The 57,671-nt window shown below is 52.6% G+C and carries 54 protein-coding genes, 3 tRNA genes and 1 other annotated feature (1 of these 58 only partly in view); of the genes, 20 read left to right on the forward strand and 37 right to left on the reverse strand.

What is annotated here, in order from left to right; genetic code table 11:
* Nucleotides 1-226, reverse strand: partial view of a Na+/H+ antiporter NhaA gene (gene nhaA, locus OGX90_RS15565; protein WP_008786152.1) — the beginning only. It extends 941 nt beyond the left edge of the window; only the first 226 of its 1,167 coding nucleotides appear in the window; it begins with the start codon at nt 224-226; its stop codon lies off the left edge, out of view.
* Between the two features lie 248 nt (nt 227-474).
* Between nhaA and OGX90_RS15570 the strand changes: the two genes are divergently transcribed.
* Complete coding sequence (locus tag OGX90_RS15570) at nt 475-3,804, forward strand: DEAD/DEAH box helicase (protein WP_286573937.1); 3,330 nt, start codon at nt 475-477, stop codon at nt 3,802-3,804.
* Between the two features lie 68 nt (nt 3,805-3,872).
* Here the strand turns inward: OGX90_RS15570 and dnaJ are convergent, their stop codons facing one another.
* Nucleotides 3,873-5,006, reverse strand: coding sequence for a molecular chaperone DnaJ (dnaJ, locus tag OGX90_RS15575; RefSeq protein ID WP_003829737.1), 1,134 nt, complete (start codon nt 5,004-5,006; stop codon nt 3,873-3,875).
* A gap of 85 nt (nt 5,007-5,091) precedes the next feature.
* Nucleotides 5,092-7,014: a molecular chaperone DnaK gene (gene dnaK, locus OGX90_RS15580; protein WP_286624220.1), complete on the reverse strand. Its 1,923-nt coding sequence runs from the start codon at nt 7,012-7,014 to the stop codon at nt 5,092-5,094.
* A 384-nt stretch (nt 7,015-7,398) separates the two neighbouring features.
* Here dnaK and OGX90_RS15585 point away from each other — a divergent pair, with 384 nt between their 5' ends.
* Nucleotides 7,399-7,803, forward strand: a complete 405-nt coding sequence (locus tag OGX90_RS15585) for a DUF2541 family protein (protein WP_008786150.1) — start codon at nt 7,399-7,401, stop codon at nt 7,801-7,803.
* Nucleotides 7,804-8,167: 364 nt separating this feature from the next.
* The gene (satP, locus tag OGX90_RS15590) at nt 8,168-8,734 is read left to right on the forward strand and encodes an acetate uptake transporter (RefSeq protein WP_003829744.1); all 567 of its coding nucleotides are present in this window, start codon (nt 8,168-8,170) and stop codon (nt 8,732-8,734) included.
* Nucleotides 8,735-8,768: 34 nt separating this feature from the next.
* Here satP and OGX90_RS15595 read toward each other — a convergent pair whose 3' ends face one another.
* From OGX90_RS15595 to tal, 3 genes are all read right to left on the reverse strand, one after another.
* Complete coding sequence (locus OGX90_RS15595) at nt 8,769-10,076, reverse strand: MFS transporter (RefSeq protein ID WP_003829746.1); 1,308 nt, start codon at nt 10,074-10,076, stop codon at nt 8,769-8,771.
* Nucleotides 10,077-10,200: 124 nt separating this feature from the next.
* Nucleotides 10,201-10,788: a molybdopterin adenylyltransferase gene (mog, locus tag OGX90_RS15600; protein WP_003018973.1), complete on the reverse strand. Its 588-nt coding sequence runs from the start codon at nt 10,786-10,788 to the stop codon at nt 10,201-10,203.
* A 110-nt stretch (nt 10,789-10,898) separates the two neighbouring features.
* Nucleotides 10,899-11,852: a transaldolase gene (gene tal / locus OGX90_RS15605; protein ID WP_003829752.1), complete on the reverse strand. Its 954-nt coding sequence runs from the start codon at nt 11,850-11,852 to the stop codon at nt 10,899-10,901.
* Nucleotides 11,853-12,125: 273 nt separating this feature from the next.
* On the opposite strand from tal, the gene OGX90_RS15610 reads away from it, so the two are divergent.
* Both OGX90_RS15610 and yaaA read left to right on the forward strand, forming a co-directional pair.
* The gene (locus tag OGX90_RS15610) at nt 12,126-13,556 is read left to right on the forward strand and encodes an alanine/glycine:cation symporter family protein (protein ID WP_020996236.1); all 1,431 of its coding nucleotides are present in this window, start codon (nt 12,126-12,128) and stop codon (nt 13,554-13,556) included.
* A gap of 77 nt (nt 13,557-13,633) precedes the next feature.
* A complete protein-coding gene (yaaA, locus tag OGX90_RS15615; protein WP_032942329.1) occupies nt 13,634-14,407 on the forward strand; it encodes a peroxide stress protein YaaA in 774 nt (257 codons plus the stop codon).
* Between the two features lie 84 nt (nt 14,408-14,491).
* Here yaaA and thrC read toward each other — a convergent pair whose 3' ends face one another.
* From thrC to yjjY, 6 genes are all read right to left on the reverse strand, one after another.
* On the reverse strand, nt 14,492-15,778 hold the full coding sequence (thrC, locus tag OGX90_RS15620; protein ID WP_103285789.1) for a threonine synthase: 1,287 nt from the start codon (nt 15,776-15,778) through the stop codon (nt 14,492-14,494).
* A 3-nt stretch (nt 15,779-15,781) separates the two neighbouring features.
* Complete coding sequence (thrB, locus tag OGX90_RS15625) at nt 15,782-16,711, reverse strand: homoserine kinase (protein WP_008786144.1); 930 nt, start codon at nt 16,709-16,711, stop codon at nt 15,782-15,784.
* A 1-nt stretch (nt 16,712) separates the two neighbouring features.
* The gene (thrA, locus tag OGX90_RS15630; protein ID WP_003829761.1) at nt 16,713-19,175 is read right to left on the reverse strand and encodes a bifunctional aspartate kinase/homoserine dehydrogenase I; all 2,463 of its coding nucleotides are present in this window, start codon (nt 19,173-19,175) and stop codon (nt 16,713-16,715) included.
* 23 nt (nt 19,176-19,198) lie between these two features.
* Nucleotides 19,199-19,325: a sequence feature (Thr leader region), on the reverse strand.
* Nucleotides 19,255-19,320, reverse strand: coding sequence for a thr operon leader peptide (gene thrL, locus OGX90_RS15635; protein WP_032337689.1), 66 nt, complete (start codon nt 19,318-19,320; stop codon nt 19,255-19,257). It overlaps the preceding feature by 66 nt.
* 206 nt (nt 19,326-19,531) lie before the next feature.
* Complete coding sequence (locus OGX90_RS15640; RefSeq protein ID WP_125362755.1) at nt 19,532-20,218, reverse strand: tRNA/rRNA methyltransferase; 687 nt, start codon at nt 20,216-20,218, stop codon at nt 19,532-19,534.
* 399 nt (nt 20,219-20,617) lie between these two features.
* Nucleotides 20,618-20,758 (reverse strand): YjjY family protein, encoded by a 141-nt coding sequence (gene yjjY, locus OGX90_RS15645; protein WP_042998021.1) that lies wholly within the window; start codon nt 20,756-20,758, stop codon nt 20,618-20,620.
* 95 nt (nt 20,759-20,853) lie between these two features.
* On the opposite strand from yjjY, the gene arcA reads away from it, so the two are divergent.
* On the forward strand, nt 20,854-21,570 hold the full coding sequence (gene arcA, locus OGX90_RS15650; RefSeq protein WP_001194359.1) for a two-component system response regulator ArcA: 717 nt from the start codon (nt 20,854-20,856) through the stop codon (nt 21,568-21,570).
* Between the two features lie 60 nt (nt 21,571-21,630).
* On the opposite strand, the gene creD is transcribed toward arcA, so the two are convergent.
* From creD to creA, 4 genes are read right to left on the reverse strand one after another with little or no spacing between them, the layout of a single operon-like run.
* Nucleotides 21,631-22,992, reverse strand: coding sequence for a cell envelope integrity protein CreD (gene creD / locus OGX90_RS15655; protein ID WP_100271535.1), 1,362 nt, complete (start codon nt 22,990-22,992; stop codon nt 21,631-21,633).
* 57 nt (nt 22,993-23,049) lie between these two features.
* Nucleotides 23,050-24,474, reverse strand: coding sequence for a two-component system sensor histidine kinase CreC (gene creC, locus OGX90_RS15660; protein WP_234692561.1), 1,425 nt, complete (start codon nt 24,472-24,474; stop codon nt 23,050-23,052).
* Nucleotides 24,474-25,163 carry a two-component system response regulator CreB gene (gene creB / locus OGX90_RS15665; protein WP_008786140.1) on the reverse strand — a complete coding sequence of 230 codons (690 nt, stop codon included), beginning with the start codon at nt 25,161-25,163 and terminating at the stop codon, nt 24,474-24,476. Before creB ends, creC begins: the two co-directional genes overlap by 1 nt.
* Nucleotides 25,164-25,175: 12 nt before the next feature.
* Nucleotides 25,176-25,649 carry a protein CreA gene (gene creA / locus OGX90_RS15670; protein ID WP_003018998.1) on the reverse strand — a complete coding sequence of 158 codons (474 nt, stop codon included), beginning with the start codon at nt 25,647-25,649 and terminating at the stop codon, nt 25,176-25,178.
* 211 nt (nt 25,650-25,860) lie between these two features.
* Between creA and robA the strand changes: the two genes are divergently transcribed.
* A complete protein-coding gene (gene robA, locus OGX90_RS15675) occupies nt 25,861-26,730 on the forward strand; it encodes an MDR efflux pump AcrAB transcriptional activator RobA (protein ID WP_048214985.1) in 870 nt (289 codons plus the stop codon).
* Here robA and gpmB read toward each other — a convergent pair.
* On the reverse strand, nt 26,727-27,374 hold the full coding sequence (gene gpmB, locus OGX90_RS15680) for a 2,3-diphosphoglycerate-dependent phosphoglycerate mutase GpmB (protein ID WP_003019006.1): 648 nt from the start codon (nt 27,372-27,374) through the stop codon (nt 26,727-26,729). The two genes, robA and gpmB, sit on opposite strands and share 4 nt — an antisense overlap.
* A 71-nt stretch (nt 27,375-27,445) precedes the next feature.
* Here gpmB and yjjX point away from each other — a divergent pair, with 71 nt between their 5' ends.
* Complete coding sequence (gene yjjX / locus OGX90_RS15685) at nt 27,446-27,961, forward strand: inosine/xanthosine triphosphatase (RefSeq protein ID WP_048214986.1); 516 nt, start codon at nt 27,446-27,448, stop codon at nt 27,959-27,961.
* Nucleotides 27,962-28,016: 55 nt separating this feature from the next.
* On the opposite strand, the gene trpR is transcribed toward yjjX, so the two are convergent.
* Both trpR and sltY read right to left on the reverse strand, forming a co-directional pair.
* Nucleotides 28,017-28,343: a trp operon repressor gene (gene trpR / locus OGX90_RS15690; protein WP_008786138.1), complete on the reverse strand. Its 327-nt coding sequence runs from the start codon at nt 28,341-28,343 to the stop codon at nt 28,017-28,019.
* Between the two features lie 89 nt (nt 28,344-28,432).
* The gene (sltY, locus tag OGX90_RS15695; RefSeq protein WP_286624223.1) at nt 28,433-30,370 is read right to left on the reverse strand and encodes a murein transglycosylase; all 1,938 of its coding nucleotides are present in this window, start codon (nt 30,368-30,370) and stop codon (nt 28,433-28,435) included.
* Nucleotides 30,371-30,577: 207 nt separating this feature from the next.
* Here sltY and ettA point away from each other — a divergent pair, with 207 nt between their 5' ends.
* Nucleotides 30,578-32,245 carry an energy-dependent translational throttle protein EttA gene (ettA, locus tag OGX90_RS15700; RefSeq protein WP_032942320.1) on the forward strand — a complete coding sequence of 556 codons (1,668 nt, stop codon included), beginning with the start codon at nt 30,578-30,580 and terminating at the stop codon, nt 32,243-32,245.
* 199 nt (nt 32,246-32,444) lie between these two features.
* Here the strand turns inward: ettA and nadR are convergent, their stop codons facing one another.
* The 3 genes from nadR to serB form a co-directional block, all read right to left on the reverse strand.
* The gene (gene nadR / locus OGX90_RS15705; RefSeq protein ID WP_003829942.1) at nt 32,445-33,674 is read right to left on the reverse strand and encodes a multifunctional transcriptional regulator/nicotinamide-nucleotide adenylyltransferase/ribosylnicotinamide kinase NadR; all 1,230 of its coding nucleotides are present in this window, start codon (nt 33,672-33,674) and stop codon (nt 32,445-32,447) included.
* Between the two features lie 88 nt (nt 33,675-33,762).
* On the reverse strand, nt 33,763-35,145 hold the full coding sequence (radA, locus tag OGX90_RS15710; protein WP_003829944.1) for a DNA repair protein RadA: 1,383 nt from the start codon (nt 35,143-35,145) through the stop codon (nt 33,763-33,765).
* An 83-nt stretch (nt 35,146-35,228) separates the two neighbouring features.
* On the reverse strand, nt 35,229-36,197 hold the full coding sequence (serB, locus tag OGX90_RS15715) for a phosphoserine phosphatase (RefSeq protein WP_003829946.1): 969 nt from the start codon (nt 36,195-36,197) through the stop codon (nt 35,229-35,231).
* A 115-nt stretch (nt 36,198-36,312) separates the two neighbouring features.
* On the opposite strand from serB, the gene OGX90_RS15720 reads away from it, so the two are divergent.
* Nucleotides 36,313-36,954, forward strand: coding sequence for a YtjB family periplasmic protein (locus OGX90_RS15720; protein ID WP_003829948.1), 642 nt, complete (start codon nt 36,313-36,315; stop codon nt 36,952-36,954).
* 37 nt (nt 36,955-36,991) lie between these two features.
* Nucleotides 36,992-38,008, forward strand: a complete 1,017-nt coding sequence (gene lplA, locus OGX90_RS15725; RefSeq protein WP_234692562.1) for a lipoate--protein ligase — start codon at nt 36,992-36,994, stop codon at nt 38,006-38,008.
* 150 nt (nt 38,009-38,158) lie between these two features.
* Here lplA and deoD read toward each other — a convergent pair whose 3' ends face one another.
* The 4 genes from deoD to deoC all read right to left on the reverse strand — a co-directional run bounded on the left by deoD (nt 38,159) and on the right by deoC (nt 42,595).
* Nucleotides 38,159-38,878, reverse strand: coding sequence for a purine-nucleoside phosphorylase (deoD, locus tag OGX90_RS15730; protein WP_000224864.1), 720 nt, complete (start codon nt 38,876-38,878; stop codon nt 38,159-38,161).
* 204 nt (nt 38,879-39,082) lie between these two features.
* On the reverse strand, nt 39,083-40,306 hold the full coding sequence (gene deoB / locus OGX90_RS15735) for a phosphopentomutase (protein WP_003019037.1): 1,224 nt from the start codon (nt 40,304-40,306) through the stop codon (nt 39,083-39,085).
* Between the two features lie 51 nt (nt 40,307-40,357).
* Nucleotides 40,358-41,680 carry a thymidine phosphorylase gene (deoA, locus tag OGX90_RS15740; protein ID WP_016151609.1) on the reverse strand — a complete coding sequence of 441 codons (1,323 nt, stop codon included), beginning with the start codon at nt 41,678-41,680 and terminating at the stop codon, nt 40,358-40,360.
* Nucleotides 41,681-41,815: 135 nt separating this feature from the next.
* Nucleotides 41,816-42,595, reverse strand: coding sequence for a deoxyribose-phosphate aldolase (deoC, locus tag OGX90_RS15745; RefSeq protein ID WP_003019042.1), 780 nt, complete (start codon nt 42,593-42,595; stop codon nt 41,816-41,818).
* A 261-nt stretch (nt 42,596-42,856) separates the two neighbouring features.
* On the opposite strand from deoC, the gene OGX90_RS15750 reads away from it, so the two are divergent.
* The 3 genes from OGX90_RS15750 to OGX90_RS15760 all read left to right on the forward strand — a co-directional run bounded on the left by OGX90_RS15750 (nt 42,857) and on the right by OGX90_RS15760 (nt 45,551).
* On the forward strand, nt 42,857-44,407 hold the full coding sequence (locus tag OGX90_RS15750; RefSeq protein ID WP_286611527.1) for a YjjI family glycine radical enzyme: 1,551 nt from the start codon (nt 42,857-42,859) through the stop codon (nt 44,405-44,407).
* Complete coding sequence (locus OGX90_RS15755; protein WP_286624226.1) at nt 44,379-45,242, forward strand: YjjW family glycine radical enzyme activase; 864 nt, start codon at nt 44,379-44,381, stop codon at nt 45,240-45,242. Before OGX90_RS15750 ends, OGX90_RS15755 begins: the two co-directional genes overlap by 29 nt.
* Nucleotides 45,243-45,311: 69 nt before the next feature.
* Nucleotides 45,312-45,551, forward strand: a complete 240-nt coding sequence (locus OGX90_RS15760) for a hypothetical protein (protein WP_286624228.1) — start codon at nt 45,312-45,314, stop codon at nt 45,549-45,551.
* Here the strand turns inward: OGX90_RS15760 and OGX90_RS15765 are convergent.
* From OGX90_RS15765 to holD, 8 genes are all read right to left on the reverse strand, one after another.
* Nucleotides 45,541-46,317, reverse strand: a complete 777-nt coding sequence (locus OGX90_RS15765; RefSeq protein ID WP_286624230.1) for a metal-dependent hydrolase — start codon at nt 46,315-46,317, stop codon at nt 45,541-45,543. The genes OGX90_RS15760 and OGX90_RS15765 overlap by 11 nt on opposite strands.
* Nucleotides 46,314-47,387, reverse strand: a complete 1,074-nt coding sequence (locus tag OGX90_RS15770; protein ID WP_286624232.1) for a patatin-like phospholipase family protein — start codon at nt 47,385-47,387, stop codon at nt 46,314-46,316. The genes OGX90_RS15765 and OGX90_RS15770 overlap by 4 nt, the downstream gene beginning before the upstream one ends.
* Nucleotides 47,388-47,507: 120 nt before the next feature.
* Nucleotides 47,508-47,669: a DUF1328 domain-containing protein gene (locus tag OGX90_RS15775; RefSeq protein ID WP_003019081.1), complete on the reverse strand. Its 162-nt coding sequence runs from the start codon at nt 47,667-47,669 to the stop codon at nt 47,508-47,510.
* A 127-nt stretch (nt 47,670-47,796) separates the two neighbouring features.
* Nucleotides 47,797-48,414 (reverse strand): molecular chaperone OsmY, encoded by a 618-nt coding sequence (gene osmY / locus OGX90_RS15780; protein WP_032942312.1) that lies wholly within the window; start codon nt 48,412-48,414, stop codon nt 47,797-47,799.
* A 308-nt stretch (nt 48,415-48,722) separates the two neighbouring features.
* Nucleotides 48,723-50,312: a peptide chain release factor 3 gene (gene prfC / locus OGX90_RS15785; RefSeq protein WP_003829982.1), complete on the reverse strand. Its 1,590-nt coding sequence runs from the start codon at nt 50,310-50,312 to the stop codon at nt 48,723-48,725.
* 92 nt (nt 50,313-50,404) lie between these two features.
* Nucleotides 50,405-51,085: a pyrimidine 5'-nucleotidase gene (yjjG, locus tag OGX90_RS15790; RefSeq protein ID WP_008786125.1), complete on the reverse strand. Its 681-nt coding sequence runs from the start codon at nt 51,083-51,085 to the stop codon at nt 50,405-50,407.
* A 14-nt stretch (nt 51,086-51,099) separates the two neighbouring features.
* Nucleotides 51,100-51,546, reverse strand: coding sequence for a ribosomal protein S18-alanine N-acetyltransferase (rimI, locus tag OGX90_RS15795; RefSeq protein WP_003829985.1), 447 nt, complete (start codon nt 51,544-51,546; stop codon nt 51,100-51,102).
* Nucleotides 51,515-51,928 carry a DNA polymerase III subunit psi gene (holD, locus tag OGX90_RS15800; protein WP_153687640.1) on the reverse strand — a complete coding sequence of 138 codons (414 nt, stop codon included), beginning with the start codon at nt 51,926-51,928 and terminating at the stop codon, nt 51,515-51,517. Before holD ends, rimI begins: the two co-directional genes overlap by 32 nt.
* Before the next feature lie 103 nt (nt 51,929-52,031).
* Between holD and rsmC the strand changes: the two genes are divergently transcribed.
* The 4 genes from rsmC (at nt 52,032) to OGX90_RS15820 (ending at nt 53,604) form a co-directional block, all read left to right on the forward strand.
* Nucleotides 52,032-53,063 (forward strand): 16S rRNA (guanine(1207)-N(2))-methyltransferase RsmC, encoded by a 1,032-nt coding sequence (gene rsmC / locus OGX90_RS15805; protein ID WP_008786123.1) that lies wholly within the window; start codon nt 52,032-52,034, stop codon nt 53,061-53,063.
* 222 nt (nt 53,064-53,285) lie between these two features.
* Nucleotides 53,286-53,372 (forward strand) — tRNA-Leu (locus OGX90_RS15810).
* 28 nt (nt 53,373-53,400) lie between these two features.
* Nucleotides 53,401-53,486: transfer RNA gene (locus OGX90_RS15815), tRNA-Leu, on the forward strand.
* Between the two features lie 32 nt (nt 53,487-53,518).
* A tRNA-Leu gene (locus OGX90_RS15820) sits at nt 53,519-53,604 on the forward strand.
* 39 nt (nt 53,605-53,643) lie between these two features.
* Here the strand turns inward: OGX90_RS15820 and OGX90_RS15825 are convergent.
* On the reverse strand, nt 53,644-53,880 hold the full coding sequence (locus OGX90_RS15825; RefSeq protein ID WP_003019100.1) for a DUF1435 domain-containing protein: 237 nt from the start codon (nt 53,878-53,880) through the stop codon (nt 53,644-53,646).
* 255 nt (nt 53,881-54,135) lie between these two features.
* Here OGX90_RS15825 and OGX90_RS15830 point away from each other — a divergent pair, with 255 nt between their 5' ends.
* Nucleotides 54,136-55,212 (forward strand): GGDEF domain-containing protein, encoded by a 1,077-nt coding sequence (locus OGX90_RS15830; RefSeq protein WP_286624236.1) that lies wholly within the window; start codon nt 54,136-54,138, stop codon nt 55,210-55,212.
* A gap of 108 nt (nt 55,213-55,320) precedes the next feature.
* Nucleotides 55,321-56,109: a siderophore-iron reductase FhuF gene (fhuF, locus tag OGX90_RS15835; RefSeq protein WP_153753771.1), complete on the forward strand. Its 789-nt coding sequence runs from the start codon at nt 55,321-55,323 to the stop codon at nt 56,107-56,109.
* Nucleotides 56,110-56,138: 29 nt separating this feature from the next.
* Here the strand turns inward: fhuF and OGX90_RS15840 are convergent, their stop codons facing one another.
* Nucleotides 56,139-57,482: a PTS cellobiose transporter subunit IIC gene (locus tag OGX90_RS15840; RefSeq protein WP_003829998.1), complete on the reverse strand. Its 1,344-nt coding sequence runs from the start codon at nt 57,480-57,482 to the stop codon at nt 56,139-56,141.
* Nucleotides 57,472-57,615, reverse strand: a complete 144-nt coding sequence (locus tag OGX90_RS15845; protein WP_020996240.1) for a hypothetical protein — start codon at nt 57,613-57,615, stop codon at nt 57,472-57,474. Before OGX90_RS15845 ends, OGX90_RS15840 begins: the two co-directional genes overlap by 11 nt.
* Between the last annotated feature and the right edge of the window lie 56 nt (nt 57,616-57,671).

Below are 57,671 nucleotides of genomic sequence, written 5' to 3' on the forward strand. Positions count from 1 at the left end.
CAATCAACAGGAAGAACACCGCCATCAACGCGTCGTTGATCCACAGCAGCATATTTTTGTTGATCTCAAGCGCGCCAACCCGCAGTTGAACGGGCGTTTCCAAAAAGGCGTGGTACCATCCACTGGTAACCCCGATATTTGCCATCAGCATAGCGACCACGGCTGCGATGATCAGAATGATGCCCCCCGAGGCGTCACTACTAAAAAAACGATGCAGATGTTTCACTTTTATTCTCTCTATTGGGTGAATACTTCGTAAATACTATCTTACACCCTCAAAAAGCTCGTTAAAATTAGATTATTCATGATAGATAGATCGGTTTTTACGAGTAAAAATTTCAGCAATCATCAAGATGTTCTGCCTGTGCCATTACCGCCAGAGAGAATGATTCCTCCTCTCAGATCTTCAAAAATTCTTGGATCAGAGTATTCTCGTATTCATTGATATATTGGGATAATAATCAAAGAGCTAAGATGGACTCGACACCTCTCCCGCAAGAAATATTAAGAACCTGGCAACGCATTGAATTTTTTCAGCCTTATACGCTTGAAAGAAAAGATAAAAGCCTGCTGATCCCACTAAAAAAACTCATTACATTAGGTGATGCTTCACTTCCGTGGCATTCAGAGAAATTACGCCAGCAATATGACATTCCGCCGAAGGCATCATTTATTGTTCACGTAGGGCTATTTGAGAAAAATATCGTCAGCCGCATTAGTCAGGAGGTTCTTGGAACAAATGAGGAAAATGACGACGAATGCGAACAGCGCTTGGATCAGGAAGGGACAACCTGTTTTGCTAAGATGCAGTTGAACGGAGAAGGTGTACCCACGAGAGATAAACTGTCGGTAAGTTCGCTACCCTGGGCGTTGGGCCATCTTAAAAAACGTCAATTCCACAAACTCGACTCATCAGTCTTTGCGGTCGATTGTATGCATCTTGCCGATACATTCAATGATTTCTGCGTTACGTTAGAGCCCGTAAGGGAAAAAGGCCCGGGTGTATTGCGCGCAAGCAATATTCTCACGCTGCTCGACACTCATTTAACATCATGGGCGGACTTTGCACCTGAATGGCAATATGCAATACAAATTGACTGGTTTAACGGCAACAATGAGAGCCAGGACACGGAACAAGAAGAAGCTAGCGAAACGGAAGACCTCATAAGCGACAATGAAAAAGCATTAGTACTTCCCATCTTAAATAGCTTCTTTTTTGAGGATATTGAAGATGCAATGTCATCATTGGAAGACACTCGATGCCGAACACTCAATACTTACCTCACTCACCGTGTTCACAGAAACCCAGATCTCTATTCTCAGAAAGGACTAACAGCCATTATCGATAAGCTGCATCCGACTAAAATGCCTCTGGGGCGTTGGCCTTCAGAGCCAGAGCACGCGATGTCATTAATGCAGCAGTTTGCAATAAATACGGCGGTAGAAGAGCTTGCTGAAGGTGGATTACTATCAGTAAATGGGCCTCCGGGAACGGGGAAAACGACGTTGCTGCGTGATTTAGTTGCGCATAATGTCGTTGAACGAGCGAGAGTCCTTGCGGGCTTCAGCAATGTGGAAGATACGCTTACCCATGAAGGCTTTATCGTCCCGGAACTGACCGGTTTCGAAATGATTGTGGCCTCATCCAATAATGCAGCCGTAGAAAATATCTCTAACGAATTACCGCAAAAGAAATCGCTGGCCGAAGAATTTCGTTATCTTGACTATTTGTCACCGACCGCAAATCAAGTTGCAGCAAAATCCCTGCCCAAATCTGCGCATAAAAGAGATAAAGATGGAAAAGGAACTGAGCGTAATTACCATCTCTTTCGTCCTCTTGCGACAGAAAAACAGTGTTGGGGATTAATTTCAGTAGCTCTTGGAAGAAAAACAAATCGTACAAAATTCGCCCAAAGACTACTGTTTGATGAGCATTTTTTACGCGACACATCAGTCGAAATGGCCAGACCGGACAACGAAAACTTTCTCAGCCTTTGGCGCTGGAAGTCTTGCCACAATAAACTCTCTTTCACCGCAGCAAAGCAGCATTTCATTCACTGCCTGAAAACAACAGAAGAGCTGCAAAAACAGTTAGCAGAATTAGCCGAACTGCTGGCAAAAAAACCTTACTGTTCATCTGATGCTTTGTCTTCGGACATGGCAAAAGCGGCAGTGCGATGTGAAGATCGGCTTAGCGCACTTAAGGAATTTGAAGCCGAGCGGGACGTAATTGAAAAACAGATTCAGCATGCCAAGCAACAGCAAAAAATAGAGGAAGCCGATGCACCTGGCCTGCTGACTCGTTTGCTCAATCGTAAAAAGGTACAGACTTACCAGACATCATTACGTAACACACAACAGCATCTTTTAACGCTTAGCGCATCATTAATACACAAAACACAGCTCGTTTCTGAACAGCGTAAACAACTGAATGAGGCAGACACCCAAAAACGCCGCTTACAGCAAGAAATAGACAGGATTGCCCTGCAGCGCGAGGAAATAGAACAAAAATTGCGGGGCCTGAAGGATAAGTTTTCAGGAATAGCTCTACCTGATAGCCATAAACCCATCGATAATGCTGGCTTACAGCGCACCGCATTCTGGCAAAACGCTCAGATCAACCGCCAACGCTCACTGTTGTTTATGGCTGCGATGGATCTTCATCAAGCCTGGCTTTACGAGGCAATGGGGAGCGTTGATCGCTTTAGAGAAATGTTCCTGCTCCGCCTGAGGAATTTTTTACATTCCCCTCATCTTGAGCCCACGCCACTCCCCTGGTGGCAAACGTTATGCATGTTTGTCCCGGTACTCTCTACAACCTTTGCCTCAGTGGGACGTATGCTGCATGGAGTAAAAGGCGGCGAGCTTGGCTGGGTAATGATCGATGAAGCTGGCCAGGCATCACCTCAACAGGCCGTCGGCGCTATATGGCGCGCCAAACGCGTACTCGTTGTGGGCGATCCGTTACAGATTGAGCCTGTATTCACCACCTCTCCATCACTGGTTAGGCACCTTTGTCAGGATCTTCTACACGAGCATGCTGAAAAGTGGAATCCAGAAAAGCTCTCAGTCCAACAGGTTGCCGATCGCGTCAATCATTGGGGCTGCAAATTAGAGATGATGAACAATAACATCTGGATTGGGATCCCATTATGGGTACATCGCCGTTGTATCGAACCCATGTTCAGTATTGCTAATAAACTGGCATACAATAACCGGATGATTCACGGGCTTGATACAGATAAAATCTGTAGTCGTCTCGTCAATGGCGAACTTGAAAACCACTGGTTGGTTTCAAGAGGGGGTTTGGGAGACAAGCAGTACCGAGATAGTCACGGTCAAAGCCTGATTACGCTACTGGACCGTCTACTCACGGAAAATATAGAGCTGGGGTCTATTTACGTTATTACTCCATTCAAGGCTGTTAAATATGCGTTGTTGGAACTGATTGAACAAAGAGAGCTGGCCAGTTGGCAACAATACTCACCGCGACTAAAACATAAAGAAATAAAAGAGTGGCAAAAAAGCTGTGTTGGTACAGTCCATACTTTTCAGGGGAAAGAAAACGACATCGTTATTTTTGTTCTCGGATGTGATGTACACAATCGCGGCGGCGCAGAATGGGCTTCGAGCAAACCTAATCTTCTGAACGTGGCCCTTACCAGGGCTAAAAAACACATTTTTGTTATTGGAGACCCATTGGTATGGAAGACATTACCCGGATTTGCAAGTGTCGCACATACCTTGCCGGAGAAAGCTGAGACAAATATCATTGTTGAACAGGTAAGCCTGGAGTGGCAGTGAGAGTAGAACCAAAAATAAAAGCCTGAGATTTTCCAATTTCAGGCTTTTTATCATATACGGCAGTATGCTTAGCGCGTCAGATCGTCAAAGAACTTCTTCACACCGTCGAAGAAACTTTTGGAGCGCGGACTGTTTTGTTCGCCGGTCGGGCCGCCAAAGCTGTCCTGCAGATCTTTGAGCAGTTGCTTCTGCTTGTCGTTCAGGCCCACTGGGGTTTCAACCACCACGCGGCACAGCAGGTCGCCCTGAGCGCCACCGCGTACAGACTTGACGCCCTTTCCACGCATGCGGAAAAGTTTGCCAGTTTGCGTTTCGCCCGGAATTTTTAGCTTCACGCGACCGTCCAGCGTTGGGACTTCAATCTCGCCGCCCAGCGCAGCCATCGCAAAGTTAATCGGTACTTCGCAGTACAGGTTATTGCCTTCACGTTCGAAAATTGGGTGCTGTTTTACCTGCACCTGAACGTACAAATCACCTGCTGGCGCACCATGTTCACCGGCTTCACCTTCGCCCGCTAAACGAATGCGGTCGCCGGTATCAACCCCTGCCGGGATCTTAACGGACAGCGTTTTGCTTTTCTCAACACGACCATGACCGTGGCATTTGTTGCACGGATCTTTGATCAGCGTACCGCGGCCCTGACAGTGTGGACAGGTCTGCTGTACGGCAAAAAAGCCCTGACGCATCTGTACCTGACCAGAACCGTGACAGGTTGGACAGGTCTGTGGCTGAGTACCTGCCTTCGCACCGCTACCGTGGCAGACGTCACACTCTTCCAGAGTCGGAATACGGATCTCTTTGGTGACGCCACGCACGGCTTCTTCCAGAGTGAGATCCATGTTGTAACGTAAATCAGCACCACGTGAGGCGCGCTGACGACCACGACCGCCGCCAAAGATATCGCCAAACACGTCACCAAAGATATCGCTGAAGTCAGCCCCGCCGCCAAAACCGCCGCCGCCGCCCATGCCGCCTTGCTCAAACGCAGCATGACCGTACTGATCGTAAGCCGCACGTTTTTGCGCATCGGTCAGGATCTCGTACGCTTCTTTGATCTCTTTAAACTTGGCTTCGGCCTCTTTATCACCCTGGTTGCGGTCTGGGTGAAATTTCATGGCCAGGCGCTTGTAGGCCTTTTTGATTTCACGCTCTTCCGCTGACTTGGAAACGCCTAAAATCTCGTAATAGTCTTGCTTAGCCATCTCTTTTTATCTGCCCCTAACATGCGTGCACGGGCGGAGAGGAAACCTCTTCGCCCGTGCCAGTAATTACCCGTTCAAAGGGCGATTATTTTTTGTCTTTCACTTCTTCAAACTCGGCATCGACAACGTCGTCATCTTTCGCGTTGTTTGCAGAAGCATCAGCGCCTGCTGCACCAGCCTGCTGCTGTGCGTGCTGCTGCTGAGCGATTTCCAACAGTTTCTGGGAAACCTGTGCCAGCGCCTGCATTTTCGCTTCGATATCCGCTTTGTCTTCGCCTTTCAGAGAAGTTTCCAGTGCGGTCAGTGCAGACTCGATGGCAGTTTTGTCGTCAGCTGGCAGTTTGTCGCCTGCTTCTTCAACCTGCTTACGAGTGCTGTGCAACAGATGGTCACCCTGGTTACGAGTCTGAACCAGCTCTTCAAACTTACGGTCAGATTCTGCGTTCGCTTCTGCTTCGCGAACCATTTTCTGAATTTCTTCTTCGTTCAGACCAGAAGAAGCCTTGATGGTGATCTTCTGCTCTTTACCGCTGTTTTTGTCTTTCGCGGAAACGTGCAGGATACCGTCGGCATCGATGTCAAAAGTAACTTCGATCTGCGGCATACCGCGCGGAGCCGGGCTGATACCATCCAGGTTAAATTGACCCAGATCTTTGTTATCAGCGGCGCGTTTACGTTCACCCTGCAGCACGTGGATGGTTACCGCAGACTGGTTGTCTTCAGCGGTAGAGAACACCTGGCTGTGCTTGGTCGGGATAGTGGTGTTTTTCGCGATCAGTGGAGTCATCACGCCACCCATGGTTTCGATACCCAGAGACAGCGGGGTAACGTCCAGCAGCAGCACGTCTTTCACATCACCGGTCAATACACCACCCTGAACGGCAGCACCGATTGCCACTGCTTCGTCCGGGTTAACGTCTTTACGCGGCTCTTTACCGAAGAACTCAGCAACTTTCTTCTGTACCATCGGCATACGAGTCTGACCACCGACCAGGATAACGTCCTGAACGTCGGAAACAGACAGACCAGCATCCTGCAGAGCAACTTTCAGCGGCTCGATAGAACGGTTAACCAGGTCTTCAACCAGGCTTTCCAGTTTCGCACGGGTCACTTTGATGTTCATGTGTTTCGGACCAGTCGCGTCTGCAGTAATGTACGGCAGGTTCACGTCGGTCTGCTGAGCGGAAGACAGTTCGATCTTCGCTTTCTCAGCGGCTTCTTTCAGACGCTGCATCGCCAGCGGGTCATTACGCAGATCGATACCCTGATCTTTCTTAAATTCGTCAACCAGGTAGTTGATCATACGGCTGTCGAAGTCTTCACCACCCAGGTGGGTATCACCGTTGGTTGCCAGAACTTCGAAGGTTTTTTCGCCGTCAACTTCGTCGATTTCGATAATAGAGATATCGAAAGTACCACCACCGAGGTCATAAACCGCGATAGTACGGTTGCCAACTTCTTTATCCAGACCGTAAGCCAGTGCCGCTGCGGTCGGTTCGTTGATGATACGTTTTACTTCCAGACCTGCGATACGGCCAGCATCTTTGGTTGCCTGACGCTGAGCATCGTTGAAGTATGCAGGTACGGTGATAACCGCTTCAGTTACCGGTTCGCCCAGGTAATCTTCAGCCGTTTTCTTCATTTTTTTCAGCACTTCAGCAGAAATCTGCGGCGGTGCCATTTTCTGACCTTTTACATCAATCCATGCATCACCGTTGTCAGCACCGATGATTTTGTACGGCATGATGGCTTCATCACGCTGTACTTCTTCGTCCTGGAAGCGGCGGCCAATCAGGCGTTTAATCGCAAACAGGGTGTTTTGCGGGTTTGTCACTGCCTGACGTTTAGCCGGCTGACCAACCAGAGTTTCACCATCCTGGGTATAAGCAATGATAGAAGGCGTGGTGCGATCGCCCTCGGCGTTCTCCAGCACACGTGCAGTAGTGCCATCCATAATCGCTACACAAGAGTTGGTAGTACCCAGGTCGATACCAATAATTTTACCCATCTAAACGTCTCCACTAAAAATTCGGTCATCATGTGGTTGTGAATCTGTAATAAGGGCGAAACGTGCGGTTTCAACTACCCTGAATCGTTTTTTTTCAGACTCACCACTGCGGTTGTCTACAAGATGGGGTCGTAACCCACGTCATCAAGGGGGGCATGAAAATTTTTTTTAGCACAGTGGCGATAAAATTAAGGTAAAAAGGCAGAAAGGCAAAAAAACTAATAGTTTCCAATCAAAATCAATTCACAAAACAAATCAAAACCAGCACGGTCATTCATGTGAAAATTGTAATAAAAAGAAAAGATTACGACCATGAAACGGTTTCCCGTCGGCGGTAAGATGGTCTGATGTCACACACTTTTACAGCCGTCAAAGAGAAATTCCATGAAATCCGTGTTAACCCTTTCCACCAGCCTGCTTATGGGCCTGCTGCTGAGCAGCGCCGCGCACGCTAACGATCATAAAGTTCTGGGTATGATTGCGATGCCCCGCAATGCAACCAACGACCTCACGCTGAGAATTCCCGTTTGCCGGGTGGTGAAGCGCATTCAGCTCACCGCCGATCGCGGTGATATTAAACTTAACGGCGCATCCGTCTACTTCAAAGCAGTACGCACTTCCAGCCAAAGCCTGAACGTCCCGTCATCCATTAAAGAGGGACAAACGACCAACTGGATCTCTATTAATAGCGACAACGACAATAAACGCTGCGTGTCTAAAATCACCTTCTCAGGCCAGTCAGTAAACTCCTCTGACATGGCAACGCTGAAAGTTATTGGCGACGATTAATTCTGCACATTTTGATTCAGAAGCCATAGAAAACATGCGGGGCAGACACGCGGTTGATGTGAAAGCCATTGAACTGGAATAACAACTGCCGCGCCCATGAAGCAGCGCCATCTGGCGATGGGTATTTCTCACCAGATCGTCCACCAAATCCCTCAGTTCCCGGTGGTACTTCAAATCGTCTGTCTTAGCAAAATGTTCAACCATGCATAAGCGTGATGCCCATCACAGGGAAAATAATTCATTTTCCCTTCGTTAGATCATAGACAGTGCCCTCTCCCCTGATTATCATGCCGCGCCCCGAAGACAGTGATCGTTATTTGGGGAAACTATTTCACCATTCAATCAATGATGATTTTGAGGAATTATGGGCAACACTAAGTTGGCTAATCCGGCACCGCTGGGCCTGATGGGCTTTGGCATGACCACCATTCTGCTTAACCTGCACAACGCGGGTTTCTTCGCCTTTGACGTTATTATTCTGGCGATGGGCATTTTCTACGGCGGTATCGCGCAAATATTTGCCGGTCTGCTGGAATATAAAAAGGGCAATACCTTCGGTTTAACCGCCTTTACCTCCTACGGTTCGTTCTGGCTGACGCTGGTTGCAATCCTAATCATGCCGAAAATGGGCCTGGCGGATGCAACCAATGGTCAGTTCCTGGGCGTATACCTGGGTCTGTGGGGCGTGTTCACACTGTTCATGTTCTTCGGCACGCTGAAAGCTAACCGCGCGTTGCAGTTTGTCTTCCTGAGCCTGACAGTGCTGTTCGCACTGCTGGCGGTCGGCAACATTGCAGGTAACGAAGCGATCATTCACGTTGCTGGCTGGATTGGCTTAGTGTGTGGCGCAAGCGCCATTTACCTGGCGATGGGTGAAGTGCTGAACGAACAGTTTGGCCGTACCATCCTGCCGATCGGTGAAGCGCACTAATCTGACGCTATCCCCCCGAACGGGGGGATATTCCTTACAAGCGCTGTAACTCTCCCTGCACGCTCGTATCGCGATGATAAATATCCTGTCGCAGCCAAATCCCCAGACCTAACCCCACCAGCGATAACGCCAGCACATACCAGGCCGGAGCCATTGGCGACACGCTCATTAACATCGTCACGGCGATTGGTGTCAGACCACCAAAAATGGCGTACGACACGTTGTAAGAAAAGGAGATTCCGGTAAAGCGGACCTCCGCCGGAAACGCCCGCACCATCACATAAGGCACAGCCCCCACCACGCCAACGCACAACCCTACCAGCCCGTATAACAAGAACAAGTGCTGAGGATGGCTGCCGGTCAGATGATAGAAAAACCAGCTTGAACAGGCCAGCAGCAGGCTGCCGACAATAAAGGTTTTGCTGGCGCCGACCCGGTCGACAATAAACCCGGCCAGCAGACAGCCGACGCACAGCATAATGGTCGCGACACTGTTGGCTTGTAACGTCAACGCCGGTGCAAAACCATACTGCTTCTGCAACCAGACTGGCGACATCAGGATCACCACCACAATCCCGGCCGATAACAGCCAGGTCAGCAGCATGGAAATGACCACCGCTTTTTTATGTTTGCTCACCACCGACTTCACCGGTAGCTCTTGCGCCAGCGCTTTACGCTGCTGCATTTCGAGGAAAATGGGCGTTTCCTGCAACCAGCGACGCAGGTACATCGCCACCAGCCCAAACACGCCCCCCAGCAGGAACGGGATACGCCAGCCGTAGTCATGCACCGCCTGCTGCGTCAGGCTGGTATTCACCAGCGTCGCAACCACCGATCCCAGCAGAATCCCCACCGTCAGCCCGGCGGTCAGCGTGCCACAGGCAATGCCGATGCGGCGCTCCGGTACGTGCTCTGCCACGAACACCCACGCGCCCGGCACTTCTCCGCCGATGGCAGCGCCTTGCAAAATGCGCATCAGGAGTAACAGCAGCGGCGCGAGGATCCCCATTGAGGCGTAGGTAGGCAAAAGACCAATCGCCAGCGTCGGTATCGCCATCAGCAAAATGCTCAGGGTGAACATTTTCTTACGCCCGACCAGATCGCCAAAGTGCGCCATGATGATGCCACCCAGTGGACGCGCCAGATATCCGGCGGCAAAAATGCCGAAGGTTTGCACCTGACGTAGCCATTCAGGAATGTCTGCCGGGAAGAAGAGTTCGCCAACAACAGCGGCAAAGAAGACGAAGATAATGAAATCATAAAACTCAAGCGCACCGCCGAGGGCAGCAAGCGTAAGAGTTTTATAATCCTGGCGATTCAGCGGTCTAGTGTGTTGTGACATAGCAAACCATGAGTCAGTGGAGTTATTGAATCTGTCTGTCGATATATGTAAAGCAAAAATTACTATATCGTAAACAATTCAATACTCCACTGTCATTGGCACTTATGTCACGATCGGGCTACTTTCAGGCGTTTGTATCGCGGATTGCGCTTTTAGGACGAAAAGATGCTACAACAGCCGGTGCGGTTTCCACATACGGCCCATCCAGCAACTGTATACAATATGGTACACTTGCAAATATACCCGGCACGATAACCTTACCGTCGGCATCTTTCACGCCTTCCAGCGTTTCTTTGATCGATTTCGGCTGCCCTGGCAGATTCAGAATCAACGCCTGTTTACGAATCACACCAACCTGGCGGGAGAGAATAGCCGTTGGCACAAAGTGCAGGCTTATCTGGCGCATCTGCTCGCCAAAGCCCGGCATCTGGCGGTCGGCTACGGCCAGCGTGGCATCAGGCGTTACATCGCGGCGGGCCGGACCCGTTCCGCCGGTAGTCAGCACCAGATGACAGCTCATTTCATCCACCAGCTCACATAAGGTCTGTTCGATGATCGCCTGTTCATCCGGGATCAGTCGCGTTTGCAGCTCAAAAGGGGTGGTAAGGGCAGATGCCAGCCACTCTTCAAGGGCCGGGATACCTTTATCCTGGTAAACGCCGCTGGAAGCACGGTCAGAAATGGAAACCAGGCCAATGCGTAAAGTATTCATGATTATTCCGTTTAAACAGTCTCGTTAAACAGAATGATACACTGCGAAGGGAAGGACAGACAGGTTTCAGAAGAGGTAGCGTGACCCATATCAGGGCCACGCATTAATGATTACAGCAGATCGCCGATCATTTTTTCCAGTTTACCCTGGTCTACAGCAAACTTACGGATACCGTCCGCCAGTTTGTCTACAGCCATCGGATCCTGGTTGTGCTGCCACAGGAACTCAGCTTCGGTGATGCGTGCAGGACGCGCTTTCACTTCACCAGAGAAGGACAGTTTACGTTCGATAGTGCCTTCGCTTTCCGCCAGTTCTTTCAGCAGTGCCGGAGCAATAGTCAGACGATCGCAGCCTGCCAGCTCAATGATTTCGCCGACGTTACGGAAGCTCGCACCCATCACCACGGTTTCGTAACCGTGCTGTTTGTAGTACTCATAGATTTCCGTTACGGAAACCACACCCGGATCTTCTGCCGGTGCATACTCTTTCTTGTCAGTGTTGGCTTTGTACCAGTCCAGAATACGACCAACAAACGGAGAAATCAGATATACGCCAGCTTCTGCACATGCGCGCGCCTGAGCGAAGGAGAACAGCAGCGTCAGGTTACAGTTGATACCTTCTTTTTCCAGCTGCTCAGCGGCACGGATGCCCTGCCAGGTTGAAGCCAGTTTGATCAGAATGCGATCGTTGCTGATGCCAGCATCGTTGTACATTTTGATCAGACGTTTTGCTTTCGCGATGGACGCGTCGGTGTCGTAGGACAGACGAGCGTCAACTTCAGTAGAGATACGACCCGGGACCAGTTTCAGGATCTCCAGACCGATATTTACTGCCAGTTTGTCGGTCGCGTCGACGATCTGCTGTGCGCGGTCGTTGCTCTGCTGCTTAGCCCAGGCTACAGCGTCATCAATCAGCTTGCGGTATTCTGGGATCTGCGCTGCGTTAAGAATGAGAGAAGGGTTAGTTGTGGCATCCTGAGGCTGATACAGCTTCATTGCCGCGATGTCTCCGGTGTCGGCCACTACTGTGGTGAACTGACGAAGGGAGGTCAATTTGTCCGTCATGATAGCGATTCTCTTTAAACAGCTTGTTAGGGGGATGTAACCGATCTTCCCTGATGATAGCACGACGCACTCTCAGCGCAACCGCCTGGATTGTCCGACCCGCCGATCAGCCCTGATTACGCATCTCACAGCCCGTGATGCGCAATTAAGGATATACCCATTGTTATGGTAAACTCCCGCAATCAATCACCTTATAAGGTATATACTGGTCGATAATTGGTAGCGCTTACACGGGATTATTCGCGCTTACCGGCATCAACAAGAGGGATGTTAATGCCTGATTTTTTCTCATTTATTAATGAAATACTCTGGGGATCGGTGATGATCTACCTCCTGCTTGGCGCAGGATGTTGGTTCACCTGGCGTACAGGGTTCGTGCAGTTCCGCTATATTCGCCAGTTTGGCAAAAGTCTTAAAAACAGCATCAGCCCGCAGCCGGGCGGTTTAACTTCTTTTCAGGCTCTGTGCACCAGTCTTGCCGCGCGCGTCGGTAGCGGAAATCTGGCGGGTGTGGCGTTGGCGATCGCCGCCGGCGGCGCAGGGGCCATTTTCTGGATGTGGGTCTCGGCGGTCATTGGTATGGCAACCTCATTCGCCGAATGTTCCCTTGCCCAGCTGTATAAAGAGCGCGACAGCAAGGGACAGTTTCGCGGCGGTCCTGCATGGTATATGGCCCGTGGATTGGGCATGCGCTGGATGGGCGTGCTGTTTGCCATCTTTTTACTCATTGCCTATGGCCTGATTTTTAACAGCGTGCAGGCAAACTCAGTCTCTCGTGCGTTGACCTTTGCTTTTGACATCCCCCCCCTCTTCTCCGGTATCGCACTGGCAATAGTGTCATTACTGGTCATCGTCGGCGGCATTAAAGGCGTTGCCCGCCTGATGCAATGGTTTGTTCCGATGATGGCGCTGCTGTGGATCGGTTGTAGCCTCGTCATCTGCCTTTGGCATTTCGGACAGCTCCCCGGCATTATCATGACCATCATAAAAAGCGCCTTTGGCTGGCAGGAAGCCGCGGCCGGTGCAGCCGGGTATACGCTAAGCCAGGCCATTGCCAGCGGTTTTCAGCGCGGTATGTTCTCTAATGAAGCCGGAATGGGCTCTACCCCGAACGCAGCCGCCTCGGCAGCATCCTGGCCGCCACACCCTGCAGCACAAGGCATTGTGCAAATGATTGGTGTATTGGGCGATACGCTAATTCTTTGTACGGCCAGCGCAATGATCATTTTACTGGCGGGTAATGGCACCACTTATGTGCCAATGGAAGGCATCCAGTTGCTGCAACGAGCCATGGTCTCGCTGACGGGTGAATGGGGGGCCGGATTCGTTGCCTTAATAGTGATTCTGTTTGCCTTTAGCTCTATCGTCGCCAACTACATTTATGCGGAAAACAACCTCATATTCCTGAAACTGGACAACATCCGGGTTATCTGGCTATTACGAATCGCCACCGTTTGCACCGTCATTGGTGGTACGTTAATCAGTTTTCCGCTGGTCTGGCAACTTGCCGACATCATCATGGCCTGTATGGCCATTACTAACCTGACGGCGATTCTGCTGCTTTCTCCGGTTGTCCATACCATCGCCAGCGATTATCTGCGCCAGCGAAAACTCGGGGTGCGCCCGGAATTCGATCCGCGCCGTTATCCTGATATCAGACAACAGCTTGCGCCCGATAGCTGGGATGAAACGCCGCGCGAATAGCGCGGCAATCGCAACCATCGATCAATTCAGTCGTTTTTTTTGCTAAAGTCGCAGTAAATTTCCTGCAAGGACTGGATATGCTGATTCTGATTTCACCTGCAAAAACGCTCGACTACCAAAGCCCGCTGGCAACGACACGTCATACGCTGCCCGAGTTGCTGGATCACTCTCAGCAGCTTATTCACGTGGCACGCCAACTCTCTGCACCGCAGATTGGCAAGCTGATGGGGATTAGCGACAAGCTGGCGGATCTGAACGCCACCCGTTTCCATGACTGGCAGCCTGACTTCACGCCGGACAATGCACGTCAGGCCATTCTGGCGTTTAAAGGCGACGTCTATACAGGGTTGCAGGCTGAAACCTTCAGCGAGGCGGATTTCGACTTCGCTCAACAGCATTTACGGATGCTGTCCGGGTTGTACGGCGTTTTGCGTCCGCTGGATTTGATGCAGCCTTACCGTCTGGAGATGGGCATTCGTCTGGCCAATGCGAAGGGTAAAGATCTCTACCAGTTCTGGGGAGATACCATCACCGATAAACTTAACGAAGCGCTGGAAGCGCAAGGCGACAGCGTGGTGATCAACCTCGCCTCGGATGAGTATTTTAAATCTGTGAAGCCGAAAAAACTCAACGCTGAGCTTATCAAACCGGTCTTCCTCGACGAGAAGAACGGCAAGTTTAAAGTCATCAGCTTCTATGCCAAAAAAGCGCGCGGCCTGATGAGTCGCTACATTATTGAGAACCGCTTAACGCAACCGGAACAGCTGACCGCATTTAACAGCGAAGGCTACTTCTTTGATGAAGAAGCATCAGGAAATGGCGAACTGGTGTTTAAACGCCACGAGCAATAGTAAAAAGGCCGGATGACGGCTAACGCCTTATCCGGCCTACAGGTTTTGTCGGCCCGCTATACAAAGCGCCAGCGGGCACAACCGTTAACCGCGGGTCATCATCAGCTTGCGCAGTTCAGCAAAATCAGCTGGCAGGTGATGAGAAAGCAGCGGTAAGCCCGCGCGTTCCGCCAGTTCTTTTGGCAACGCCAGCGTCAGGTCAAGAATCTCTTCAACGCTTTCTTTAAACTTCGCCGGATGCGCAGTACCAAGGAACAGGCCGTACTCGCCAGGATTCAGTTGGTCACGCAGCGCTCGGTAAGCCACCGCCGCATGCGGTTCTGAGGTGTAGCCTATCTCATGTAACTCACGCATCGTGTCCTGAGTTGTCGCATCGTCAACAGCGGCATAACCCAGCTCATTCAGACGCCAGATTTTACGGCGGAACAGTTCTTCCACGCGCGGCCAGTTGTTCGGCTGGCTGACATCCATTGCATTCGACAACGTTGCCTGGGTCGCTTTCGGCGCCCACTCACCTTCTGCAAGGAAACGCGGAACCGTATCATTAACGTTAGTCGCCGCGATAAAACGCTTCACCGGCAAGCCCAGTGATTTCGCCAGCAGCCCGGCGGTCAGATCGCCAAAGTTACCGCTGGGAACGGAAATCACCAGTTGATTACGCGCCTCTTGCGGCAGTTGGGCCACAGCCTCAAAGTAGTAACAGATTTGCGCCAACAGACGGCTGATGTTAATTGAGTTAGCCGAGTTCAGTCCCAGAGCCACCTTCAGCTCTTCGTCATCAAACGCCTGTTTCACCAGCGCCTGGCAGGCATCAAAATCGCCATCAATCGCCACAGTTTCAATGTTACCGCCCAGCGTACAGAACAGTTTTTCCTGTAATGGGCTGATCTTGCCGTTCGGATAGAGGATCACCACGCGCACATTTTTCAGGCCATAAAAGGCATGCGCAACCGCCGCTCCGGTGTCTCCGGAAGTCGCCGTCAGAATTGTTACCGGTTTGTCGCCACTGATGTGCGTCAGCATCTGCGCCATAAAGCGCCCGCCAAAGTCTTTAAATGCAAGCGTAGGGCCGTGGAACAGTTCCAGACAGCCGACATCCGCGGCAACCTGGGCAACCGGAGCCGGAAAGGCAAATGCCGCACGCACGCGCTCTTCCAGAATTTCCTGAGGGATCTCATCACCAATAAATGCGGACAGGATCTTCGCGCTGCGGCTAACGAAGTCCTGGTTCAGCATCTCATCCACTTCTGTCAGATTGAATTCCGGTAGATCGTGCGGAAAAAACAATCCCTGATTCTTGCCCAGTCCTTGCGTAACAGCCTGTGCAAAGCTGACCTGTTCGTTGTGATCTTTCAGATTATACAGTTTCATTGATTATCCCAGTACCCGTGCGCCCGCCGTGTCCAGCCGGCAAATATGAACAAAGCCTTCCTGATTTTGCAGGTAATTTTTACCCAGCCAATCTGCTACGCGCTGTGCCGTATCCGGCTTATCGCACAAAGCGAACAGCGTCGGCCCTGACCCGGATATACCGCTGGCCAGCGCGCCAATTTCTGCGACCGCCTGACGCGCCTGGCTAAAGCCTGGCAGCAAGCGGGTACGATACGGCTCAGCAATGACATCTTTCATCAGCTTCGCGGCCAGAAGAGGCTGACGGGAATAGCAGGCATGGATGAATCCAGCCAGATGCCGCCCGTGAGCGATACAGTCCTGACGGCGATACTGCGCTGGGAGAATCGCCCGCGCTTCAGCCGTCGACACTTTAATCCCTGGATACGCCAGTACCCACAGCCACTCATCAAAGCCTGGCACCTGCTGGCTAATAATGCCGTTTTCTTCAATCATTAACTGCATACCGCCCAAAAAGCACGGAGCGACGTTATCGTAATGAATGCTGCCGGAGATACGCCCTTCAAGTTCGCCCATTATCGCTAACAGGCGCGTATCGTTGAGCGGCTTGCCGCAGTGTTCGTTCATAGCGACTAACGCCGCCACGACGGAACAGGCGCTGGAGCCTAACCCGGAGCCAATCGGCATATTTTTTTCCAGCGTCATCGCCACCGGAACGGTTTTACCCAGCTCCTGGCAGAATCGCTCCCAACACTGGTAGACAATATTTTCACGTGGCTCGGACGGCAGTTTGTTGGCAAAGCGCCCAAGGTTGTTCAGGCTGAACTGGTCAGCCGCCTCAACGGACACCACATCACCCAACAGCGAACCGTCCACCGGCGTTACCGCTGCACCGAGCACATCAAACCCGACGCTCATATTGGCACTGGAAGCCGGGGCATAAACTCTCACCATGTCAGACTCCTAACTTCCATGAAAGGGTGCGTAGCAGGTCGGCAAAGACGCCCGCTGCCGTCACATCGTTACCCGCGCCATATCCGCGCAGAACCAACGGTAACGGCTGATAGTAGTGGCTATAGAACGCCAGCGCGTTTTCACCGTTTTTCACTTTAAACAGCGGATCGTTGCCGTCTACTGCATCAATTTTCACGCGACAAACGCCGTCCTCTTCGATATTGCCAACATAGCGCAATACTTTTCCCTCATCACGGGCTTTCGCCACACGCGCGGCAAAGACGTCATCCAGCTGCGACAATTTCGCCATAAACGCGGAAACATCACCGGAGTCATCAAACTCTTTTGGCAGGACCGGCTCAATGACAATGTCAGAAAGCTCCAGCTCACGACCGGTTTCACGGGCCAGGATCAACAGCTTACGCGCCACGTCCGTACCGGAAAGATCGTCACGTGGATCGGGTTCGGTATAGCCCATCTCACGCGCCAGGGTGGTGGCCTGCGAGAAGCTCATGCCTTCATCCAGCTTGCCGAAAATAAACGACAGTGAGCCAGAAAGGATGCCTGAAAAACGTTGCAGTTCATCACCTGCGCTGAGCAGATTTTGCAGGTTTTCAATAACCGGCAAGCCCGCGCCCACGTTGGTGTCGTACAGGAATTTACGACGAGACTTCGCGGCGGCAAAACGCAACTGATGATAGTAATCCATCGACGACGTGTTGGCCTTTTTGTTCGGTGTAACCACGTGGAAGCCTTCACGCAAGAAGTCGGCATATTGGTCTGCTACCGCCTGGCTTGACGTACAGTCGACAATCACCGGATTGAGCAGATGGTATTCTTTCACCAGACGAATTAAGCGCCCAAGGTTGAAAGGCTCTTTCGCGCTCTCCAGCTCCGACTGCCAGTTTTCCAGATTCAGACCGTGGACGTTGGTCAGCAGAGCCTTCGAGTTCGCCACGCCGCACACACGCAGATCGATATGCTTCTTTTTGAGCCAGGTTTGCTGACGTTTAAGCTGCTCCAGCAGTGCACCGCCCACGCCACCTACGCCAATCACAAACACTTCAATCACCTGGTCGGTGTTGAACAGCATCTGATGGGTCACGCGCACGCCGGTGGTCGCGTCATCGTTATTCACCACCACTGAAATAGAACGCTCAGACGAGCCCTGGGCGATCGCTACAATATTGATGTTCGCCCGAGCCAGCGCGGCAAAGAACTTCGCCGAGATGCCGCGCAGGGTGCGCATACCATCGCCAACAACAGAGATGATGGCCAGACGCTCAGTCACCGCCAACGGCTCCAGCAGGCCTTCTTTCAGCTCGAGGTAGAATTCATCCTGCATGGCGCGTTGCGCACGCGCGCAGTCGCCCTGCGGGACGCAGAAGCTGATGCTGTATTCAGAAGAGGATTGGGTGATCAGCACCACCGAGATGCCCGCACGCGACATGGCGGCAAAAACGCGCGCCGCCATGCCCACCATGCCTTTCATTCCAGGGCCGGAAACGCTAAACATCGCCATGTTATTGAGGTTAGAAATACCTTTTACCGGCAAATCATCGTCATCACTGCTGGCACCGATCAGCGTACCGGGCGCTTGCGGATTGCCGGTATTTTTAATCAGGCACGGGATCTGGAACTGGGCAATAGGGGTAATGGTGCGCGGATGCAGCACTTTGGCGCCGAAGTAAGAAAGCTCCATCGCTTCCTGATAAGACATCGACTTAAGTAGTCGGGCATCGGGTACCTGACGCGGATCGCAAGTATATACGCCGTCGACATCGGTCCAGATTTCACAACAATCGGCACGCAAACAGGCGGCCAGTACGGCGGCAGAGTAGTCAGAGCCATTACGTCCCAACACCACTAACTCACCTTTTTCATTTCCGGCGGTAAACCCTGCCATCAGAATCATGTGATCCGCAGGAATACGGCTGGCGGCGATGCGGCGCGTAGATTCGGCGATATCAACGGTAGATTCGAGGTAATGGCCGACAGCCAGCAATTTCTCCACCGGGTCGATGACCGTTACGTTATGCCCGCGTGCTTCCAGCAGGCCGGCCATGATAGCAATCGACATTTTTTCACCACGGCAGATAAGCGCGGCATTGATGCTGTCCGGGCACTGTCCCAGCAGGCTGATGCCGTGCAGGACGTGCTTAATCTGAGCAAATTCTTGTTCAACAAAGGCTTTGAGCTGCGCCAGCGGAAAACCTGGTTGCTCGGCGGCAAGACCCACCAGCAGCTCGGAGAAAATGCGTTCGGCGTCGCTGATATTAGCTAAAGCATCCTGACCACCGATGGTCTTCTCAATCATTGCCACCAGATGGTTGGTAATTTTTGCGGGGGCAGAGAGAACGGTCGCGACCTGCCCCTGTCTGGCATTGCTTTCCAGAATATCGGCAACCCGCAGAAAGCGCTCTGCATTTGCCACTGATGTACCGCCGAACTTCAACACTCGCATGGTTTACCTCATTGCCTTTGGTCGAAAAAAAAGCCCGCACTGTTTAGGTGCGGGCTTTTTCTTGTGTTTCCTGTACGCGTCAGCCCGCACCGTTACCTGTGGTAATGGTGATGGTTGTAGTAATGGTGATGCTGATGCGTTTCATGATGTTGTGTGCTCTGTAATTATTTATTATCTGTCCTGTATTCTTTTAGGGTTAAAGTATCTGCTGACCTAAGTCAATAAATTTTTAAATTGATCACATTCCGAAACTTGTTCATGAGCGACTGCTTGCCCTTTTACTTTCAACCAATACAGCATGTCGAGCCCACTTGAACCAAGAACAAAACACTACACAACAAAAATTGTTCGACATTTTATTTTGTGACGTTTTTTTCAATATCATGTAAAAAACGGTGCAACATTGCCGTGTCTCGCTGCCCCAACAGACCCATTCGCTGTTGCAACCAGTCCGTCAGCTTGATGTCGTCAGAAACGTTCAGCGTGGCTAATAAACGCAAAACGCGTGCGCGCAATGCCTGCAGCTGAAGTTCATCCGTCACCTCAACGTTTTTGGCCGGTTGTTGTATTAAACCTGCTAATTGATAGCAATACACCATCACCGCCTGCCCCAAATTGAGTGAAGGATAGTCAGCGACCATCGGTACACCAGTGAGTACATCTGCCAGCGCTAATTCTTCATTGGTCAGCCCCGAATCTTCACGACCAAACACCAGCGCTGCATGTTCCATCCACGTGGATTTCTCCTGTAACAGGGGAACCAGTTCGACCGGGGTGGCGTAATAATGGAACTTCGCCCGGCTACGCGCGGTGGTCGCAACGGTAAAATCAACGTCGTGAAGCGCATCGGCTAACGTTGGAAAAACGTTAATATTATCAATAATGTCGCCAGATCCATGCGCGACCCATCGCGTGGCGGGTTCCAGGTGCGCCTCGCTGTCAACGATACGTAATTGAGTGAATCCCATGGTCTTCATCGCACGGGCAGCCGCACCAATATTTTCCGCTCTGGCAGGGGCAACCAGAATAATTGTTAAACGCATTTCGATACTCTTTTTGGTCAGTCTGCAAGTAATAATGTGACGCACGTCAACATATTACGCAGCGCGAATTTACATTTTTTTAACAGAAGTCACTGAAAAAGGATTTCGCATCCGGTAAAAAATGCTAAACTATTTCCAAACTGTACTATTGCTTTTTATGTTAACAAAAGTTGTATATCCCTCTGTTTATCCATGATAATTTATTTTAAAATGGATCGCATTGGTTGGATTCATTACATTTATTAATTAGCTCGTGCAACTAGTTGTAATATTGCAATTTTGTGATGAAAGCAAACATTTGGATACGTTGATTTCATCAAACTGTTAACGTGCTACAATTGAACTTGATATATGTCAACGAAGCGTAGTTTTATTGGGTGTCCGGCATGTCTTAGCCTGTTATGTTGCTGTTAAAATGGTTAGGATGACAGCCGTTTTTGACACTGTCGGGTCCAGAGGGAAACTACCCACGACCAAGCTAATGATGTTGTTGACGTTGATGGAAAGTGCATCAAGAACGCAATTACGTACTTTAGTCATGTTACGCCGATCATGTTAATTTACGGCATGCATCAGGCAGGTCAGGGACTTTTGTACTTCCTGTTTCGATTTAGTTGGCAATTTAGGTAGCAAACATGCAGACCCCGCACATTCTTATCGTTGAAGACGAGTTAGTAACACGCAACACGTTGAAAAGCATTTTCGAAGCAGAAGGCTATGATGTATTCGAAGCGACAGATGGCGCGGAAATGCATCAGATTCTCTCTGAATATGACATCAACCTTGTGATTATGGATATCAATCTGCCTGGGAAAAATGGCCTCCTGTTAGCGCGCGAACTTCGCGAACAAGCTAACGTTGCGCTGATGTTCCTGACGGGCCGTGATAACGAAGTCGATAAAATTCTCGGCCTCGAAATCGGCGCAGACGATTACATCACCAAGCCGTTTAACCCGCGCGAACTGACTATCCGTGCTCGTAACCTGCTGTCCCGTACCATGAACCTGGGTACTGTCAGCGAAGAACGCCGTAGCGTCGAAAGCTACAAGTTCAACGGCTGGGAGCTGGACATCAACAGCCGCTCTCTGATTGGTCCTGACGGCGAGCAGTATAAACTGCCACGCAGCGAATTCCGTGCAATGCTTCACTTCTGTGAGAATCCGGGCAAAATCCAGTCTCGCGCAGAACTGCTGAAAAAAATGACCGGTCGCGAACTGAAGCCGCATGACCGTACCGTTGACGTGACTATCCGCCGCATTCGTAAACATTTCGAATCTACGCCGGATACGCCAGAAATCATCGCCACCATTCACGGTGAAGGCTACCGTTTCTGCGGCGACCTGCAGGATTAATTCAATCCTTACAGGTAAAAAAACGGCGCATTATGCGCCGTTTTTCATTTCCCCACCGCCCTATTTCCATAAGCGAAACTCGTCACTCTGCGCAGGCAGAGGCTCCGGAATTTCTGTCGGCTTTGGTTTTGGCTGTGCCAGCGAGTGCCAGTCAAGATGACGCGTCAGGAACATCACGCCACACAACGCGACCAACAGCACGCCGGTTCCCAGCAGTAAAGAGCTGTCCTGTGAACGTAGCAGCACCCACATCACCCCATCCAACCCCAGCAGCGCCACGGTGAATAAAATACTGTTCCGCCAACTCTGTAATATCGCCTGCAGATACACCCCGTTCATTAACGCGCCTACCAGGCTTGCCGTAATCCACGCCGCCGTAAACCCAATGTGCTCAGACAATGCCAGCAGCAGCAGATAAAACATCACCAGCGATAGCCCCACCAGCAGATACTGCATCGGGTGCAGACGCAGGCTGGTCATACTTTCAAGCACGAAGAAAGACATAAAGGTCAGTACAATCAGCAGGATGGCATACTTGGTAGCCCTGTCCGTTAACTGATACTGATCCGCTGGCGTGGCGACGGCAACGCTAAATGCAGGCATTCCCTTCCAGCCAATCTTTTCGCCATCAAAGCGTTCGCCGAGGTTATTCGCGAACCAGCTGCTTTGCCACTGGGCCTTAAATCCTGACTCGCTTATTTCGCGCTTCGCCGGGAGGAAATCCCCCAGAAAATTGGGATGCGGCCAGTTGCTGGTTAAAGTCATTTCACTGTTACGGCCAACCGGAACAACGGAGAAATCTCCGGTTCCGCTCAAATTCAACGACAGCACCATGCTCAGGTTTTGCTCTGCCCAGCTCGCGTCAGGTAGCGGAATGTGGATCCCTTGAGCTCCTCCATCCAGCCCCGTCCCTGGCTCAACGGCCAGCGATTCCCCATTGACCTGCAGCGCTTGCACCACGCCGATCCCGCGCGCATCCCCCACGCCAACCACGATAAACGGTTTGCCGACGCTGACGTTGGGATGGTTTAAATCACGCAAGCGTTCAGCGTTAAACTCGGCCTTCACCGAGAGGTCATTGTGCCAGACCTGGCCTTCGTAAATACCTATTTTACGCGCTTCAACGTTCTGATTCCCCTCAACCACCAACGACTCCGGCAGCCAGAAATGGATATAGCTGCGCTTACGCTGGATCTGTTTGTCGCCTTCCAGCTCGATATACAGTTCCGTCACCGGGACGGCAATCAGCGGCCCGACCATCTTTTGCGGCCCGCTGGTGCTCTGACGAATAGCATCTTCGACTTCATCACGATAATCCGATCGCTCAACGATTATCTGCCTGACCATGGTCAGTGGAATTAACAGCAGTAATATGGCGCCGCCTAAGGTGACGATTTTCCAAAACAGGGGTGATTTAAACATAGCGTTCTCCTTTGCAATATCAGCAAGGTAGAACAGCTATGTGCGGAGAATTTGAAGTTATGTGAAGTGACGGTGAAGCGTAAACGAGGCCTGTGCACCGCCCTCTGGTCGGTTAGATAATGTCACCGTACCTTCATGCAGTCGTGCAACTTCACTGACAAACGCCAGCCCCAAACCGCTGCTCTTGTGTCCATTCTCGCGGGGCAGCGAGTAGAAGCGCTCAAAAATACGCGGCAACGCAAAATCAGGGATCCCGCTACCGCTGTCGGTAACCTGCAATGTGACCAGCTCCTCCTGCTGATGCGCGCTCAACGTAATCGTCCCGCCCTGTGGCGTGAAGTCGATAGCGTTGTCGAGCAAGTTCCCCAATGCCTGCTCCAGTAACGCGGGATCGGCAGCGACGCTAAGCGATGAAGGCAGAATGGTCAGCGTAATGTTTTTTGCCGCCAGCTGCACGCTACGCGCCTCTTTGAGCTGAGCAAAAAGCGTATCTACTTCCACTGCCGTCAACGTAATATCCTGTCGATTCTCCAGTCGCGCCTGGCGCAGCAAAGTTTCGACCAGCGCCTGCATACGCGCATTTTGCGTCAGAATATTATCGGTAAAACGCGTTACCACGTTTGGCGGCGGGCCTTCGCGCAATATCTCTGCCGCGCCACGAATGGCCGCCAGCGGACTTTTCAGCTCATGCGTTAACGCGTAGACATACTGCTCAATGTAGTTCTTGCCTTCGAGCTTCAGACGCATACTTTCCAGCGCCTGCGCCAGTTTGCGTAACTCGCTGCTGCCTAAATCAGGCAGTGGGACGGGGCGATTCTCGGTAACGGAGTCGGCATAACGCGCCAGTCGGGCAATGGATCGGTTTATCCACCATACCATCCCGAAGCCAATCACCAGGGCAATGCCCAGCAATACGGCGCTGGCCCACAGCATTCGCCGTTCACTGCGTTTAATCACCGGTGCCATCGCCGCATTTGGTTTGCCGACACTGAGCACGCCGATAATACGCCCACCGTCTACGATCGGCGCGGCAACGTACATCACCGAGCTTTCCGGATCGTTCGGGTTTTGCGGCGTGCTTCGGGCGCCATACTGCCCACGCAGCGTTAACCACACATCGTTCCAGCGGGAGTAGTCCTGACCGACGGCCTGGTTAGCTGAATCAAACAACACCTTGCCCTGCGCGTCCGTCATATAGACATGGTATTCATTACGCACTTTGTTAATGCCGCTGATGTTGGCGTTAAATGGGCGGTTATGCAGCTGCGCAAATGCCTGCGCCAGCTTGCCGTTAGCCGGTGAGTCAGAGAGCACGTCATCACGCGCCAGTGCAGCCAGCAGCGTGGCGGTATCAATTAGAGTACCTTCGGTCGCCCGACGAACGCCTGGCTTAATTTCCTGCACAAAGATCGACAGAACAAACCAGGCGGCGACCGCGACAATCAGAAAATAGCCGAGCAGCAAACGCATGCCAATGCGCATCAGCAATTCCTCAGGCTGTATCCCATACCGCGATGTGTATTGATGGGGGAAAGCTCCGGATTGATAGCCCGCAGCTTGGCGCGCAGCGTTTTGATGTGAGTATCAACCGTTCTGTCAAAGGTATCCTGTGCGTCTGCCCAGACTAAATCCATCAGTTGCTGGCGAGAGTAAATACGTCCCGGCGACATCAGCAATGTTTTCAGCAGCAGGAATTCATAACGCGTCAGGTTCAACGGTATGCTGAACCAGGTAATCTGCGCGGCCAGCTCATTAAGTTCAAAATCCCCACAGCGTGTCATCGATGAAGGCGTGGAGAATTTTTGCACCCGCCGCAACAGCGTACGCACACGAGCGCACACCTCGCGCGGCGAGAAAGGCTTGGCAACATAGTCATCTGCGCCAATTTCCAGCCCCAACAGGCGATCCACTTCATCGCTGCGCGCGGTCAGAAAGAGGATCGGCAACGCCGGGTGGCGTTCCAGTAAACGTCGGCACAGTTCAAAACCGCTGATATCCGGTAGCCCGACATCCAGAATGATGGCATCAGGACATTGCTGGCGAGATTTCTCCAGCACGGGAAATCCGCGCTCAAACGCCTCTACGCTAAACCCTTCCTGTTGCAGCATGTAGATAAGCGTATCAGCGATTCCCTGCTCATCCTCAACCAACCAGATCAACGGCTGTTGCATTGTGCTTCCTTGTTATTGCCGCCACGGCATGATGGGTACCGCACTGATGGCATTTTTGGGCGATCCATCGACCACTTTATCTGAATAGGCCAGATAGGCCAGCGCATTACGTTTCGCATCGTAAAAACGCACAACCTGTAAAGATTTAAACACCAGCGAGGTACGTTTCTTAAATACCACTTCGCCCTGAGCTTTACCGTTCTTGATTCTGTCGCTCAGTTCTACCGGCCCAACCTGCTGGCAAGAGATGGCGGCATCGGAGGTATCTTCCGCCAGCCCCAGTCCACCTTTGATGCCGCCGGTCTTCGCACGACTCACGTAGCAGGTCACATTGGTAACATCCGGATCGTCAAACGCTTCGACCACAATTTTATGATCCGGCCCAAACATTTTGAACACCGTATCGACAGATCCAATCTGCTCCGCATGGGCGACCTGCGCCAACATCAGCAGAATTGAGGAAATGACTAAGCTCTTATATTTCATATTGTTACCATTCTTAAAAGTTGTTCTGCGTAATTATTAAACATTCTAAGATAAAATGTATACAGATCACAGGATTACAATAATCACGCTTTCGTATGTCCGAAAAAAGCACTTATGAGCAAAAAAAACACTGAATGCTAAAACAGCAAAAAATGCTATTATCCTCATACCTGACGTCAGGTACTCGTTGTTGAAAGGATGAGGATATTTTATGGATCAGGCTGGCATTATTCGCGACCTATTAATCTGGCTGGAAGGTCATCTGGATCAGCCTTTGTCGCTTGACAATGTGGCGGCAAAAGCGGGCTATTCCAAGTGGCACCTGCAGAGAATGTTTAAGGACGTGACGGGCCATGCTATTGGCGCCTATATCCGCGCCCGTCGTTTATCGAAATCCGCAGTGGCGCTGCGCCTGACTGCGCGTCCAATTTTGGATATTGCGCTGCAATATCGCTTCGACTCTCAACAAACTTTTACTCGCGCATTCAAGAAACAATTTTCACAGACACCAGCGCTGTATCGCCGTTCACCGGAATGGAGTGCGTTTGGTATTCGCCCGCCAATGCGACTGGGTGAATTTGCGATGCCTGCGCACGAGTTCGTTACGCTGGAAGATACGCAACTGCTCGGCACCACGCAAAGCTATTCCTGCTCGCTGGAACAGATTTCAGATTTCCGTCATGAAATGCGTATTCAGTTCTGGCGCGACTTCCTTGCTCAGGCTCCGGCGATCCCGCCAGTGCTGTACGGGCTTAACGAAACGCGTCCGAGCATTGAAAAAGACGACGAACAGGAAGTGTTTTACACCACAGCACTGACGCCGGAACAGGCCAATGGCTATGTGCCGTCGGCGCAGCCTATCCTGTTACAGGGTGGCGAGTACGTGATGTTTACCTACGAAGGGCTGGGAACCGGCGTGCAAGAGTTTATCCTGACGGTTTACGGCACATGCATGCCGATGCTGAACCTGACGCGCCGTAAAGGACAGGATATCGAGCGATACTACCCGGCAGAAGATGCCAAAGCGGGAGATCGCCCGATCAACCTGCGCTGCGAATTCCTGATTCCGATTCGCCGCTAGCGCTGTAGTTCATCCAACGCAGGGGCGTCCAGATGTGAGATGTCCCCTGCCGTTTCAACCACCCATCCCGGCGCCAGCCATAAGCTTTCCTGGTAATCAACGCGAGAAATAGAACAGTTGCGCAGACGCAAGCGACGTTCAGCCCATGCCGGTAATCCCAGAATTGTGCTCACCAGGCAACCCAGCGCGATACCGTGGCTGACCAGCAGTGGACGACTTCCCGGCGGCAGCTCCAGACAGGATGCCAGCGCCGCATTGACGCGATCGCTCAGCTCCTGCATCGATTCCCCTTCCGGAATACGACCATCCACCGTGCCGTTCACCAACTGGCGACGCCAGCCCTCTTCCTCTGGCGTCAGCGTATCGATGTGACGTTTTTCCAGCACCCCCATATTCAGCTCACGCAGACGAGAATCATAGGTGATATCACAGCCGCAGGCCTGGGCGATGATTTCTGCGGTGCGTCGTGTACGACCAAGATCGCTACTGATGACATGCGTAATACCAAACGAGCGGGCGCGTTCTCCCACCTGCATGGCTTGTTGTTCACCTTTAGCGGTTAGTGGGCTGTCTGACTGGCCTTGAATACGTCGCTCGGCGTTCCACTGCGTTTCGCCATGGCGAACAAGGTATACCTGTAACATGCTTTTTTTCCGTTATATACTCGTCATACTTTGAGTAGACTCTGCGATGAATTTTCAAACTGAGCTTAATTATGCACAAGGTTATCTCTGCGACCACCAATCCTGCCAAAATTCAGGCAATTCTGCGGGCATTTGAAGAGATTTTCGGGGAAGGATCCTGCCATATTGAACCCGTCGCCGTCGAGAGTGGCGTGCCGGAACAACCTTTCGGAAACCAGGAAACGCGCACTGGCGCACGAAATCGCGTTGATAACGCTCGCCGCCTGCACCCGCAGGCTGATTTCTGGGTCGCCATTGAAGCAGGAATTGACGATGACGCCACCTTTAGTTGGGTGGTGATTGATAACGGCGTTCAGCGCGGTGAAGCTCGTTCAGCCACGCTGCCATTGCCTACTGTCATTCTCGACAGAGTCCGTAAAGGTGAAGCACTCGGCCCGGTGATGTCGGACTATACAGGTATTGATGAGATTGGCCGTAAAGAAGGCGCAATCGGCGTTTTTACCGCGGGCAAGCTGACGCGCTCAAGCGTCTATCACCAGGCGGTGATTCTGGCGCTCAGCCCGTTTCATAACGCGGTGTATTTATAGCATTGTGCCGGATGTTCAATCGTAGGCCGGATAAGGCAAAGCCGCATCCGGCGGATCAATGTTTCCCGAGCAACACCTGCTCCAGCCACTGACGCAAATCCACCGGTGCGGATTTGAGGCTGTTCGACCCCCGCGTAATAGTGGCAATTCCCGCCCCGAGCTCGTTTTTAAGCTCACGCTGACTCATCTCGCCGCGCAGCAGCTCTTCAATGATACGCACACGCGTGCCCAACGCTTCACGCTCATCCGGCGTTAACATCAAATTGAGCAGTGGCAGGTGTAAATCTTGTTCGTAGGCGTGTTTAAGCAGATCGACAAAACGTAACCACTCCTGGTGACGTTGTTCTGCCATCTCTGCTGAATAGGGTGATTGCTGAGTCATAAGATATCGCCATCGTTGCGGGGGAAGCGTGCTTGCTTCCCCCTTTTGTACTCTTTAACGAGTACGATAGCATAACACAATCGACACGATCAGTAACGACGTTGCCATTCTGCGTCGCTCATCAACTCCGGTTTATCGCCGAGGAAATAGCGATAGTACGCATCATAAGCCAGCACATTCTTCACGTAACCACGCGTCTCTGAGAATGGAATACTTTCGACAAACGCCACAGCATCAATGCGGCCAGCGCTATTGCCAAGCCAGGTGCGAACGCGTCCCGGACCGGCGTTATAGGCTGCCGACGCAAAGATGCGGTTATTGCCGAATTGCTGATATACGTACTGCAAATAGCTGGTACCAATGTTGATGTTGGTATCAGGATCCAGTAGCTGGCTCGGACTGCTGTAACCTGGAATCGAGAACATTTTCACCGTATGCGTCGCCGTGCCCGGCATAATCTGCATCAGCCCGCTGGCGCCGACCGGTGATTTCACTTTCGGGTTCCAGGCGCTTTCCTGACGCGCTATCGCCATCGCATAACTTGGCTGAATATCCTTGCCGCTGGTGTAACGGGTAAACAGATCTTTATAGGCCAATGGGAAGCGCTCTTCCAGATGATCCCACAGCTTACCGGCGATCGTCGCCTGAACGCTCAGATCCCACCAGTGATTGTTGAACGCGTAACGCGCCAACTGAGCCTGCTCGGACTTGGTACGGCTGGTAACCAGATTCGCCCATTCACTGCGCGCGGTATTATCCATGTTCCAGTACATTAGCTCGCGTACACGTGCCATTTCTGGCCCCTGAGTCAGCGCAGAATCAACGTTCGCTGGCGCTTTATCCACTTTCAGCTCGTACTCTTCGCCCAGGCGCTGTGCCGCCACCATCGGATAGAAACCACGCTGCTGCATGAGCTGGTGCAGGATCTCTTTGGCTTCCGCATCACGTCCGCGCTCCAGCAGCAGATCAGCCTGCCAGTAGCGCCACTCGTCTTTTTCTTTTGCTTCCATTGGCAGACGCGCCAGCCAGGTATTCAGGCCACGACGATCGCCGGTTCCCAGCGCCATGCGCACGCGGCGCTCCACAAGCGAGGTGGAATTGGAGCGCATAATCGCATCATCACGCCATTTGGCCTGCTCGTCGGTGACGTCATTGCCCATCAGACGCCAGGCAACAATATCGCGTAGCTCTTGGGTTTGCTCGTCATTAAGCTGTTGCGCCTGTACCAGGGACGGGATCATCAGGCGGGCGTTTTCCACATCCTGACGCGCCACGCTGGCAAAGGCGACCGCCGCCATCTGTCGGATGAAATCCGTGGCACCAGTGGTGCGAGCAAAAGTCATCACCGAATTCGGATCGTTGGCCAGCGAGATGATCGCAGAGGCAATGGTTTGGTATTGTGCGGGCATCTGTCCGGCCAGCGCCGTCACCAGACCGGTATTCCCGGCTTTCATCGCCAGACGAATACGCTCCAGATACGCCAGCGGATCCTGAGTGCCTGAGGCGCGCCATACGCCAAATAATTTGTCACAGGCATTCGGCTGACTTTTCCCGGTCAACCACAGCTCTTTCGCGCCCTGCCAGGCTTCTTCGGTTTGCCCGGTACTCCATTTCGCGAAGTAATAGTTACATTGCGCTTCCGTGGTACCCGGTTTTTCCGGGCTAAACGCCAGCAGTCCACGCCAGTCTTCGCGGCGCGCCAGTTCATTCACAAAACGCGATTGCAGAGTACGCGCCGGGGGCAGCGTCGGGTTGGCGCGCACAAAATTGGTGACGGTAATGGTCGGCTGATTCATCAGGTCGTCAGTGATCTGACGATATTCCAGATAGGGATACAGAGGATAGTTCTTCAGGCCGGGCATCATCTGCTCTACGACATCCATCTGTCGGTTATCCCAGGCCTGCTTAATTTGCGCATAGCGATTGCGCTGCTCATCCAGGGAGTCGGCTCGCGCCACCTGACTGACCGTCAGCAGACATACGCTGGCTGCCAGCAGGCGCCAGGTAAATTGATTGGCTTTGTCCACAAGCTCTTCCTCTTCTCATGTTACGTCTGTGCAGCATCATGCCGCTTAATTAATTCATGCTAACCAGACATTGCAGAATGCGCCACGTCACGGACACTTTTTTACTTTTGTTGCGAGTGGGATCTGCTGGCTGGGATTGAGCAATGAAAAAGGCTACACTTCGCCTTTGAAAACTCTATTCATCACTATAAAAGAGGCGAAGTCCACGTGGCTCAATTCGTTTATACCATGCATCGTGTCGGCAAAGTCGTTCCGCCGAAACGTCATATTCTTAAAAACATCTCACTGAGCTTCTTCCCTGGCGCCAAAATCGGTGTTCTCGGTCTGAACGGTGCGGGTAAATCTACCCTGCTGCGCATCATGGCCGGTATTGATACCGATATCGAAGGTGAAGCTCGCCCACAGCCAGGCATTAAAATCGGTTACCTGCCGCAGGAACCAAAACTGAACCCGGAACATACCGTTCGTGAATCCGTTGAAGAAGCGGTTGCCGAAGTGGTTAGTGCGCTGAAAGGTCTGGATGAAGTTTACGCCAAGTACGCCGAGCCGGACGCCGACTTCGATAAACTGGCCGCACAACAGGGCAAGTTTGAAGAAATTATCCAGGCGCACGACGGCCATAACCTGAACGTGCAGCTTGAGCGTGCCGCTGACGCCCTGCGTCTGCCGGACTGGGACGCTAAAATTGAGAATCTCTCCGGTGGTGAACGCCGCCGCGTTGCGCTGTGCCGCCTGCTGCTGGAAAAACCAGACATGCTGCTGCTCGACGAACCGACCAACCACCTGGATGCGGAATCCGTTGCGTGGCTGGAACGCTTCCTGCACGATTTCGAAGGCACCGTAGTGGCGATTACCCACGACCGTTACTTCCTCGACAACGTTGCGGGCTGGATCCTGGAGCTGGACCGTGGTGAAGGTATTCCGTGGGAAGGTAACTACTCTTCCTGGCTGGAGCAGAAAGATCAGCGTCTGGCCCAGGAAGCCTCTCAGGAAGCGGCTCGCCGTAAATCCATTGAGAAAGAGCTGGAGTGGGTGCGTCAGGGCGCTAAAGGTCGTCAGTCTAAGGGTAAAGCCCGTCTGGCACGCTTTGAAGAGCTGAACAACACCGAATACCAGAAACGTAACGAAACCAACGAACTGTTTATTCCACCTGGAGCACGTCTGGGCGATAAAGTCGTTGAAGTCACCAATCTGCGTAAATCCTACGGCGATCGCGTTCTGATCGACGATCTGACTTTCTCCGTACCGAAAGGCGCAATTGTCGGCATCATCGGTCCGAACGGCGCGGGTAAATCTACCCTGTTCCGTATGATGTCCGGTCAGGAACAGCCTGACAGCGGCACCATCACGCTGGGTGAAACCGTCAAACTGGCCTCCGTTGACCAGTTCCGTGACGCCATGGACAACAGCAAAACCGTGTGGGAAGAAGTTTCCGGCGGGCTGGATATCATGCGAATCGGCAACACCGAGATGCCAAGCCGTGCCTACGTGGGCCGCTTCAACTTCAAAGGTGTGGATCAGGGCAAACGCGTCGGCGAGCTGTCCGGTGGTGAGCGTGGTCGTCTGCACCTGGCGAAGCTGCTGCAGGTTGGCGGCAACATGCTGCTGCTCGATGAACCAACCAACGACCTGGATATCGAAACCCTGCGCGCGCTGGAAAACGCCCTGCTGGAATTCCCGGGCTGCGCGATGGTTATCTCGCACGACCGTTGGTTCCTCGACCGTATCGCCACCCACATTCTGGATTACCAGGATGAAGGTAAGGTTGAGTTCTTCGAAGGTAACTTTACCGAATACGAAGAGTACAAGAAACGTACGCTGGGCGCCGATGCGCTGGAGCCGAAACGTATTAAGTACAAGCGTATTTCTAAGTAATTAGCGTTAAGCGCCGGATGGCGGCGTCACGCCTTATCCGGCCTACGAGGTTAGTGCGACTTGTAGGTCGAATAAGCGCAGCGCCATCCTGTCTATGAGGTTAGTGCGACTTGTAGGCCGGATAAGCGCAGCGCCATCCTGTCTATGAGGTTAGTGCGACTTGTAGGCCGGATAAGCGCAGCGCATCCGGCATTAAAACCTACCTCTGCTCGCCCATCAACTCTTTCACCAACTCCACGCAGCGCAGGAAGCGACCGTCGTAGTCAGGCTCCTGAACGTGCACGAAATTGATATTGTTTTCCTGCAGCATCTCGACCAGCAGCGTCTGAAACGCTTTTCTGTCAACTGAGCTTCCAAGGCTGCGTAAGCCATCCGCCACCCACGGGGTGTTGTTTTCCAGCAGGATCACCAGGTCGAAGCGATACTCGTCAATAAGCGCTTGCACAAACGGGTGTTCACGCCCTTCATACTTTTTACAGAAGGCCTGAGTGGTCACGAAATCGGTGTCGATGAACGCCACTTTATTGGCGTACTTAACAGCAAAATCAATGTATTGCGCTTGTCCTAAGGCGATTTTATCGTAGTCAGAATACTGCAACGCCATCTCATCGCCGCCCAAATGGGAGAAGACATAATCACGCCCGTATTCCCACGCACTGGTGGTATTAAAAATATTGGCGAGCTTGTTCACCAGCGTCGATTTACCGCTCGACTCCCCGCCGAGGATCGCCACGGTGCGCACGAAAAACGGCTTCACTTCGGTCGGAATGTACTCCCAGTAGCGAAACGGGTTTTCACGGATTTGCCCGCCGCTGATGCTCATGAACGTCCGCTTAGGATCCACCAGCACGGTTTCGATCCCCAGATGTTCGAGATACTGCGGGGCATCTGATTCTTCAGAGGTGTAGATCCAGTTAGGCTGGATCCCTTTCTCCTGCATAAACGTTTTAATCCCGTTGCTCCACACGTCCCAGCCGTGCGGATACGGCTCCATGCCTTCTTCGTTGAAGGCATGAATACGGATATTTTTCTGATACTTAAAGGTTTGCAGCAGCCAGCGTAAACGATCGGGCACCGTAGGCTGTTGCGACATGGCACTGTCTTCAAACAGGCTGCGATCGCGCGTGTCGTCATAACCCATGATGATATGCAGTTCATCGACCTGACTACAGGCGCGCTGGATAAGATAGATATGGCCGGTGTGCAGCGGATAAAACTTGCCGAATACCACACCGATATTTTTCTGCTGGCGCGGAAACTCCAGACCGAGAAAGCGGTGCAACGCCTCCAGCTTCTGCGCGCTGGGGCTTTTGATTTTGGCATTCAGCAGTTGGCTTAGGTATCCCTTGGTCATGCCACTGGCATCCGCCACCTGTTGCAGGGTACAGCCCTTTTGCTTTATGGCGGTTTTCAGATATTCAAATGACACAAGAGCCTCCTGCTGGAAAAATCGCGTAACACTGCCTGATGGCGCTTCGCTTATCAGGCCTACAAAATCAGTATGTACGGGTATTTGATTATAGGTCGTCAAACACGCTTAACGCATCCGCAAGCTTCTTAACGCCAAAGACCTGCATGCCTTCCGGTACTTTTTTCGGTACGTTAGCGGCAGGGACAATCGCCCGGCGAAAGCCGTGCTTCGCCGCTTCCGAAATACGCTCCTGCCCGCTGGGTACCGGACGGATTTCGCCCGCCAACCCCACTTCGCCAAAGACCACTAAATCCTGTGGCAGCGGTCTGTCACGCAGGCTGGAGACCATTGCCAGCAGCAACGCCAGGTCGGCGCTGGTTTCGGTGACTTTTACGCCGCCGACTACGTTAACAAACACGTCCTGATCCGCCATCTGCAAGCCACCGTGACGATGCAGCACCGCCAGCAGAATAGCCAGACGGTTCTGTTCCAGACCGACCGCCACGCGACGCGGGTTCGCCATCATTGAGTGATCGACCAGCGCCTGAATCTCTACCAGCAGCGGGCGCGTACCTTCCCAGACCACCATCACCGAACTGCCGGAGGTGACCTCATCGCCACGGCTTAAGAAGATAGCGGAAGGGTTGCTGACTTCACGCAGGCCCTGTTCGGTCATAGCAAAGACGCCCAGTTCGTTCACCGCGCCAAAGCGGTTTTTATGGCTACGCAGAGTACGGAAACGGGAATCGGCGTCACCGTCGAGCAGTACCGAACAGTCAATACAGTGTTCGAGCACCTTCGGCCCGGCCAGCGAGCCGTCTTTGGTGACGTGGCCGACCATGACAATCGCCACGCCGCGCGTTTTGGCAAAGCGCGTCAGGTAAGCCGCCGTTTCACGCACCTGCGCCACGCTGCCCGGCGAAGACTGAATATCCGCCATGTGCATTACCTGAATGGAGTCGATCACCATCAGCTTCGGCTGTTCTTCTTCGGCAATCAGGCAAATTTGTTCGATACTGGTTTCCGACAGCATATTCAGATTCGCTGTCGGCAAACCGAGCCGGTGCGCACGCATCGCCACCTGCTGCAGTGACTCTTCACCGGTGACGTACAGAGTTTTCATCTGCTCAGCAAGCTTGCACAGCGTTTGCAGCAGCAGCGTTGATTTCCCCGCGCCGGGGTTACCGCCAATCAGAATAGCGCTGCCGGGTACCACACCACCGCCCAGCACGCGGTCAAACTCTTTAAATCCAGTGGAAAAACGCGGTAGTTCTTCAAGGCTGATGTCAGACAGCTTCTGCACTTTTGCCACGCCTGCATTCCCGGCATAGCCACTGAGCCGCTCGTTACGCGCCACCGTTGGCGATGCGGCAAGGCGCACCTCGGTAATGGTATTCCAGGCCTGACAGGCGCTGCATTGCCCCTGCCAGCGCGGGTAATCGGCCCCGCATTCATTACAAACAAAGGCGCGTTTTGGAGCTTTGGCCACGTTTTACCTCTTTCGTTAACGCTTTTGCCGGATGGCGCAGGCGCTTATCCGGCATACGGACACCTTGCCATCGGGCAATTTAATCATTTCTGGTTCATGCTGCCGGAGAGAATGCAGAACACGCCCATCAGGTCAGCGTGGCGGATAGTAATCTCCGTCTTTTCATTCACTTTCGGTTTAGCATGATACGCAATACCCAGCCCAGCCGTTTTGATCATCGGCAGATCGTTAGCACCGTCGCCGATCGCCACCGTCTGCGCCATCGGGATCTCATATTCTTGTGCCAGGCGGGTCAGGGTATTGGCTTTGTACTGGGCATCGACGATATCGCCGATCACGTTGCCGGTAAATTTACCGTCCATGATCTCCAGCTCGTTTGCCACAGCCGCCGTCAGACGCAGTTTATTACGCAGGTAATCGGCAAAGAAGGTAAAGCCGCCAGAGGCAATAGCCACTTTCCAGCCGAGCGTCTCCAGTTTTAACACCAGCTGTGTCAGGCCTGGCATCAGCGGTAGCGTTTCGCGCACCTGGTGCAGAATATTGGCATCAGCACCCTTCAGCGTCGCCACGCGACTACGCAGGCTGGCGGTAAAGTCCAGTTCGCCGCGCATTGCGCGTTCCGTGACTTCCGCAACCATCTCACCGGTTCCAGCCAGTTTAGCAATTTCATCAATGCATTCGATCTGGATTGCCGTTGAGTCCATGTCCATCACCAGTAAACCCGGTGTGCGCAGATGCGGAATTTTGCCTAACGGGGCAACATCCAGTTTGGCATCATGCGCCAGTTTTGCCGCGCGCGGCGTTAACGAACCCGCCAGGCGAATCACCTGATAATCCTCGACGCACCAGGCAGCAACAATCACCATCGCTGCACCCAGTTTGCTCTGGTATTGCGTTAAACGTTGTTTATCCAGCCCACGACCGTACAGCAGCCAGCCACTGCGGCCCGCGTGGTAGTCCAGCGGCATGACTTCATCGCCACTTAAAGAGAGAGGCAGACCTGGCCACAGAGAAACATCTTCAGGTAGATCGCACCAGGTTATGTTAGGCATTAAAGCTCCTGTAAAATCGTTCGGGTCGGAATCATCAGGGGAAAATAACGCATGAGGCTACCCTGTAACCAGCGCTTCTGGCAACATTAAGTCTCAAATTTTCAGCAGGTGGAATATGGCTCGTGCAAAACTGAAATTCCGACTTCATCGTGCAGTGATTGTATTGTTCTGTCTTGCGCTGCTCGTCGCCCTGATGCAGGGCGCATCCTGGTTTAGTCAAAGTCACCAGCAGCAGCGTAATCCGCAGCTCGAAGAGCTGGCCCGTACGCTGGCCCGCCAGGTGGCGCTAAATGTTGCTCCGCTAATGCGTACCGAAACGCCGGATGAAAAACGCATCAAAGCGGTACTCACACAGCTGACGGAAAGTAGCCGTATTCTGGACGCTGGCGTGTACGATGAACAGGGAGACCTGATTACCCGTACCGGCGAGAGCGTCAACGTTCGTGACCGACTGGCGCTCGACGGCAAAAAAGCCGGGGGTTATTTTAACCAGCAGATTGTCGAACCCATTCAGGGGAAAAATGGTCCGCTGGGCTATTTGCGTCTGACGCTGGATACCCACACCCTCGCCACCGAGGCGAAGCAGGTAGATAACACCACCAATATCTTACGCCTGATGCTGCTGCTGGCGCTGGCGATTGGCGTCGTGCTCACCCGTACCTTATTGCAAGGCAAGCGTACCCGCTGGCAGCAATCCCCTTTCCTGTTGACCGCCAACAAACCGGTGCAGGAAGAAGACAACGAGAAAAAAGAGTAAAAGCAGTAAAAACTGTAAAACAGAAGGGAAATCAACCATGACTACACTACGCCTGCTTATCTCAGACTCTTACGATCCGTGGTTTAACCTCGCGGTCGAAGAGTGCATTTTTCGCCAGATGCCCGCCACGCAGCGCGTCCTGTTCTTGTGGCGTAACGCCGATACGGTGGTGATTGGCCGGGCGCAAAATCCGTGGAAAGAGTGTAATACCCGCCGTATGGAGGAAGACAACGTGCGGCTCGCCCGCCGTAGCAGCGGCGGCGGCGCGGTGTTCCATGACTTAGGCAATACCTGCTTTACCTTTATGGCCGGTAAACCGGAATACGACAAAACCATTTCCACCGCGATTGTCCTCAACACATTGAATTCTCTGGGTGTGACGGCAGATGCCTCCGGGCGTAACGATCTGGTTGTGAAAACGCCAGACGGCGATCGCAAGGTTTCAGGCTCTGCTTATCGGGAAACGAAAGATCGCGGCTTCCACCACGGCACGCTGCTGCTAAATGCCGATCTCAGCCGCCTGGCAAATTATCTCAATCCCGACAAAAAGAAACTCGCGGCAAAGGGGATCACCTCTGTCCGCTCACGGGTGGCGAATTTGACGGAGCTGTTAACGGGCATCACCCATGAACAGGTCTGTCAGGCCATCACGGAAGCCTTTTTTGCTCATTATGGCGAACGCGTTGAAGCGGAAGTGATCTCACCGGATAAAACGCCGGACCTGCCAAATTTTGCCGAAACCTTTGCCCGCCAGAGCAGTTGGGAATGGAATTTTGGTCAGGCACCTGCTTTCTCGCATCTGCTGGACGAGCGTTTCACCTGGGGTGGCGTTGAGCTGCATTTCGACGTCGAAAAAGGTCATATCACGCGCACACAGGTGTTTACCGACAGTCTCAATCCCGCGCCGTTAGAAGCGCTGGCGGAGCGGCTACAGGGCTGCCAGTATCGCGCCGATGTTTTACAGCAGACTTGCGAAGCGCTGGTTACGGAATATCCGGATCAGGAAAACGAGCTGCGTGAACTGGCAGCGTGGGTGGCGAAGGCCGTGCGTTAAGCGATTAGTGGCGAATTGCCGGATGGCGGCTGCGCCTTATCCGGCCTACAAGACCGCTCCTGTAGGCCTGACAAGCGAAGCGCCATCAGGCATTAATAGCGGCATTTCCGTAGGCCCGGTAAGCGAAGCGCCACCGGGCCACAACAACCCTTACTCTTTATCGCCCAGCAGAACGGATTCCAGCGCGATTTTGATCATGTCGTTGAAGGTCGTCTGACGTTCAGCGGCAGTGGTCTGCTCGTGAGTACGGATATGGTCGGAAACGGTGCAGATGGTCAGCGCTTTTGCACCAAATTCCGCAGCAACACCGTAGATGCCCGCCGCTTCCATTTCCACGCCCAGCACGCCGTATTTTTCCATCACGTCGAACATTTCACCGTCCGGAGAGTAGAACAGGTCAGCAGAGAACAGGTTGCCCACGCGCGCGTCTACACCCAGTGCTTTTGCCGCATCAACCGCGTTACGCACCATGTCGAAGTCAGCAATAGCAGCGAAGTCATGATCTTTAAAACGGATACGGTTAACTTTGGAGTCGGTGCAAGCGCCCATACCGATAACCACGTCACGCAGTTTAACGTCCATACGCACAGCGCCGCAGGAGCCTACGCGAATGATTTTCTTCACGCCGAAATCGGTGATCAGCTCTTTGGTGTAGATGGAGCAGGACGGGATACCCATACCGTGACCCATAACGGAGATCTTACGGCCTTTGTAAGTACCGGTGAAACCTAACATGCCGCGAACGTTGTTCACTTCACGAACATCTTCGAGGAAAGTTTCAGCAATATGCTTTGCACGCAGCGGGTCGCCCGGCATCAATACGACGTCAGCGAAATCACCCATTTCTGCATTAATATGTGGAGTTGCCATTTTTTGTCCTTATTTCGTTGTTATTACCTGATGGCGGCCACGCCTTATCAGGCCTACAAAACGTATGCAAAACAGTGAAATACCCTAAGGATTTCGCGTTGTAGGAAGGCGACGAATTCGTGAATCCCCGGGAGCATAGATTCACTATGTGACCGGGGTGAGCGAATGAAGTCAACGCATCTACAGCGCGAAAGACAACGGGTATTACAGCATGTTTTTACCGTAGTCCATCGGTGACGTACCAAAGTAGCTCGCCAGCGTCTGACCGATATCCGCGAAGGTTTCACGGTGACCTAAAGAACCTGGTTTCACTTTCGGGCCGTAGACCAGTACCGGGATGTGTTCACGGGTGTGGTCAGTGCCGGTCCAGCTTGGGTCGCAGCCGTGGTCAGCGGTCAGGATCAGAATGTCATCTTCACCCACCAGCTCCATCAGCTCAGGCAGACGGCGGTCGAACAGTTCCAGACCCGCAGCATAACCGGCGATATCGCGACGATGTCCCCAGGAAGAGTCGAAATCAACGAAGTTGGTGAAGACGATGGTCTTATCACCTGCTTCTTTCATCTCTTTGATGGTGGCGTCGAACAGCGCGTCCAGACCGGTGGCTTTCACTTTTTTGGTGATGCCGCAGTTAGCGTAGATATCCGCAATTTTACCGACGGAAACCACGTGACCGTCTTTTTCGTCGACCAGTTTCTGCAGCACGGTCGGTGCTGGCGGCTCAACGGCCAGGTCGTGACGGTTACCGGTACGCTGGAAGTTACCGGCTTTATCACCGATAAACGGACGTGCGATAACACGACCGATGTTGTAACCACCTTCGGTCAGCTCTTCACGTGCGATTTCGCACAGCTCGTAGAGTTTATCCAGGCCAAACGTCTCTTCGTGGCAGGCAATCTGGAACACGGAGTCAGCGGAGGTATAGAAAATCGGCTTGCCGGTTTTCATATGCTCTTCACCCAGCTGATCCAGGATCACGGTACCGGAAGAGTGGCAGTTGCCGAGGTAGCCTGGCAGGTTGGCACGTTTTACCAGTTTATCCAGCAGTTCCTGCGGGAAGCTGTTTTCATGATCGGAGAAATAACCCCAATCAAACAGAACCGGGACACCCGCGATTTCCCAGTGGCCAGACGGCGTGTCTTTCCCGGAAGAAAGTTCATGCGCCCATGCGTAGGCACCAATCACTTCCGCGTTACCGTCCATACCAGCAGCAATTTTACCGGTAGAACCTTCGTGAGCTTTCACCAGGCCCAGACGGGTCAGGTTAGGCAGATTCAGTGGACCTTTGCGACCATTGTCAGCCTCACCTTTCGCACAGGCTTCTGCAATGTGTCCCATAGTGTCTGAACCTACGTCGCCAAAGCGATCCGCATCTTCAGTCGCACCAATACCAAAGGAGTCCAGCACCATAATAAATGCACGTTTCATCTTGTTCTCCATACATCTGCGCCGCAAAAAAGCGATCAGATCAGTATACAGTTATTCGGTAATACGACGATAGACTGTCGGTGTAATTTCTGGCGCTTTATCGTCAAGGCTAATTGCCGCTTTGACCGCTTTCGCCGCTTCCTGCCAGCTGGCTTCGTCTTTCGCGTGGATCACCGCCAGCGGGCGTTGTCCGTCTACGCTGTCGCCCAGACGCGCCATATCGCTAAAGCCAACGCTGTAATCAATGGTGTCCGAAGCCTGACGACGACCGCCGCCCATGGAAACGACCGCCATCCCCAGCGCGCGGGTATCCATCGCGCTGACAAAGCCTTCGGTATCAGCATATACCGCTTTGCTGAGCATTGCCGTCGGCAGGTACTTCGCATAATTTTCGACGAAATCGGTCGGGCCTTTTTGCGCCGCAACCATGCGACCAAAAATCTCTGCCGCTTTACCGTTGTCCAGCACCGCCTGCAATTTCGCACGGGCTTCGGCGTCATCTTTCGCCAGATTACCGGAGATCAGCATTTCCACGCACAGCGCCATGGTGACGTCTAACAGACGTGGATTGCGGTATTCACCGGTCAGGAACTGCACCGCTTCGCGAACTTCGACCGCGTTACCTGCGCTGGAGGCCAGCACCTGGTTCATATCGGTTAACAGCGCAGTGGTACGTACACCCGCACCGTTTGCCACACCGACAATCGCTTCAGCAAGAGCTTCAGAAAGCTCGTAGGTCGGCATAAAGGCGCCGCTGCCCACTTTCACATCCATCACTAGCGCATCCAGCCCTTCCGCCAGTTTTTTCGCCAGAATGGAACCGGTAATCAGCGGGATGGAATCCACCGTCGCGGTAATATCGCGGGTGGCATAAAAACGTTTATCCGCCGGTGCGAGCGAGCTGGTTTGCCCAATAATCGCCACACCCACGTCTTTAATAATTTCACGGAAGCGCGCGTCGTCCGGGAAGATGTCAAATCCAGGAATCGCTTCCAGTTTATCGAGCGTACCGCCGGTATGCCCCAGGCCACGCCCGGAGATCATCGGAATATAGCCGCCGCACGCTGCGACCATCGGGCCTAACATCAGTGACGTTACGTCACCTACACCGCCGGTAGAGTGTTTATCCACAATCGGGCCGTTCAGCTGCAGGCTTTTCCAGTCCAGCACGGTTCCTGAATCACGCATTGCCATGGTCAGCGAAACTCGCTCAGGCATTGTCATATCGTGGAAGAAAATGGTCATCGCCAGGGCGGCGATTTGCCCTTCAGAGATGGTGTTGTCGCGAATACCATTGATAAAGAAACGAATTTCTTCATCGCTCAGCGCATGACCATCACGTTTTTTACGAATAATTTCTTGTGCGAGAAACACGGTAACCCCCAGGGGAAAAGAGTAGAAGGCCGTTGTAGGCCGGGTAAGCAACGCGCCACCCGGCAGTCGTCTTAATGCCGGATGGCGGCTACGCCTTATCCGGCCTACGTCGCTACAGCTCCGGCAATATAAGGCTTAGTAGCTGCTTGCGCTCTTGCCGTCGCCGTGACCCAGCGCTTTCAGCAGGCTCGCCAGCAGGCTGGATGCGCCAAAACGGTAGTGACGAGAATCAGCCCAGTCAGCGCCAAACAGTTCATCGGCAATCGCCAGGAACTGCTGTGCATCTTCTGCAGTGCGCACGCCACCAGCCGGTTTGAAACCTACAGTTTTAGAAACACCCATGTCGCGGATCACTTCCATCATGATGCGTGCGCTTTCCGGCGTCGCATTGACCGGCACTTTACCGGTAGAGGTTTTGATGAAATCAGCACCGGCTTTGATGGAGATTTCAGACGCTTTGCGAATCAGTGCTTCTTCTTTCAACTCACCGGTTTCGATGATGACTTTTAGCAGCACGTTTGCCGCCGCACATGCGTCTTTGCAGGCTTTAACCAGATCGAAACCAATCTGCTCGTTACCGGCGATCAGCGCACGGTACGGGAACACCACGTCAACTTCATCTGCGCCGTAAGCAATCGCCGCGCGGGTTTCAGCCAGCGCAATCTCGATGTCGTCGTTGCCATGCGGGAAGTTGGTTACGGTTGCAATGCGGATGTCCGGCGTGCCCTGCTCTTTCAGGGTCTTACGCGCAATAGGGATGAAACGCGGATAGATACAGATTGCGGCAGTGTTGCCAACCGGGGTCTTCGCCTGATGACACAGCGCGATCACTTTTTCATTGGTGTCGTCATCATTCAGGGTAGTCAGGTCCATCAGTTTCAGTGCACGCAGGCTGCTTGCTGTTAAATCGGTCATAACATTCTCCAACGGCATCGCCGTATAAAATTTCACCTTGCGAGTTTGTTAGTATTCTAACATCCGCTCGCTATTACACTTCGATATACATCACAGTTAATGAAAACCACATACAGATTTGCATTACTCTAATGAGATCTACTTCAAATAAATCACCTTTTCTAAAGGGATGCGGTGGCATCAGGCGCATCCGGATCAAAGGTTGCGGCGGCGTTGCTTTCTACAATGGCGTTACACCTTCGGGATAAAAAGGAATCAACGATGCCCACTTCAAGCGAACTCGCGCTGCAACAGCGTTGCCAACAAATCGTGACCAGCCCAGTGCTCAGCCCTGAGCAGAAACGCCACTTTCTGGCGCTGGAAGCTGAAAACGCGCTGCCTTACCCGCAACTGCCTGCACAGGCACGTCAGGCGCTGGATGATGGGGTAATCTGCGATATGTACGAAGGTCATGCCCCGTTCAAACCGCGCTATGTTTTACCCGATTACGCGCGTTTTCTGGCCAATGGCTCATCGTGGCTGGAGCTGGAAGGTGCCAGGGATCTTGATGACGCGTTATCCTTACTCACTATTCTTTACCACCATGTTCCGTCAGTGACGTCGATGCCGGTTTATCTCGGTCAGCTCGATGCCCTGCTGCAACCGTATGTTAGAATTCTAACACAAGACGAGATCGATATTCGAATAAAACGTTTCTGGCGTTATCTCGACAGAACCCTGCCAGACGCGTTTATGCATGCCAATATCGGCCCCGCCGATACACCAGTCACCCGTGCAATTTTACGCGCAGATGCAGAGTTAAAGCAGGTTTCGCCTAATCTGACATTCATTTATGACCCGCAAATCACACCTGACGATCTGCTGCTCAACGTGGCGCAAAATATCTGCGAGTGCAGTAAGCCGCATATTTCCAACGGCCCTGAAAATGATAAAATTTTCACAAAATGTCAGTATGGCGTCGTCAGTTGTTACAACTCTTTGCCGCTCGCCGGGGGTGGAAGCACGCTGGTCAGGCTTAATCTGAAAGCCATCGCAGAGCGCAGCACCTCTGTCGATGACTTCTTTACGCGCACCCTACCGCACTACTGCCAGCAGCAAATCGCCATCATTGATTCACGATGTGAATTTCTCTATGAGAAATCACATTTCTTTGAGAATAGCTTCCTCGTGCAGGAAGGGTTGATTGATCCCGAACGTTTTGTGCCTATGTTCGGGATGTATGGTCTGGCGGAGGCGGTGAACCTGCTGTGCGATAAGGCGGGACAGAATGCGCGCTATGGGAAAGATGAGTTCGCCAATCAGCTCGGCTATCGTATTAGCGCCTACCTGGCGGAGTTTGTCGAAAACACCCCGGTGAAATATGGCTGGAAGCAGCGCGCGATGCTGCATGCACAGTCGGGGATCAGTTCTGACATCGGCACCACGCCAGGTGCACGTCTGCCTTACGGCGATGAGCCGGACCCGATCACCCATCTGCAAACCGTCGCGCCACATCACGCGTTTTATCACGCCGGGATCAGCGACATTCTCACGCTGGATGAAACCATCAAGCGTAATCCTCAGGCGCTGGTGCAGTTGTGCCTCGGGGCGTTTAAAGCCGGAATGCGCGAGTTTACCGCCAACGTGAGCGGCAACGATTTGGTTCGCGTTACGGGTTATATGGTGCGCCTGTCGGATCTGGAAAAGTATCGCGCCGAAGGGTCACGAACCAACACCACCTGGCTTGGCGAAGAAGCCGCGCGCAATACGCGCATTCTGGAACGACAACCTCGTGTGATTAGCCATGAACAGCAAATGCGCTTTAGTCAGTAGGCTTATTCCTTTCTCCTGCGTCGACGGGCCGGGCAGTCGTCTGGCTCTGTTTCTGCAAGGATGTAATCTGCGCTGTAAAAATTGCCACAATCCGTGGACGATGGGACGCTGCAACGACTGCGGGGAGTGTGTGCTGCATTGCCCGCATGAGGCGCTGAGCCTGAGCGCGGGGAAAGTGTGGTGGCAGTCCGATATGTGTCAGCAGTGTGACACCTGCCTGCACATGTGCCCCCAGCAGGCCACGCCGATGGCGCAGAGTATGAGCGTTGATGAAGTGCTGCAACATATTCGTAAAGCGTCACTGTTTATCGAAGGGATAACCGTTAGTGGCGGTGAAGCGACTACCCAGCTCCCCTTTATTGTGGCGCTATTTACCGCGATAAAAACCGATCCGCAGTTGCAACACCTGACCTGCATGGTCGACAGCAACGGCATGCTGAGCGAAACCGGCTGGCAGAAGCTGCTGCCGGTGTGCGACGGCGTAATGCTGGATTTAAAAGCCTGGGACAGCACGTGTCATCGGCAGCTTACCGGCCGCGATAACACGCTGATTAAACAAAGCATTACCTTTTTGTCCAGGCAGAGAAAACTGGCGGAACTCCGCCTGCTGGTTATTCCTGGTCAGGAAGATTATCTACAGCATATCGATGCGCTGGCGACGTTTATCAAACGCACCGGTGACGTACCGGTACGGCTGAATGCCTTTCATGCGCACGGGGTGTATGGCGAAGCGAAGGACTGGCCGAGCGCCACGCCGAAGGATGTGGAACACCTGGCGCAAAGATTGCGCGAGCGCGGGGTGGATAATTTGATCTTCCCGGCGCTGTACCTGTGATTGCCGGATGCGGCTACATCATTTGCAGGCCGGAGAAAACACAGCAGCCATCCGACGAAGTTATGCCTGATGCGCTTCGCTTATCAGGCCTACGAAGCGCATACTTTTGTAGGCCGGATAAGGCGCAGCCGCGATCCGGCGAAGTTATGCCTGATGCGCTTCGCTTATCAGGCCTACGGAGCGCATACTTTTGTAGGCCGGATAAGGCGCAGCCGCGATCCGGCGAAGTTATGCCTGATGCGCTTCGCTTATCAGGCCTACGAAGCGGACACTTTTGTCGGCTGGCTACGCCATCCAATCACATGTTAAACAGCGCCGTGGTATTACGATACAGCGCGTCAGCGATCACGTCCGCAGGTTCCGGGCGCAGTTCGCATAAGACGTCGAAGACTCTGACTACCTGCTCCGGGCGGTTAGGCTGCCCCTGAAAGCCGTTGAGCGGCATATCCGGCGCGTCGGTTTCCAGCAACAGCGATTCCAGCGGCAGTTGCGCTATTACCTCGCGGGTTTTACTGGCGCGCGGATAGGTAATGGTGCCTCCCACGCCAATTTTGTATCCCAGTTGCACAAAGCGCTCTGCCTGCTGCACGCTCCCGGAAAAACCATGCACCACGCCAGTTCGCGGCAAAGCATGACGTTTCAGGTGCATCGCCAGCTTGTCATGGGTGCGCCGCGAATGCAGGATCACCGGCATTTCATACCGCTTCGCCAGCTTTAGCTGCGCTTCCAGCACCCGCTCTTGCTTATCGAATTGCGGATCGTCCCGATACAGATCCAATCCAATCTCGCCTACCGCCACCAGCTTTTGTGGGCGCTTATCCAGTTCCTGTTGCAACTGGTCCAGGCAGTCATCGCTATGTTGTTCAATAACAATGGGATGCAGACCAAGCGCGGCAAACAATGGAGGATAATTTTCCGCTAACGCCAGTACGCGGGGAAAATTCGCCGCCTGGGTGGCCGGAACGATAATGCTCTGTACACCAACCTCCACCGCGCGCTGAATGCTGGCAGATTCATCGCCGGTAAACGGCGGGGAATCAAAGTGACAATGTGTATCGATAAAACGATAACTCACGCCAAATCCTCATTATCAAACGTCGTGTCGTTCGCCTGAGGCGCATCGGTCACCACTGGCACATGGGCATCGTTGGCCACCGGCGCGGGAGGAACTACCACCGGCCCCGGCACCACAATCTTCGGCGTCTGACGAGGCAGCGGCGCATTTTTCGCCAGCAGTTTGCCGACTGTCGCCAGAAAGTAACGACCGCACAGGCGTCCGGTTTTGTAATCTTCCCTCAGTGCCGGAATACGGCTGCCCAACGCCATGCTATGGAGTGGTTTTGGCGGATAGATCTCAAAAATACGCAGCTTGCCCGGCGGCTTCTCAATAAAACTCTGGATAGCACGATAGCTGGTCTCATGATGCTGCACCAGATTCAGAAACGGTTGCAGGCTACTTTCACCCAACCAGCGCTCCATACGTTTGAACCACTGCGGGGTGTAGTACATTTGCGAAGGCACAGTGCGAATCACTACCAACGTTTTTGCCCCCTGCTTCGCTGCCTCCTGCACAGGTATGGCATCACTAACTCCTCCATCCAGATAGTTCACGCCGTCCAATACAACCCCTGTGCGGTAGAACCCGGGAATCGCGCTGGAGGCTCGAATGAGGTCGAGCCAGTTTTGCCGGTTCGGCGAAAAATAGCCGGGCGTGTAATCATCGCCCCGACAGGCGCACATATAAAACGCTTTCCCTGCGGCAAACAGGCGCTCGGCGTTATCCATTGCCAGCGGCATCTGGGACGCAGTCGAATCCACCAGCCAGTCGAGATCGATTAAGTTTCCCCCGCGCACAAAGCGCACCGGGTCAAAAAACTCACGGCGGGTGGTGTAACGCATAATGACTTTACGGCCATAACCAGGCTGGTTACACAGATAGGCTGAAAGGTTTTGCGCACCGGCGGACGTCCCATAGTAGAGATCAAAGGGATTGAACTGCGCGCGCATGAATTCATCCAGTACGCCAGCGGTAAAGATACCTCTTTGTCCCCCACCCTCGCACACCAGCGCCATATTGCCTGGTTGAAACGGACGTAACGATAACGGCGCAATATTACCGAGCGTGACGGGTATTCTCTGCCCCACCTCTGCCTTCCTGTTGTTTTTGTAATAGAGCAACAAAGTAACGCAAATCGCCTGACGCTAAAACCGTAAAAGCCAGTCCAATGGACTGGCTTAGTAGCAATTTTTCTTTACGGCTATGGGCTAGGGTCGTTTACGCCCGGTAAACAGGCTGACCAAAAACAGAATGATCCCCACCACAAACACAATTTTCGCTGCGCCGGCTGCAGTACCCGCCAGTCCACCAAAACCGAGTGCGGCGGCAATTAACGCGATAACCAGAAATATGATGCCCCATCGAAACATATGCTTCTCCTTTACCATAGTTAATTTCACCGCTTGATATGAGCGCTCAGGCTGCCCATCGGCGATATTTTCAGTGTGGTGCACAACACGCCTCCCGACAAACGTCAGGAGGACGAATTAAGTCTAATTACTGAGTTTTGAGATCGTTTTTGACGCTTTTCACGCCATCAATCGCTTTGGCGATGCTCTCAGCACGATCGCTTTGAGCCTGTGAATCGACGGTGCCTGAAAGTTGCACTACGCCCTCGGTGGTCTCAACTTTCACCTTGCGGGAAGGGACGATATCATCGGCCAGCAGCTTGGCTTTTACCTCACTGGTGATTGCCGTATCGCCCGCATAGCCTTTAACGGAGGTGTCTTTACTATCACGCACATGCAGTTTGTCGCTAACGGAGGTCACGCCCTCAACGCCTTTCGCCACTTTCACCGCTTCTTCGGCCTGTGCCTGGCTTTCAACAAACCCGCTTAGTGTCACCACCTTTTGATCTGTTTTGACGGAAATATCGGTGCTCTTAATGCTTTCGTGGTCCACCAGCGCGGCTTTTACTTTCGCGGTGATGGTGCTGTCATCCATGAAATTACCGACTTTGTTCATAGAGCTATCGACTTTCTGCCCCGCACTTTCGACGCCGGATTGCGCTTTATCCATCGTGGCGTTTTCTGCATAAGCAGAACCCGTTGCAACAGCGGAGGTCAGCATCACGGCCAGCAGCGTTTTAGAAATCTTAAGTCCTGTCATTGTCATCGATGTATTCCTGTATGTTTTGCCAAACGCTATGCTCTGCCGTTAAACGGCTTGAGCCAGCAACTAATCTTGTAAGTGGAATAAATATCAGCAATAGACGCTGCAACAGGCAGCCTAAAAAGCATTAAACGCCGATATTTATGTCATCACATTGTTAAATATAGTTCACGATTTCGTGATCGCAGTCAGAATTGATTAAAAAATAGGCAAACAAAAGAAAAACGCGAGGTTTTAAGAACATTCCGCAAGGGATTTAAAAGACAGGAAAAGTTGCAGGACACGGCGGATACCGTGCCCTGGAAGGTCGATTAGTGTTCGCGTGTTTTACGGAACTGAACGTCCGGGTAACGTTCCTGGGTGAGATTCAGGTTAACCATGGTTGGTGCGATATAGGTGAGGTTATCGCCGCCATCCAGCGCTAGCTGAATTTCGTTCTTACGCTTAAATTCTTCGAATTTCTTCACGTCAGAACATTCTACCCAGCGCGCAGTCGCCACGTTGACGGATTCATAAATCGCTTCAACGTTGTACTCGCTCTTCAGACGTGAGACCACCACGTCAAACTGCAGCACACCGACAGCGCCCACGATCAAATCGTTATTGGCGATCGGACGGAATACCTGCACTGCGCCCTCTTCTGACAACTGAACCAGCCCTTTCAGCAGCTGTTTCTGCTTCAATGGATCCTTCAGACGAATACGACGGAACAGCTCCGGTGCGAAGTTCGGAATACCGGTGAACTTCATCATTTCGCCCTGGGTAAAGGTATCGCCGATCTGGATAGTGCCGTGGTTATGCAGACCGAGAATATCGCCCGGATACGCTTCTTCCACATGAGAACGGTCGCCGGCCATAAAGGTGAGTGCGTCGGAGATCACCACGTCTTTACCAATGCGCACCTGGCGCATTTTCATGCCTTTCTCATACTTGCCGGATACCACACGCATGAACGCCACGCGGTCACGGTGTTTCGGGTCCATGTTGGCCTGAATTTTAAACACGAAACCGGTGAACTTCTCTTCTGAGGCTTCGACGACGCGGGTGTCGGTTTTACGCGGCATCGGCGCAGGCGCCCACTCCACTAAGCCGTCCAGCATATGGTCAACGCCGAAGTTACCCAGCGCGGTACCGAAGAAGACCGGGGTGATTTCGCCCGCGAGGAACAGCTCATGGTCGAACTCATTGGACGCGCCCTGCACCAGCTCCAGCTCGTCACGCAGCTGCTGCGCCAGGTCTTCACCCACGGCAGCATCAAGTTCCGGGTTGTTCAGACCTTTAACAACACGCACTTCCTGAATGGTGTGTCCTTTACCGGTCTGATACAGGTAAGTTTCATCTTTATAAAGGTGATAGACACCTTTGAACAACTTACCGCAGCCAATCGGCCAGGTGATTGGCGCACAGCCGATTTTCAGTTCGTTCTCGACTTCATCCAGCAGCTCCATCGGATCGCGGATGTCACGGTCGAGTTTGTTCATAAAGGTCAGGATCGGCGTATCGCGCAGACGGGTAACTTCCATCAGCTTACGGGTACGATCCTCGACGCCTTTTGCGGCATCGATAACCATCAGGCAGCAGTCCACCGCCGTCAGAGTACGATAGGTATCTTCGGAGAAGTCTTCGTGCCCCGGGGTGTCCAGCAGGTTCACCAGGCAGTCATGATACGGAAACTGCATCACAGAGGTGGTAATGGAGATACCACGCTGCTTTTCCATTTCCATCCAGTCAGATTTTGCATGCTGGCTGGAGCCACGGCCTTTTACCGTACCGGCGGTCTGAATGGCTTGTCCGAATAACAGTACCTTTTCAGTAATTGTCGTTTTACCGGCATCCGGGTGAGAAATAATGGCAAAAGTGCGGCGTTTGGCCACCTCTTGCAAATAAGGAGACAACGTCATAGTCAAATCTTCTTAGGTAAGCACGGCAACGGGCCGGGCAAGTTGAATACGAAAAATTGCGGCTATTTTACCCATCAACGGGGGGGAGGCAATCAGTGTTTACACAGGAGCTGCTCCAGTTCGCTTAATGACGCTACGGTCCAGGTCGGCTGAATGCCCGCTGGCTGCTCGCGGTGGTGCGTATTTAGCCAGCAGGTGGATAGCCCGGCGTTAATGCCGCCAAGAATATCGGACTCTGCGGTGTCACCCACCATCAGCACGCGAGAACGGTCAGGATTACCCGCCTGCTCCAGCGCATGGTCAAAAATACGGGGGTCGGGTTTTGCCACCCCAACCTGCTCAGAAATCACCAGCAGGTCGAAATAGTCGCGCAGCCCCGTCCGCTCAAGTCGGATTTGCTGCAACGCGGTAAAACCGTTAGTAATGATGCCGATTTTCGTTTTATCACGAATCGCATTGAGCAGAGAAACTGCCCCCGGCAACGGTGAGCAGATCTCCGCCATCGCATTGATGAATGCGTCATTAAGCTGGCCCGGTTCAACCTTCAGGCGTTCGGCCCAGCTCTGAAAACGGGCATGCTGCAGTTGTAATGAGGTAATCGCGCCGTTTTGGTAATCCACCCACAGCGGTTTATTCACGGCCTGGTAGTCCTGAAAATCTTCAGCGGTAAAGGTAATGCTATAGTCGAGAAACATCCGCTGTAAGCCGGTAAACGAGTCAAACGTAAACAGCGTTTCGTCGGCATCAAAGAAAATCCAGTCCCACTTCTTCATCATTACACCTTATCTTACATGCTGATTGGCAACGCCATGATGATGGCGTCTTCGTGTCCATCGGCCGTTGGATAGTAGTTGCGACGGATCGTCGCCTCGTTAAAGCCTAAGCTTTCGTACAGCGCGATAGCGGCCGCATTCGAGGCGCGCACTTCAAGCCACAGGGTCAAAATGCCACGCTTTTCCAGCTCATCGATCAGATGCTCCAGCAGCTCACGTCCCAGGCCCCGGCGCTGAAAGTCAGGATCAACGGCGATATTGAACAACGTCGCTTCATCCAGTACGACCTGCGTAATTGCAAAGGCGGCCATCACGTCGTCAACCCTCAACTGAAAATTGAGGTAGCGATCGCCCTGGTTGCTGGCAAATGTTTTTTCACTCCACGGAAAAGCGTGGGCGCGTTTTTCAATCTGAAATGCTGCGGGTAAATCAGTTGGCTCGAGGGAAGAAATCGTGTTCATATGCGCAGATTTGTTGCCATAACGCGGCGCGTGCCGCTGGGTTTTCCCGTAATTCATTAAACGCAGGACTCTCGACCTGAGCGCCCTCCAGCAGCAGCGGCTCTTCGGTTCCCAGCCGCCAGCTATTACAGCGACTGCCTTGCGGCAGCATGGCGACACGGTCAGGCGTCAGTTGTAAAACCTGATCCGGGCTAACGGTTAATGCGCGTAAAATATCGCTGATCAACGGTTCAGTTAGCGCGGGTAACTGTGCAGCAACCATCACCAAACGGACATGCGCAGGAATGGAAATCGCGATCTCGCCCTGCAGTGCGCCAGGACGACGCAACGACCACTGCGTAATGCCCAGTTGCTGTAACTGCCAGTCTCGTCGGGATGTCATAGCGAAACACTCCTGTCTATCAGGGGCGCAAATATAGCAAATTTGTCGAATCCGTGCCATCAAACAACTATAATCCCCCGCTGTACAATTTAAGGAGCATTCCATGTCTGCTTTTACCCCGGCAAGTGAAGTCTTGCTGCGCCACAGTGATGATTTCGAACAAAGCCGTATTCTGTTTGCCGGTGATTTGCAGGATGACCTGCCTGCCCATTTTGAAAGCGCCGCCAGCCGTGCGCACACCCAGCAACTTCACCACTGGCAGGTGCTTAACCGCCAGATGGGCGACAACGTCCGCTTCAGCCTCGTCGCGCAGGCCGATGACGTTGCCGATAGCGATACGCTGATCTACTACTGGCCGAAGAATAAGCCGGAAGCCCAGTTCCAGTTGATGAACATTCTGTCGCTGTTACCGGTGGGCACCGATATTTTTGTTGTCGGCGAGAATCGCAGCGGCGTACGTAGCGCAGAGCAGATGCTGGCCGAATACGCACCGTTAAACAAAGTCGACAGCGCACGTCGCTGTGGCCTGTACCACGGTCGTCTGGAAAAACAGCCGGTCTTTGATGCAGAAAAATACTGGGATGAATACCAGACAGAAAATCTGACCATCAAAACGCTGCCGGGCGTCTTCAGCCGTGACGGTCTGGATGTTGGCAGCCAACTGCTGCTCTCCACGCTGACGCCGCACACCAAAGGCAAAGTGCTGGATGTCGGCTGTGGCGCAGGCGTTCTCTCCGTCGCCTTAGCCAGCCACTCGCCGAAAGTGCGCTTAACCCTGTGCGATGTTAGCGCCGCCGCCGTTGAAGCCAGCCGCGCAACGCTTGCAGCCAACGGCATTGAAGGTGACGTCATCGCCAGTAACGTCTTTTCTGACGTAACGGGTCGTTTTGATATGATCATCTCCAACCCGCCGTTCCACGACGGTATGCAGACCAGCCTTGATGCTGCACAAACGCTGATTCGTGGCGCAGTGCGTCATCTCAACAGCGGTGGTGAACTGCGTATTGTGGCGAACGCCTTCCTGCCTTATCCGAAGGTACTGGATGAAGTGTTTGGCTTCCATGAAGTTATCGCGCAGACCGGACGTTTCAAGGTCTATCGCACAGTGATGACGCGCCAGGCGAAAAAAGCTTAACTGCTCCAGGCCAGATAAGGCGTTTACGCCGCCATTCGGCGTGACACCGAGCAACGCCGGATGGCGCTATCGCTTATCCGGCCTGCATAAAACGCCAATAACCGAAGAAACGCCTTTTTTTTCGGCAATCACGTTAAGTTCGAAAATTAACTGTTGACGCCCTGCATAAAATCTCTAGAATTCGCCCCCGTGGTAACGATACTTTTTGAGTGTCGATGGTATGCGAAGGTGGCGGAATTGGTAGACGCGCTAGCTTCAGGTGTTAGTGTCCTTTCGGACGTGGGGGTTCAAGTCCCCCCCCTCGCACCATAATCCACGTTGATATTGCTCGCACTGGGCGAAGGTGGCGGAATTGGTAGACGCGCTAGCTTCAGGTGTTAGTGTCCTTAGGATGTGGGGGTTCGAGTCCCCCCCCTCGCACCAACGAGGCGATATCAAAAAAATAAGATGACTGTGCGAAGGTGGCGGAATTGGTAGACGCGCTAGCTTCAGGTGTTAGTGTCCTTAGGATGTGGGGGTTCGAGTCCCCCCCCTCGCACCAATTATCTTATTTCCCTCTCGATTTCCTTCTCTGTTTTGTTCATCCCTGATTCCAGTTCATCATTACCAAAACAATGCCGCCAATCAGTGCCGCGCATGAAGGTAACAAAACAAAGTGCCGTAAACGTTTGTGGTACAGCATGAGCGAAGTCAGCAGTAATCCTAATACAATCATCACCTTCCATACGTAGACCGACAGGTCGCTATATGCCATCCCGGCAATCAGCATTCCCGGCAGCAGAACCCCCCATCCACTGCCCAGCGTACGTTGCAACATGATTTCACCTATGACATTGATAATGATAACCAATATCATATGATAAAATTTCTCATTTGTCAGCCGTGAAGCACTATCAATTATATGAGTTTTACTTAACGATTGATGACATGAATAATCCAAGGTGATAAATTGCTCAGCGGTTTGCTCTTCAACTAAAAACAATAAAAACCTCTGCGAATGATACCCCGTTCGTTATTTGTTTTATTTACCAACACACCTTCGTACATTGCAGATAACTAACAATATTTACCTATGACAGTACAATCCTGGCGAACTCTGCGCACAAAAAAATACCAACTCTCTTTACGACTGTTTCTGCTGCTCAACGCAGTCTCCGCGCTGTTTACGCTTTTTTTCCCACTGTTTGCGGTCAAAGCCTTATCAGTACCGGCGTTGCTGATACTGGTGATGAGTACACTGCTGCTGGTATGGCATGGGAAATACGCGGATAAAAGAATTAATCTCCCTTTTATTTCAATCGTTTTTGGCTTGTTATGGGCGTTACATATATTCTTGAAATATAACGCTCTAGGTCAGAATGATTATTATTTCCTGTTAATAGCGCTGCTAAGCGTGCTGTTTATTGGCTCTATCGCTTTTGCCAATAATATCATCGCGTTTACGCTCCACTCACTCCCCTCCGTCGCCGTTTGTTTATGGCTTAACGGCAGCGAACATGGTTTGCGGATTTTCTATTTTATGGCGCTGCCTATGGCCGGTATCGCCATCCAGCATGTGATACAAAAGCGCTACGATGGATTCGCTCAGCAACTGATGTACAAACTGCTGGAGGAAAGGGAAACCCTGAACGGGCTCAGCATGCTCGACCCGCTAACCGGTTTGTATAATCGCCGGGGGCTGCAACACCGGCTCGATACGCTGTTGGCTCTGAGTAATTCGAAGCACTTCGTTCTGCTGCTGGATATCGACCATTTCAAATCCTATAACGATCATTACGGACATATGATGGGCGACCAGGCGTTGATCCGTGTTTCTGCCGCCATCCGAGACTCCGTACGCTCCCGGGATGTGGTGGCGCGTTTTGGCGGTGAAGAATTTATGATTTTGCTGACCGCGGTCGATCCACAGCAGGCCCAGGCTGCCGCCGAACGTATCCGCCAAAAAGTGTACGACCTTAAAATCCCTCACATGTTTAATGAGAGCGTGGCAACCAACGTAACCGTCAGTATCGGCATTGCACCTCTGGTAGAACAGGATATTGATGCTGCTATCGCCAAAGCGGATAAAGCCCTTTACGAGGCCAAGAATCTTGGGCGTAACAATACCCTGGTCAGCGATGAGCTGCGGGTCAACTGCCCCTCTACCTGAGCTTTCTGTGCGCTGCCCCTCGGGATGGCGACAAAGATCTTGCCATCGCTCAATGTCAATTATAGGATTAGCAATCATTATCATTAAGATTAACATCCTTATATCGACATGGCTTATCGTTCCGCACCGATCGTTGAAGATGTCATCTGGCGTAGCCATCTCCCCTCAGAGATGCCCTCGCTGGCTGCTGCCGTACGCGCAACGATAGCCAAAACTCGCGAGCACCTGCTGGACTTCATTCGTCTTGACGAAACGCCTGTGCCAGGTGCAATGACGCTGCATGAATGGACGCAACCGGCGACGCTTAGCTCGCTGCTGGCCGTTTATTCAGACCATATCTATCGCAACCAACCCACGCTACCCCGCGAAAATAAGCCCCTGATTTCTCTTTGGGCGCAATGGTATATCGGCCTGATGATGCCTCCGTTAATGGTGGCCCTACTGACGCAAAAAGAGGCTATCGACGTCTCTCCTGAACATATGCGCGTAGAGTTTCACGAAACAGGCCGTGCGGCCTGCTTCTGGATCGACGTCCATCAGGATCACCAGGCTACAGCCCTGTCTCCTCAACAACGCATGGAAACGCTGATTCTCTCAGCGCTGACGCCGGTTGTGCAGGCGTTGGAAGCAACTGGCGAGATCAACGCGAAGCTTATCTGGAGCAACACCGGATATTTAATTCACTGGTATTTAACGGAAATGAAGCCGTTGCTAGGTGAGGAACTGCTGGCCACGCTGCGCCAGACCTGCTTTTTTGAGAAACAACTCTCCTGCGGTCAGGATAACCCTCTATGGCGAACCGTTGTTCCGCGTGAGGGGCTGTTAGTACGCAGAACCTGCTGCCAACGCTATCGCCTGCCTGACGTTCAGCAATGCGGAGACTGCACGCTGAAGTAAGCGAGGAGCCGTAGCCCCTCGCCAGATATTTATGCAACCTGCTGGTTTTCCTCTTCCATACGCTGCGCCTCTTCTTTTTCCTGCGCCAATAGCTGCTTTTCGTAGACTTTAAAGAACGGGAAGTAGATAACGGCCGACACCAGCGCCAACAGCACCACCAGAATAGCCGCACGATAATCCCAGCCTAATGCCCATGCCGCGCCAACCGGTGCAGGTGCGGTCCAGGGAACCACTGAAATGACCCGCCCAATTAAATCCAGTTTCATCGCCGCCCAGGCCAGTACCGCATTCACCATTGGGGCCAGCAGGAAGGGGATAAAAAACACCGGGTTCATGACAATCGGCGTACCAAAAATCACCGGTTCGTTAATATTAAAAATGCTGGGGACTACGCTCAGACGCCCAATTGAGCGTAGATGAGCCGAACGACTACGCAGATAGCAAATCACCAACCCCATCGTTGCACCTGACCCTCCGACCACAATAAAGAACGTCCAGAACGCTTCCATAAAGATATGCGGTAACGGCGCGCCCTGCGCCAGCGCCGACTGGTTCATCCCAAGATTAGTTAGCCAGAACATTTGCAGCATTCCCGACACAATTGCCGCGCCGTGAATACCCGCAAACCACAATAGATGTCCAATCAATACCGCCAGAAGTATCGCCGGGAGAGAATCTGCAGCCGACACCAGTGGTTTAAAGATGGCCATAATGGCCTGAGGGATCAGCATGTCAAACTGCGACTGTATCACCAGACTCAGCGGGTACAGCGTCAGTACTACCACCAGCACCGGGATCAGCAGATCGAAAGAGTTTTTGATCATCGGCGGCACCTGATCGGGTAAACGGATGCCGATGTTGTGCGCCTTCAGGAAGCGCATCATTTCAACACAGTAAATGGCCACCAGGATGGCGGTGAAAATCCCCGTTCCTCCCAGGCTATCAACCGGCATTGTGCCTTTGGTTTTTGGCGCGGCAATCAGCAAAAAAGCCATGATTGATAGCATCGCACACATAAACGGATCTAACTGATGCGACTTCACATAGTGCTTACCCAGGTTATAAGCAATAGCCGCACATATGTAGACCGACATAATCCCCATCGTCATATCAAACGGTGTGAGGATTTGGCCTTCAAACTGTTTTGCCAGATCCAGCCACGCGCGGGCGAATCCCCAGGTGGTATCCGGAGAAAACGGCGGATAGGCAAAAACCAGCAGAAAAGAGCCTACAATCATAAAAGGCATCGCCGAAATAAAACCGTCGCGAATGGCCATTACATGTCGTTGCGAAGAGATGCGCCCGGCAACAGGGCTGACGTAATTTTCAACAAAGCGGAAAATCACGTTAAACACAGCATGGTTAGTAGACATAGCCGTTCTCCCGTTGTGCAAAACCCTGCAACCGTGCTGGCATCAACACCGCCACCACGTAAAGCCCATTACCACTTTTCGCAACCGTGCCGGGAGGAACACCAGCGCTACCGCTTTTCGAGTTAAGTTTCATAGATGGCTCTTATTATGTGATACAGAGGAAGTGACAACTTCAGTATTAATCGTCAT

The organism is Citrobacter sp. Cpo012 (assembly GCF_030333015.1).
Taxonomy (GTDB): domain Bacteria; phylum Pseudomonadota; class Gammaproteobacteria; order Enterobacterales; family Enterobacteriaceae; genus Citrobacter; species Citrobacter portucalensis.

Excerpts from the sequence above, each read along its gene's own strand:
- OGX90_RS15570 (WP_286573937.1), top strand. The coding sequence starts at position 475 with ATGGACTCGACACCTCTCCCGCAAGAAATATTAAGAACCTGGCAACGC.
- dnaJ (WP_003829737.1), bottom strand. The coding sequence starts at position 5,006 with ATGGCTAAGCAAGACTATTACGAGATTTTAGGCGTTTCCAAGTCAGCG.
- dnaK (WP_286624220.1), bottom strand. The coding sequence starts at position 7,014 with ATGGGTAAAATTATTGGTATCGACCTGGGTACTACCAACTCTTGTGTA.
- OGX90_RS15585 (WP_008786150.1), top strand. The coding sequence starts at position 7,399 with ATGAAATCCGTGTTAACCCTTTCCACCAGCCTGCTTATGGGCCTGCTG.
- satP (WP_003829744.1), top strand. The coding sequence starts at position 8,168 with ATGGGCAACACTAAGTTGGCTAATCCGGCACCGCTGGGCCTGATGGGC.
- OGX90_RS15595 (WP_003829746.1), bottom strand. The coding sequence starts at position 10,076 with ATGTCACAACACACTAGACCGCTGAATCGCCAGGATTATAAAACTCTT.
- mog (WP_003018973.1), bottom strand. The coding sequence starts at position 10,788 with ATGAATACTTTACGCATTGGCCTGGTTTCCATTTCTGACCGTGCTTCC.
- tal (WP_003829752.1), bottom strand. The coding sequence starts at position 11,852 with ATGACGGACAAATTGACCTCCCTTCGTCAGTTCACCACAGTAGTGGCC.
- OGX90_RS15610 (WP_020996236.1), top strand. The coding sequence starts at position 12,126 with ATGCCTGATTTTTTCTCATTTATTAATGAAATACTCTGGGGATCGGTG.
- yaaA (WP_032942329.1), top strand. The coding sequence starts at position 13,634 with ATGCTGATTCTGATTTCACCTGCAAAAACGCTCGACTACCAAAGCCCG.
- thrC (WP_103285789.1), bottom strand. The coding sequence starts at position 15,778 with ATGAAACTGTATAATCTGAAAGATCACAACGAACAGGTCAGCTTTGCA.
- thrB (WP_008786144.1), bottom strand. The coding sequence starts at position 16,711 with ATGGTGAGAGTTTATGCCCCGGCTTCCAGTGCCAATATGAGCGTCGGG.
- thrA (WP_003829761.1), bottom strand. The coding sequence starts at position 19,175 with ATGCGAGTGTTGAAGTTCGGCGGTACATCAGTGGCAAATGCAGAGCGC.
- OGX90_RS15640 (WP_125362755.1), bottom strand. The coding sequence starts at position 20,218 with ATGCGTTTAACAATTATTCTGGTTGCCCCTGCCAGAGCGGAAAATATT.
- yjjY (WP_042998021.1), bottom strand. The coding sequence starts at position 20,758 with ATGACTAAAGTACGTAATTGCGTTCTTGATGCACTTTCCATCAACGTC.
- arcA (WP_001194359.1), top strand. The coding sequence starts at position 20,854 with ATGCAGACCCCGCACATTCTTATCGTTGAAGACGAGTTAGTAACACGC.
- creD (WP_100271535.1), bottom strand. The coding sequence starts at position 22,992 with ATGTTTAAATCACCCCTGTTTTGGAAAATCGTCACCTTAGGCGGCGCC.
- creC (WP_234692561.1), bottom strand. The coding sequence starts at position 24,474 with ATGCGCATTGGCATGCGTTTGCTGCTCGGCTATTTTCTGATTGTCGCG.
- creB (WP_008786140.1), bottom strand. The coding sequence starts at position 25,163 with ATGCAACAGCCGTTGATCTGGTTGGTTGAGGATGAGCAGGGAATCGCT.
- creA (WP_003018998.1), bottom strand. The coding sequence starts at position 25,649 with ATGAAATATAAGAGCTTAGTCATTTCCTCAATTCTGCTGATGTTGGCG.
- robA (WP_048214985.1), top strand. The coding sequence starts at position 25,861 with ATGGATCAGGCTGGCATTATTCGCGACCTATTAATCTGGCTGGAAGGT.
- gpmB (WP_003019006.1), bottom strand. The coding sequence starts at position 27,374 with ATGTTACAGGTATACCTTGTTCGCCATGGCGAAACGCAGTGGAACGCC.
- yjjX (WP_048214986.1), top strand. The coding sequence starts at position 27,446 with ATGCACAAGGTTATCTCTGCGACCACCAATCCTGCCAAAATTCAGGCA.
- trpR (WP_008786138.1), bottom strand. The coding sequence starts at position 28,343 with ATGACTCAGCAATCACCCTATTCAGCAGAGATGGCAGAACAACGTCAC.
- serB (WP_003829946.1), bottom strand. The coding sequence starts at position 36,197 with ATGCCTAACATAACCTGGTGCGATCTACCTGAAGATGTTTCTCTGTGG.
- OGX90_RS15720 (WP_003829948.1), top strand. The coding sequence starts at position 36,313 with ATGGCTCGTGCAAAACTGAAATTCCGACTTCATCGTGCAGTGATTGTA.
- lplA (WP_234692562.1), top strand. The coding sequence starts at position 36,992 with ATGACTACACTACGCCTGCTTATCTCAGACTCTTACGATCCGTGGTTT.
- deoD (WP_000224864.1), bottom strand. The coding sequence starts at position 38,878 with ATGGCAACTCCACATATTAATGCAGAAATGGGTGATTTCGCTGACGTC.
- deoB (WP_003019037.1), bottom strand. The coding sequence starts at position 40,306 with ATGAAACGTGCATTTATTATGGTGCTGGACTCCTTTGGTATTGGTGCG.
- deoC (WP_003019042.1), bottom strand. The coding sequence starts at position 42,595 with ATGACCGATTTAACAGCAAGCAGCCTGCGTGCACTGAAACTGATGGAC.
- OGX90_RS15750 (WP_286611527.1), top strand. The coding sequence starts at position 42,857 with ATGCCCACTTCAAGCGAACTCGCGCTGCAACAGCGTTGCCAACAAATC.
- OGX90_RS15755 (WP_286624226.1), top strand. The coding sequence starts at position 44,379 with ATGAACAGCAAATGCGCTTTAGTCAGTAGGCTTATTCCTTTCTCCTGC.
- OGX90_RS15760 (WP_286624228.1), top strand. The coding sequence starts at position 45,312 with ATGCGCTTCGCTTATCAGGCCTACGAAGCGCATACTTTTGTAGGCCGG.
- OGX90_RS15775 (WP_003019081.1), bottom strand. The coding sequence starts at position 47,669 with ATGTTTCGATGGGGCATCATATTTCTGGTTATCGCGTTAATTGCCGCC.
- osmY (WP_032942312.1), bottom strand. The coding sequence starts at position 48,414 with ATGACAATGACAGGACTTAAGATTTCTAAAACGCTGCTGGCCGTGATG.
- prfC (WP_003829982.1), bottom strand. The coding sequence starts at position 50,312 with ATGACGTTGTCTCCTTATTTGCAAGAGGTGGCCAAACGCCGCACTTTT.
- yjjG (WP_008786125.1), bottom strand. The coding sequence starts at position 51,085 with ATGAAGAAGTGGGACTGGATTTTCTTTGATGCCGACGAAACGCTGTTT.
- rimI (WP_003829985.1), bottom strand. The coding sequence starts at position 51,546 with ATGAACACGATTTCTTCCCTCGAGCCAACTGATTTACCCGCAGCATTT.
- holD (WP_153687640.1), bottom strand. The coding sequence starts at position 51,928 with ATGACATCCCGACGAGACTGGCAGTTACAGCAACTGGGCATTACGCAG.
- rsmC (WP_008786123.1), top strand. The coding sequence starts at position 52,032 with ATGTCTGCTTTTACCCCGGCAAGTGAAGTCTTGCTGCGCCACAGTGAT.
- OGX90_RS15825 (WP_003019100.1), bottom strand. The coding sequence starts at position 53,880 with ATGTTGCAACGTACGCTGGGCAGTGGATGGGGGGTTCTGCTGCCGGGA.
- OGX90_RS15830 (WP_286624236.1), top strand. The coding sequence starts at position 54,136 with ATGACAGTACAATCCTGGCGAACTCTGCGCACAAAAAAATACCAACTC.
- fhuF (WP_153753771.1), top strand. The coding sequence starts at position 55,321 with ATGGCTTATCGTTCCGCACCGATCGTTGAAGATGTCATCTGGCGTAGC.
- OGX90_RS15840 (WP_003829998.1), bottom strand. The coding sequence starts at position 57,482 with ATGTCTACTAACCATGCTGTGTTTAACGTGATTTTCCGCTTTGTTGAA.
- OGX90_RS15845 (WP_020996240.1), bottom strand. The coding sequence starts at position 57,615 with ATGAAACTTAACTCGAAAAGCGGTAGCGCTGGTGTTCCTCCCGGCACG.